Here is a 57,671-nt window from a genome sequence, read left to right as displayed (position 1 = left end):
TTGACCAGCTTCATTGTCGACTCAGCACGCGGCAATCTGCTCCCCGTCCAGAATCGCCAAACATCCCTTCTAAAAACGCAGAGACGCGGAGGATCGCAGAGAAGACCAAAAGCAGGGCGACTAGCGCGACGCCTCCTTAGCGCCACCATACCCGCGCCTATCAACATCAGCATAATCGATCCGGGCTCAGGCGTGGCCGTTACGCGCAGCGTCGCACTGCGAGTGAACAAGACGCTGCCGTCGAAGGCATCGCCGTTGCCAGCCAAGAAGCCATCGGTATTGGTATCAATATCTTGGAAACCAAGCTGTACAATTCCGGCACTCAGCGCCGTCAAACGTAGCGAGGCCAAGAGCATGCGATTGGGATCCGCGGGAGTGCCAAAGTTCATGCTTAAACTACTAAGATCGACGTTCACTCCACCGCTGACGAGCGTAACCTGGTTATCAAAATCAAAAGCACTATTGGCCCGGACATCAGTTGGTGCCAGCACCCGCGCCCGTGATTCCGCGCCCGCGTAGTCCAGGCGAAAAGCCGCCGAGAAAATACCCTCATCCGTTAGCAAAGTTGAGGGATCCTGCTGAAGCAGATAAACATACACATCCACCGTTTGCCCAACTTCAATCGTGGAGTATTCGGTCACTTCCATGCCAGAGACATTGGCAAACTGGAGTACGAAGTCGGCGGAGGCTGCTCCGCTGACCAGCCATACCCACGGCCCAACGATCGATGCCAACCAGCTCCCGATCCGATCCATTCCAGCCTCCAATCGACCAATTACTTTACATATAAACTATCTGCAACAACTTAAGGGTTCAGAATTTACAGTCGCACCGTGTACCGGTTGCGGCGCAGATTGAATTCATCTCGATCGGTACCATTGATGGCACCGTCTCCGTTGATATCGAAATACCACAAGTAGTTAGGCTGGCCGATCGTAGAACCAAATGAACGGCTGAGCATCAGGAAATCGCGATTGTCGGTATCGCGGTCACCGTCGTAGTCACCATAGAGCCGGTAGAAATAGTCGACCGACTGCGCACTGATCTGATCAACTCCGCGATACGCATAGTCGTCGCCAGCCACTCCGTCGGAGTCACCATCGAGCAGTTGGCCATTGAGTACATCGGTAACTTTGTTACTGAAGACTTTCAGTTTGTATTTGCCGTCCCCTAACGAATGGAGTGCATTGCCTTGAGCATCCGCGAAATGAATCACGACTACGGTGCGGCCGCCCACCACGCTGATGTCCAGTGTCCGCAGAGGAATAACGGTGTCGTATACAGCCGGCGTGCCCTGAGCGATGCTGACTCCTTCCACCAATCGCACCTCGATAGCCTCTGGCAGCAGTTCGACTTGCGAACTAAATGTCAGTTTCAAACTCTGCACGGCGGAACGTTGACGCTGGTCGGTACCATTGACTTCCGCCGACACGACTTTAGGGGCAGCGTTTGGGATCAGGGCCAGCGTAACTTGCGTGGATGTGGATGTCAGCTTCCAGAGCGTTCCGCTGGGGGCTGTCGGTAGCGTTACACTGGCAAAGGAACCCGAAATAGCCGCTGCGCTGAATAGCACAAACGTGTCGCCAGCTTTGGGCGTAAAGCCAAATCCCAAGTCGATCAATTGCACAACTAAATTACCGCCCAAGGTCAGATTACCGGTGACCACAACTTTGTCGTAGCTGGTACCGGCTGTCGTCCCACCAATTTCCACCGTGGCTGTATTGGTTGGTGCCAACACAGCATTGCCTGAAATATTGGTCAGCGTAGGGCTATTGCCAAAGCTGGTACCGCCTGAGAACGTAACGTTGCCCGCAAAACTACCGGCACCCGTTACCAGATCGGTAAAGGTCAGACCAGTTGAAGTGGCCTGGACAAAACCCTGATTTACAAAGCGATCACCTGGAGTCGAGATGGTACCGCGACCCGAGACGGTCTGGGTAGCGCCGACGAGAATTCCGTTGGAGGCCGTCAGACGACCACTGGCAACACTGGAACCAATCGTGGTTTGCGATCCCAGGATGGCTTGATGCGCGTCGTTGAGCGTGACGGTGAAGGCACCTGTGTTCAGCCGGCCACCTATCTCAATTCCATCCAGTGCCGTGGCATCTCCTAAGCTCAAGTCGCCAGTCGCCGTGATGGTCGAACCTCGCTCGGCAACCAGCGGAGCTTGAAGGATTCCGGCGGCCAAGATGGTTCGACCTGCCGAGAGGTACAATCCAGCTGGTGCTGTTACACTACCGCCGCGCACCGTCAGTGCAGTGCCCAGCGTCGTGAAGCCCGCCGACTCAATCGTCAAGGCATTGGCACCAACGTTTAGATTTCCGGTGATGTTGGCGTAGATGGCGCCCAGCAAGGATAGTGGTTCGATGCCCGTAAAGCTGATCAGATCGGACAGGCCTTCGTCTTGATATTGATCGATGACCGACACCTTGGCGTTACTCATCGTTCCGGCGGTGGAGAACAGGTCATAACTTGTCTGTCCCGTACCACGCACAATTAGCTCGTCGGTACCGGCCCGGCCGTTAAAGCGAATGCCGCCCGCAAATGCAAAGAAGCCGCCTGCCGCATAGTCGATGGTTAGACGATCACGGTTCGCAGCACCTTCAACGGTCACACTGTTGGTAAAGGCCATCGGCTGTTGCAGAAGGGTTGTTCCGGTCATTTGATCGATCAACTGCACGTCATCGCCATTTCTTCGCAGCGTTAGATCCGCGCCTCCGGGTGCTGCGGTATAGGTATAGTCAGGAATAGAGACCGGAACTTGGTAGTCTTCTACTTCACCGGCGCCAGCGCTATCGCCTGGCTGTGGATTTGTCACCGTTCCGTCATACACACGAAACCGAAAGTTTATTACGCCCGGTCGTGTAGGAGCAGGTAAGCTCAAGAGAACCGAATCCGAATAGGAATTTTGCGTGGGATCCGGGGGGCCAATGATAGTCAGCAATTCGAGTCGCTCGTCGTCCGACCATACGCCGTTCTGATCAAAGTCCATCCAAACGACAAGCCTGGCCACAACGAAATTGGTAATCGTGTACGAAATGCGAAACTGACCGGTCGTCAGGTCGATGGGATCGATTTGAACGCCATCTTCATCATCGATACCCGCCAGATCGTCACCGAGCGCATTACTAGAGATATGAGGTGCTGGTTCGCTATCGCGCAGGACTCCCAACATCGGCCCTCTGGGAATATGCGAGGCTACCTGGGTGTAATTGGCTGGTGCATCGCCAAAGTCCAATTCGTTGACGAAGGTGACTTGATAGTCCTCGACCTCACCGGCCGCACTGGCATCGTCGGGTTGAGCATCGGTCACCGGTCCGTCATAGACTCGAAACCGGAAGTACGTTGTTCCTGCCAGCGTAGAGGCCGGTAAATCCAGAAACTCCAATCTAGAGTAGGTATTGGCTGTTGGATCTGGCGAACCATTAACGGTGATTATGTTTATTCGCTCGTCCTCCGACCAGATACCGTTTTGATCGGCATCGATCCACGCCACCAACGTGGCCCGCACAAAGTTATTTATCGTATAGGAGACGGCGACTCTTTTGCCGGTAGCCAGATTAAAGGTCTCGATCGTGATCCCATCTTCATCATCGATTCCCTCCAGATCGTCACCGAGCGCATCGCTAGAGGTATGAGGCGCTGATTCGCTATCGCGTTGGACTCCCAACATCGGCCCTCTGGGAATATGCGAGGCTACCTGGGTGTAGCCGGCTGGTGCATCGCCGAAGTCCAATTCGTTAACGAAGGTGACTTGATAATCTTCGACTTCACCGGCCGAACTGGCATCGTCGGGTTGAGCGTTGGTCACAACTCCATCGTAGACACGAAATCGGAAGTACGTCGTTCCTGCCAGCGTAGAGGCCGGTAAGTCCAAAATCTCAAATCTAGTGTAGGTATTGGCTGTTGGATCTGGCGAACCATTGACGGTGATTATGTTTATTCGCTCGTCCTCCGACCAGATACCGTTCTGATCGGCATCGATCCACGCCACCAACGTGGCCCGCACAAAGTTGGTTATCGTATAGGTGATACCGACTCTTTTGCCCGTCGCCAGGTTAAATGTCTCAATCGCGATCCCATCTTCGTCATTGATACCCGCCAGATCATCACCGAGCGCATCGCTAGAGGTATGAGCCGCTAGTTCGCCATCTCGGCTGACACCCAACATCGGCCCCACCAGCGCGTGTGAGGCGACCTGCGTGTATTCAGCCGGGGCATCGCCAAAGTCTGAGAAATCGTCATTGAGTATGACAGCGGTTGCTTCACTATCGGTACCCACCACATACGGATCACGCTCAAACGCCTCGAGAGTGACGATGATGGTTTCATCTGGTTCTTGTACTTCGTCGGCGATCGGGCGAATCGAAACGGTCGTCGTCGCCTGACCGGGTTGGAAGTAAGCGAACCAGCTTGTTTCCATACTCGCACCATCGGACTGGCGATAGTCAGGCGTCGCTCCCACCGGAACGGCCGTACCGCTGAGGCGGAAACTTACGAACATGCCGTCGAAGGTCGAACCAGTTCGGCTGAACTGAAAAGTGAAGTCGGAGTTGCTGTCTTCGCTTAGTGAACTAGGCGCCTGCAACGTAACGCCGATCGATGGCTTAGGATCATCACTGACAATTGTCCCAGCCGCGTTGGGTGGATTTCCGAGTACATATCCTGTTGGATCTGTCAGATAGAAGAAGGCCGTTTCAATATCTTCGTAGATGGTATCGTTGATGGGCGTTACGATGACGTTGGCAAAAGCACTGCCTGCGGGAATGATGACCGTGTAGATATTTGTTTGAAAATCGTAGGATTCAACACCGGAGGCGGTGAAATCGAACTCATTATACGCTGACCCCGACATCGCAAAGCTGACCGTTAGTGGCTCAGCGACTCCGCCCGTGCGTTCAAAGTGGAAGGTCAGAGTATCGGTTCCGGTCTCAGCAATTTCGCTCGTGCCCACCAGGCTGAGTGTTACTTCTGCTGGCGCCAGCGTCTGACGATACCACTTGAGCTTGCCGGACTGGTAGGCGCCTGCCAGAACATCCAGGTCGCCATCACCATCAATATCGGCTGGAACTGAACTATGCGCTCCGTTGACGGCAAATGAATTCTCAATCAACGTGCGTCGGAAACTCTGCGCGCCGTTATTGGCATACCACACGAATGAGCTTTCGCCATATAGACTGGCCAGCACATCGAAATCTTGGTCACCATCCAGATCGGCCACTTCGATACTGCGAACGCCCGTGGCGGCCGTATCAATGTACGAAGCCTGGGCGAAGATTTCACTGCCCAGGTTTTCATACCAGGCAATTCGATTGTCATGGATCGAAGAGGCCACCAGGTCGGTGTCTCCGTCGCGGTCGAGATCAACGCCGACACTGCGGTGAACACCACTTTGCGTATGCACGAGATCATGCGTTTCAAACGAAGCGGCCGTCAACGTAGGACCGCCGAGATTCTCATACCAACTGATTTGGCTGTCGCCCAGCGAGACCGATAGAATGTCTAGTAAGCCATCCTTGTTGACATCGGCTGCAGACACATCGTAGGCCGAATTCAAATCGGAGCGAATGACAACTGTCGTGAATACTGGGTCAGTTGCCCCGTCGTTGATGTATAGCTTGATGACACCGACATTTGTTCCGTTACCGGCGGCGGACGACAAGACATCGATATCACCATCGGCATCGATGTCTGCTGCATATACTCGGGTCGCTAACTCCACGCCTGAGTCCAACAGACCACCGTCTTCGAAAACTCCCTGACCGTCGTTCTTGTACCATCGAACGGCATTTTCAAAGTAGATGGAAACCAATACGTCCAGATCACCATCCGCATCAACATCGGCAGTTACGGCACTTGAAGGACCAGCCACAGCCGCCACGGTCCCGGCGAGCGTGAAATTGCCTTGACCGTCATTGGCCTGCCAGGCTACCTGGTTGCCAGCGAAAGCAGTCGTCAGTGAATCAACATCTCCATCGCCATCAATGTCGGCCGCATACACGGTCGAAAGATACGGATAGATGCCGGGAAGATCAGTGCTAGCGGTAAAGGCACCGGTTCCCGTCGCGGAAGTGGCTGGCTGAAGTTGGACAGCATAGTCTTCAACTTCGCCATCACTGGCTGGACCACTGACACCCAATCCACCACTGCTGCTCAAGCGGAAGCGCGCAAAGCTGGTCCCAACTCTTGCATGGCCCGGTACGCTATACGATAACGAGTTGTTGCCACTAACAAGTGAAACAGAGTCGAAGATCTGTTCGCCCGGACCTCCCCAAGATCCATCGCCATCGAAGTCGATCCACGCGTCCAGCGTGCCACCACCGGTAGTGGCAATCTCGATTGACTGATTAAGGTTACCGACTTGCGCCACAATTGGGGCAAGGATCCCATCTTCGTCAGTGCCGTCGTCAGTCTGACCGCCTGACTCCGTATCTCGAGAGACTCCGAGAAGGGGACCAATCGCCAGGTGGCGAGGTCCGTTCTGAACCAGCGAAGTCGGATAGGGCGCCGGTGCATCGCCATAGTCAGCTTGATCGATGATCGTTACCTGGTAATCCTCGACTTCACCGTCAGGGGCTGCACTGTCCGGTAGTTGATGGTATCCGCTATAGCCAACGCGTATACGCGCAAATGTTGTCCCAAGGGTTGCGGTCGAAGGTATCGCGAAGGTCGATGTGTAGTCCCCGTCGCCGCTGGCGTACAACAAATTGACAATGCGTTCGGTGGCGTTGTCCCAGTTACCCGAACCATCGAAATCCATCCAGCCGTCCACATAAGCAGCCCTGAAAGTGCTCGCTGTATTGGATAACGTCAGCGTCAGCGTACCCACGCCCAGCGCGCGATTGATGACAAACGAACTGCCAATCATGACTCCATCTTCGTCATCCACACCCGCCACATCGTCACCCGACGCATCACTGGATGGTTGGGTCGCTGTCTCTATATCACGCAGTGCACCAAGCATTGGACCCACAGGCAGGTGGGACGCGATTTGAGTGTAAGTTTCTGGCGCATCGCCATAGTCAGCTTGATCTATGATCGTAACTTGATAATCCTCGACTTCGCCGTCAGGAGCAGCGCCTGCCGGGAGTTGATGGTTTCCACTATAGCCAACGCGGATGCGCGCAAAAGTTGTTCCAAGGGTTGCGGTCGGAGGTATCCAGAAGGTCGATGTGTAATCCCCATCGCCGCTGGCGTAGAGCACGTTGATAATACGCTCGGTGTCATCATCCCAATTGCCTGAGCCATCGAAATCGATCCAGCCGTCCACATAAGCAGCGCTGTTAGTACTCGCCGTATTGGAAAGCGTCAGCGTCATTGTGCCAACGCCCAGCGCGCGATTGATGACAAACGAACTGCCAATCGCGACACCATCTTCGTCATCTACACCCGCCACATCGTCACCCGATGCATCGTTGGATGGTTGGGTCGCTGTCTCTATATCACGCAGTGAACCAAGCATCGGACCCACAGCTAGATGCGACGCGACTTGAATGTAAGCTTCTGGCGCATCGCCATAGTCAGCTTGATCGACAATCGTTACCTGGTAATCCTCGACTTCGCCGTCAGGGGCAGCGCCTGCCGGGAGTTGGTGGTTTCCACTATAGCCCACGCGGATGCGCGCAAAGGTTGTCCCAAGGGTTGCGGTCGAAGGTATTGCAAAGGTCGATGTGTAGTCCCCGTCGCCGCTGGCATAGAGCACGTTGATAATACGCTCGGTGTCATTGTCCCAATCGCCTGAGCCATCGAAATCGATCCAGCCGTCCACATAAGCAGCTCTGAAAGTGCTCGCTGTATTGGATAACGTCAGCGTCATCGTTCCAACGCCCAACGCGCGATTGATCACAAACGAACTACCAATCATGACACCATCTTCGTCATCCACACCCGACACGTCGTCGCCCGATGCATCGTTGGATGGTTGGGTCGCTGTCTCTATATCACGCAGTGAACCAAGCATCGGACCCACAGCTAGATGCGACGCGACTTGAATGTAAGCTTCTGGCGCATCGCCATAATCAGCCTGGCCATCCATGCTGGCTTGAATCTCGGCTTGCGTCAGCGCGCTCTCATAGATCTTTACTTCATCCATCAAACCGTCAAAGGCGTATCGCGGAGAGCGATAGGCGCCCAAAATGACTGGTGTCGTGGGTTCTACAACGCGTTTACCACTGTGGAAACCTGCCACATCCATGGTTCCGTTGACGTAGATGGTCATCGTATCGTTTGCACCGTCTATGGCATCGTAAACCGCCGCTACGTGATACCACTGGTTGAGGGCCAGGCTAGTAGAGCCGACGACTTGTCCATCGAGATTTCCGCTGCCAGTAATCTGGTTGACGCGGAAGACCAATTGATTGGATACGCCAGACAGAAAGCCAAAACCATATTCACCCTGACTGCCTGCAAAATTGCCCTTGTAGACAAGACCGTTGTTAGTGTTGTCCGCCGATAGCTTCACCCAAGCTTCGATCGTCAAGTCACCAGCGATGTTCAGCGGGCTTGTAATGCCAGTTGCTACAGTCAGTTGATTATTGGCGCCGGGACCATTGAGGACGAACGCCTGGCCGAACTGACCGGTTTGAAGATCGGGGCTAGAAATCGCACTGGGAGTAGCATGAATGGTTCCAACGGAGTCGAGATAGTCGCCGTCGCCTTTCCACCAGGCCACAAGATCGCCCGCCAGCGGCAAGCGATTTTCGAGTGTTTCGATAGCCAGTAGCTTCCTGCGTCGCACTCTCGATGCGAGATTCTTGCCGAGCTTGAACATGCGTGCTCCCAAAACTAAACCGTAGGCGTTAGCCCCGGTCCCGTGGTAATCAACTTGCCAACGATACTCAGGCAAGTAATGCGTATTGGCTCTGGGAGTGAGCCACGTAAATCGAAAGATTCTGGAATATCGATAAATCTTGTGTGGGAACTCATCCCACTAACTCTCGCCATTGGGCGGAATGGAACTGGGTTGGAGTACCTGGAAATGAGGCGGCCGTTTTTTCGCCTCAATTTTGAACAAATTTTGGAAATATCCGTCACAGGGCCGGAGTTGCTGCAATTAGTTCATGAGCTGCACTATTTTCCAAAACCAGCGATCACCCTCATTTACGCTTTTTCGAGAGCCTCACTCTCTCAGCCGCATTTGCCCCTCAATAATGCTTGTCACGTCTACGCATCCCACCGATCAACAGTTAGCAGCATTCTTGCTCGGCAACCTGGCCGATGACTTGAGTGATGAGATCGAGCAGCATTTGGAGAACTGTGCGGAATGCACCCAAAAGGCGATTCGACTGGCTGCTCGGGATGACGTGACAGAGCTGATCAAGTCGGCGGCCTTGAGCCCGGCTATCATGCTCGAGCAATCCAATTCTGCCGCCATCGGGACTTCGAAGTGGCGTTTGGAATCGTTTAGTACGCTCGACTCGCTCAACCTGTCCGGCGTCGACCTGCAAAAGAGCTTTAACGAATTCCGCCAGCTAATGCCGCAGGCAATCGAGATGCCGGCCGGCCTGCTGAATCATCCGCGATACCGGATCGTCCGCTGCATCGGTCGAGGCGGCATGGGCGTGGTGTGGTTGGCCGAACATCAATTGATGCTCCGCCGAGTCGTGCTGAAATCGATTCGCACCGAACTATTGGCCAAGCCACAAGCCGTCGAGCGCTTTGCCAACGAAGTGCGAGCCGTAGGTCGCTTGAACCACCCCAATATCGTTTCCGCCTACGACGCGGAACAGATCGATGGTTCGCTGTACCTGGTCATCGAATACATCGAGGGAGAAACGCTGGGTGACATGCTCCGCCGCGGCCCGCTGAGCATCGAAGATGCCTGCCGATATATTGCCCACGCAGCTCGTGGGCTGGAGCATGCACACCAAGCCGGCATCGTGCATCGCGATGTGAAACCCAACAACATCATCCGTTCGCTGAATGGTCAAATCAAAGTCCTCGATTTCGGTTTGGCCGGCCTGGCAGAAATCGAAGAGGGACCAACGGCCACGAACCTGGTGATGGGAACTCCGGATTATATCTCGCCAGAGCAAGCGACTCATCCGACCGAAGTCGATGCCCGCGCGGACATCTATTCGCTGGGCTGCACTCTGTATCATCTGATCACGGGGAGTGCGCCATTTCCCGGTAGCTCGGTACTGGTCAAGATCGACTCACATCGCCACCAAGAGCTCGGGCGACCCGAAGCGATCCCCGAGTACCTCTGGAACGTCATCAGCTGCATGATGGCCAAGAAGCCAGAGGATCGCTACCAATCAGCCGGACTGGTCGCGGAACTCTTAGGTGACATGGAGCGCCTCAAACTCCCGCCACACAAACTGGGACGAAAGTCGCTGGCCATTTGGCAAAAGGTTTCGCTGTTGATGCTCTTCCTGGCCCTGGCGCTGCCTGGCTTGACCTTCCTGGCAATGAATGCCCGGCAAGCCAAGCCAACAGCTCAAGCCGCCGGGACCGTGCGCTCGGAAGATGTCATGGCTGACAGTTTCGAAGCTGCTTTGCTGCAAGCGGCTGAGGCCCATAGACTGCTCAGTGCACCCGTGCAGACGGACAACCAACTCTTGGCGCGACATGCTGCTCTGGTCGCAGAAGTTGCCTGGGGGCCAGACGGACGGCACGTTTATTCTGCCGGCTATGACGGCACAGTCCGTGAAACGCCCGTGGGCAGGCAGAGGCCGTCGCGCATTTTCGATTTGGGCAGCCACAATTTTATCATGAAATTTGCGGTCACTCCCAAGGGCGAACTGTGGATGTGCAGCTCCCAAGGAATCTCTAAGTGCTCGCTGAATACATTGAACCAACCTGTCCAGTTGCCACACACATCTGAAACCATCATTCGCCCGGTCGGCAGCGAGGACTACTTCATCAAGGGACCGGATTATAGCTCGTTCGCAATTTCAGCCGCGTCGGAGAAGATCGCTTGGGGAAGCAATCTGGGCATCCTAAGCATTTGGGATCTGGACAAGCAAACTACGATACAGCAACTGGACATGGGATCGACCATCTATGAGGTTCAGTGGTCGCCATCCGGAGAAGCAATTTTGGTCGCCGGCGATTTCGGAATCCGCCTCATTCGAGAGACCGATGGCGCAACGCTCTGGCACTTCGCGCGCCAGTCCAGCGGGACGATTGTGGCCAGATTCAACGACGATGGCTCGCAAGTAGTAGCCTCTCAGTGGGGCGGTAAGGTTGTGATTCTAGATGCGGCCAGTGGCGCACTCAGCCAGACCATTGAAAGCGATTCGGGTGATACATCCATCGGCACGAAACTCTGTTTGCTGGGAAGCAATCAGCTGGCCACCTCGTCGAGCAATTCTGAGATTCGCATTTGGGATGCTGAAACGGGGCGGTTAGCCAAACGTCTGCAGGGGCATTCGGGATACGCCTACGGATTGGCGACAAACGCCTTGGGACAGCTCGCCAGCGGCTACCAGGATGGCACCGTGCGGCTATGGAGTCTATCGGATGATCGACCACTACAGATCGAGCAAGCAGACACAGCCCCTGGTGACTCTGCACAAGTCTTTCTTGGCGGGAACGCGAAACAACTTCGACAGTGGCTCTTGAAGTTGCCGCCAGAGTCAAGCGTAGTTGAGCTGAGTCATATGGCTGGCAGTCAAGATTCTGGCAATCGAGACGATCTCTTCCAAGCCATTGCCTGGTCACAGCTTGCGAATTCCACCTACTGCATGAGCGTTGATTTAACACCCACTCAGACAAACAACTTGCGGAATGCGCAAGGGCCAATGAAGAATCTGAGCCAGTTTCCCACGGCTACTGCCGACCTGGCCAGCACGCTCAACACTCCCATTACATTTCTCGATCGATACGCGGCCCACTGCGAAATCGACGACACCCAAGTAAATTGCGAGACCATTGGAGAGAACATTCGAGCTTGGAAACTTGGTCGTGTGCGTCCAGTTTCATTGCTTCTGACATCGGCCGATTCATCACCGCTCGGTGCCAACCAGTCGTACCGCGTGAACCTGCAAGCTTGTTCGGATGTCGACTGGGATGTAGCGATCGAGTTAACGGCCGCTGAGCTCCGAGAGTACGTCGAATCGGCGCGGGCTCGCAACTATCGGCCGTCATTTGTTTATGGTTTCGGCGTCGGTCCCTGCAGGCGCTACGCAACGCTGATCGTTAAGAACCAGACCAAAGCCGATTGGCACTTGGATATCGACATCACCTCATCTCAATGGGACACGCAATACCCGCGTCGATTGGATCAAGGCATGCGTCCTAGATCGCTTACTTCTCAACAACTTGACGGAGAGCCCCTCATGACCGTTCTGTGGTTGGATAACACCGAAGCGGAGGTGCCCTAATGGAAACTTCGCTGACCTGGCTTGGCCGCATGGTCGATGAACCGACTAGCGACGACTGGCGTTATATGCTCGATATTTATTCGCCGCTGCTCTCACTATGGGCCAGCCGAGCCGGAGTGCCGGCGACCGATCAAGATGACCTGGTGCAAGAAGTCGTACTGGTCGTGTTGCGACGCATCGGTGAATTCAAACATCAACATCCCGGAGCCTTTCGCGGTTGGTTGCGAGTCATCTTGGCCAACCATCTGAAGCATTATTTCCGCAGTCGGAAGTTGCAAGCACATTTGCGTTTATCGCTAGACGACATGACCGATAACAGTACCCAACTGTCGCAGCTATTCGATTTTGAGCATGATCAGTTCATGGCCAACCTGGCGATGAAGCAGGCCGCCGGTGACTTTTCACCTTCGACCTGGGCCGCGTTCGAGTTGCAAGTGGTCCAGAATCTCTCAGCCGACGTCGTGGCTGATCGCATGGGATTGTCGATCAACGCCGTCCTCAAAGCCAAGAGCCGAGTGTTGAAACGCATCCGCCAAGAACTAGCTCGCCTGGCATATTAATCCACTAAACCACGGTTTTTGGAGTGCTGTGGCGTTAGCCACGGCTTTGACTTTCAGAGCGACTCAGGCTGCGGCTGGAGACTTGACTTACATCAAAGCGGTGCCAGATGGCACCGCACTCCAAAACCGAGGCTAACGCCTACGGTTTAGGTTAGAGAATGTTGGCGGCGGCCAGCGCTTGAATGCAGAAGTCGATATGTTCGTTGAGGTCGACACCAAGCTCTTCTGCGCCGCGGACAATGTCTTCACGCGATACGGCAGCCGCAAAGTTCTGGGCCTTCATCTTCTTGCGTACGCTCGAGGCCGTTAAGCCTTCAAACTTTTGCGGGCGCAGAATCGCGCAGGCCACTAAGAATCCTGACAGTTCGTCACACGCGTATAGCGTTTTATCCAGTGGCGACTGACGCGGATATTGGTCAGCCAGATAGTCGGCATGCGAGAGAATCGCGTAGATCACTTCTTCCGGATAGCCGCGCTCGCGCAAGATCCGACTGCCTTCCAGCGGATGAGCAGGCGCATCGGGAAAGCGTTCGTAGTCAAAGTCGTGTAGTAACCCCACGCGTCCCCACAACTCTTCATCCGCGCCAAACTTGCGCGCATAAGCGCGCACCGTCGCTTCCACAGCCAGCATATGCCGCTTGAGACTATCGTTCGTGACGAACTCGTCGATCAATGCCAAGTCGGTTTCGCGATCGGACATAATGTGACCTCGTTGGCTAATTGTGGCATAGGCTTCCAGCCTGTGTGGTATAGGCTTCCAGCCTGTGTGGTATAGGCTTCCAGCCTGTGTGTGGCATAGGCTTCCAGTCTGTGTGTGGCATGCTCTTGCCACCACCCAGCTTCTACCCTTGGCTAGTAATGGCATCAGGGTGGTTCTTATGCATCCACAATCCCAAACCTGGATCGGCGATGTAGTAGAACTCGTCCCCGCGCGCATCGCGATGCCAACCGTTTTGGCGACCAGCGGGCTGATACAGTTCGGTCATCTCGCGATGATCGGCATAGCTGTAGCTGACGCTCTCAATCTCTTCGCGCGAAAGTTTGCCCGGAGCGTAAACCACTTCAAAGCGTTTATCGGGCGTACCGTGAATCAAGTGGGCAGCCGCGGACAAGTTACTGCGCAGGTCATCGTTATTGGCCACTGCCTCCAGAACTTCTGGCGTAGTGATGTAACCGTACTTGCGAATCATGCGATCGATCTCGGGGTCTTCGCCGAAGCCATCGACGCCTGGGGCGATGATCACCAATTGACCGCCGTCACCGACCAACATCCGCGTGCGATACACAGCTTTGTTAGCCAGCCAGGTCTTCTTGTATTTGTGAGCGCTCATGGTGACCACAACCGTGCGAGGGGCGCGTTCGATGACAAAGCAGTTCACCTGTGCGGCCAAGTCGCCTGCGGCGAAGAACACGTCGTGAGAATTTCCGGCGAATACACCGCGGACTTTCTTCTCGCCCGTCGGCAACGACTCAACGACCGTCAGCACATACCAGATAGGCATGTTTTGGCAGTACAGATCTTGAGCTCGATTCAGGATACGGCGCAGCGGTGTGTCGCAGCGGCCCATGGTCTTTTCCATGCCGCACAGCGCGCTGAGGTAATGGCTTTCGTTGATGCCATCCTTGCCGCCGGTACCCACGAAGACGTTTTTGTTGTAGTTGGCCATGCCGATCACTTCGTGCGGCACGACCTGGCCCAGCGATAAAATCAAATCGTGGCCGCCTTCCAGCAGCAGTTTATTGACTTGCGCTTTCCAAGGCTGTCGGAATCGGCCACCGGTCGCGGCGCTGACAAACTCCGCATCGACTTCGCCTAGCGTGGTCACGTCGTCGCGCCAGCGATGCACGCGCACCAGTTCATGCGGGAGCCCTGGAAACATGTAATTAAGTTCTTCGGCAGTCATGGCCACGTGGGTACCGAGAGCCGGCATGACGTCGACCAGACGATCTCCCAACATTTCCCAAGCGAGCGTCGTTAGCTCGCCCGCACGGCTATCGCTGCGCGTGTGATCTGGTGGCAATGCCAAGACGCGCTCCGGCCCGCCCACACAATCGAAAATCGCTTGCAGAGCTTCACGAAATTCGGCTGGCCCCAAGTCACAATCGCGACCGCCATGCGCGTAGACAACCGTCATTATGGGTCTTTCTTGGCCGCCAGGCCACAGAAGGTCTGTTAGCGTTCGCGGAACACGATACGGCCTTTGGAGAGGTCGTACGGCGACAATTCGACCCGCACCTTATCTCCCGGTACAATACGAATAAAGTTCTTCCGCATGCGGCCTGCCACGTGGGCCAGCACTTCGGTTCCGGTGTCCAACTGGACTTTGAACCGCGTGTTGGCCAGCGCCTGAGTAACAGTACCTTCGACCTCGAAGGCTTCTTCTTTCTTTGACATACAGCTTCCTGAAGGGTGTGATGTGTGATTAGACTTTGTCATGTTATAAAGGATAGAGGTCCCTTCCGTCCAGGAAGGAGTGTCTGTTGGAGTTAATGTGGATCAATTTGTTTTTGTAGTTTGCCAGCAGGGCGCCGAAGTGCCGCTGAAGGCCCAGGCGTTGGCCACCGGAGTATGGCGGTTAGCCTTCTCGCGCCCAGGATTATTGACGCTCAAAGGCGCCCCGTCGCGGCATCCACGCGATGACGCTTGGCAGCGCAGCCCGCTGGTGCGGCTGATGGGCACCGGGCTCGGCTCAGCCAAAATCGAGCTCGCCCAAGCCGGATTTGAGAAAGTTTGGCAGCTGGCCAGCGAGAAATCTTCACAACCTTTTGATGCCATTCACATATTTCAACGCGATCGCGCGCTGCCAGGTGCGTACAGTTTCGAACCCGGCGTGAGCGAACTGGCCACCTCGATCGGCACTGAAATGTCAAGCTGGTTAGCCAGCCGCGACATCTCGCTGCCCATCAATCAAGCGGCCAAGCCTGGGCAAAGAGTGCTCGATATTATCGTCTCCGAACCCAATCAGTGGTTCATCGGTCAACATACTGTCCAGGCCACGCACGAACGTTGGCCTGGTGGAGTTGCACCTGTGGTCGCGCCTCCCGAAATGGTCAGCCGAGCCTATTTGAAAATCGCCGAAGCCCTAATGTGGGGGCAGTTGCCGATCGCTGCTGGCGACAAAATCGTCGAGATCGGCAGCGCACCGGGTGGAGCTTCGCAACGCTTACTCGACTTGGGTTATAACGTCACCGGGATCGATGCCGCTGAGATGGACGAGCGGGTGGCTGAACATCCGCGTTTTGAACATTGGCGGAGTAAAGCCGCTGCGGTCCGCCGCCGACTCTATCGCCAGTTCAAATGGCTGGTTTGCGACGCGAATGTGGCCCCGAACTACACGCTCGATATCGTCAATGACATTGTCAATTACGAAGGCACGCAAATTGAAGGCATGGTGCTGACGTTTAAACTGTCGAGTTGGGATCAACTGAAATTTTTAGATGAACAATTGAGCGCCATCAAACAACTGGGATTTGCCAAGGTCATGGCCAGGCAGTTGGCTCACAATCGCCGCGAGTTGTGCGTGGTCGCCAAAAGAACTTGAAATGGTTTGCCAGACGGTCGCTGCTCGCAAGAGGAGAGGAAAGTCCGGGCTTCATAGGGTAGAGCGGTCGGTAACGCCGACCAGCCGCAAGGCTAGGGATAGTGCCACAGAGACTTAACCGCCGAACGGTCGAGGCATTCGCAAGGGTGCATCGATGCGTGGTAAGGGTGCAAAGGTGAGGTAAGAGCTCACCAGCGATCGAGGTGACTCGGTCGGCTGGGTAAACCCCGCTCGAAGCAAGATCAAACAGAGAGCAAGCGAAGCCGAGGTTGCCGCAAGGTGACCAACGCATCGCGCGAGCTTATCCGGCTCGCTATCGACACTCGGGTAGATCGCTCGAGGCCGCGAGCAATTGCGGTCCTAGATAAATGACCGTCACCGGCGAAGGCTGCCAAGCGCAGCTGGTCGTCGACGACAGAACCCGGCTTACCGGCGAACCATTTCTTTTTTAATCTTTCAGACAGTGCATATTGGCCATCGATATGCCTGAGACGATTGATCCGATGATACCCACAAACCCTTGATCGGTTCCGCACAAAAATAAATTTGGCAAGTGTGTGGTACCGTCCAGGCGTTTCTCCGGTGCACCATACACCGCGCCATTATCATGCCACGTAAAGCGACGAATGGTCTTCGGGGTAAACACATCAGTATCAATGGTATGGCCACGGAAGTCGGGCACAAATCTCACGGCCGAGGCCACGCTGCGATCGTACCACCAACATTTCTGGCGCACGTAATCAGCCTCGCTCAGCGTAGCCCAACGATCGAAATTGGCGATCGTGGTCAATCGCATAATGCCATCGTTTAGATTGCCCAACTCTTCAGGGTACATATAGTTATTGGGGCTGCACACGACACCGGTGCGCAAGTCGCACATCTGGTCTTCAGGCTTGCGCCAATGAAATTTTTCGCTGTCGTTGTAGAAGACGATGGTGCTATCGAAACCCAATTGCTTTGGTTGACAATCCAAGACCGATATCGATTCAATAAACGAAAGTTGACCAGCTCGGTCGGGTACTTCGTCCGTAATGTCGTCGCACAAACGCATCGTCTCGACGATGCCGGCGCTAGACAGAATGCGTTTAGCTTGCAGTTCGGTACCGTCATCCAGTACAACTCCAACCGCTCGATTGTCATCGACTTGGATGCGGGCAACTCCGCTGCGCAGTTTGAGCTCGCCACCCAGCGATCGAAAACGTCTCACCAGCGCGCGCAGAATCAGTCGTACACCTTTGAAGGGTCGTGCGAATCCTTCCAGGAAGATGCTGCGGAACATGATGCAGAACTGGCCATAGTCCATATCATCTTCGCGGGCATTGCCGTACCACATCAGCGGACAAAGCAGCATCTCGACGAGCAGTGGTTCGGAAAAAATTCCGCTGAGAAACTCGCGGGCTGAGCCAGCGAAGTTGTCTTGATTGAGATCGTCGTAGTCGGCCAGTTGGCCCAGCATCCGCTCGAAGTTATCGCGCTCTGTCGGAAACTCGCGGGCAATTTCAGCTTTTAAGAATTCAATGTCATTGGTGAATCCCAATCGGATACCGGGAAAAGCGATCGCGCTGCCGATCTGCTCGGACAGCTCGAATTCGTCCCATTTGAAACGCAACTGGCGGAGCAGCCGCGCTAGCGGACCTTTCTTGGCCCCGGCGGGTGTGAAATTGGTAACCGCATGCAGGCCTACATCGTAATCGCGGCCATTCATGCGATAGAACGAGTTGAGACCGCCGATCGTAGTGTGCCGTTCGAGAATGCACACTTTTTGATCGTAATGAGCCAAGCGGATACCGGCCGCCAAGCCCGACATACCAGCCCCGATAATGATGGTGTCGTACACACTCGCTCGCTACAGATCGCGCATTTTGGGTTCCAGATACGTCACGGTGCTATCCATGCTAGCCAGTTGGCCGTAGTCTTCTTCCGGAATCTGTACGCGATGGCGCTTGCGAAGTTCCATGACGATGTCAAGGAAATCCATGCTATCGAGTTCAATTTGATCGCGGAATGATTTGCTGTCGTCCAGCCCGCTAAGATCCTCGTCAGGGGCGATATCTCCGAGGATGTCGATGATTTCTTCACGGATTTCGGCAGGGGTCATCCTGTCAAAACTCCTCCGGGCTGTGGCAAACTATGGGACTTAAGACCGACCTTGTGGGCGATTCCAATTAAGTGCTCAAGCTTACCGCCAACTTTCGTTTTCCGCCAGGGTCCCCGTCGTTGCCAGTGAGCCGATTTCCGAGTATCTTCGCGCAGTGGTTGTGGCATAGGCTTCCAGCCTGTGTGTGGCATAGGCTTCCAGCCTGTGTCTTGCAGCCTAAGCAGGCTGCAGCATCTCAGCCTGTGTGCAAAGAATTTGTAATTTGTAGGTTAGGTTCAGCGCAGAGCCTTTCACGAAAACGGACACAGGCTAGAAGCCTATGCCACAACAAGCGGCAAGCCTAAGCCACACAGGCTAGAAGCCTATGCCACAAACGAAATCAGCAAAACAGTCAATCCTGGGGAGTAACCGTTCACATGAGTGTTGCCACACCGACCATTGAGCAGCTGGCTATCAATACGATCCGCACTTTGAGCATGGACGCGGTGCAAGCTGCCAATAGCGGCCATCCAGGCACACCCATGGCTTTAGCACCGGTGGCCTTTCAAGTCTGGACGACTGCTCTGCGCTACGATCCGCATGCACCGCTGTGGGCTAATCGCGATCGATTTGTGCTCAGCGTCGGTCACGCATCCATGTTGCTCTACTCGATGATTCATTTGTCGGGAATCCGCGCGGTGGATCACGATGGCAAGGTGCTCTCTCGCGCTTCGATAACGCTGGACAACATCAAGAAATTCCGACAACTCGGTAGCCCTTGCGCTGGTCACCCCGAGTTCGGTGAAGCTGCAGGCATTGAAACGACCACCGGCCCTTTGGGTCAAGGTTGTGGAAATAGTGTTGGTATGGCGATCGCCTCCAAGTGGTTGGGCGGGACCTACAACCGACCAGGCTTCGATCTGTTCGACTACAACGTGTACACGCTGTGCGGCGACGGCGACTTGATGGAAGGCGTGTCCTACGAAGCCGCCTCGATCGCAGCCCATTTGAAACTTTCTAATTTGTGCTGGATGTATGACGACAACCACATCACCATCGAAGGCGAAACCGATTTGGCCTTCAGCGAAAACGTGGCCAAGCGTTTCGAGGGCGTGGGCTGGAACGTGGTCCGCGTGGCAGACGCCAACGACCTGGCAGCCATCGCGAAAGCTCTGGATGCGTTTCACGCCTGCCAAGACAAGCCCACGTTAATCATTATTCGCAGCGTGATCGGTTACGGTTCGCCCAACAAAGCCAACTCGCACGGTGCCCACGGCGCGCCGTTGGGTGACGAAGAAATCAAACTAACCAAAGCCTTCTACGGCTGGCCAGTCGACGAAAAGTTCTTGGTGCCCAGTGAAGTGCCCGAATACTTTGCCGAGAAAGTTGGGACGCGCGGCGCAGAGGCTCATAAGCAATGGCAAGCGTCTTTCGACAAGTATCGCACACAGTTCCCTCAAGAAGCGGCCGAGGTCGATGCCATCATCGCGCGCAAACTACCCGCTGGTTGGGATGCCGGACTAAAACCTTTCGAAGCCAACGAGAAAGGCCTGGCCACGCGTGTCAGCAGCGGCAAAGTGCTAAATATGTTGGCACCCAAGCTGCGCTGGTTGGTAGGCGGTTCTGCCGACTTGGCTCCCAGCACAATGACGCTGCTGGATAACGAAAAAGATTTTGAAAGCCACAACTATGCCGGCCGCAATTTTCACTTCGGCATTCGCGAGCACGGCATGGGTTCAGTCCTTAACGGCATGTCGCTGTGCGGCTTGCGATCGTATGGTGCAACCTTCTTCGTCTTTACCGACTACATGCGCCCCGCCATGCGCCTGAGCAGCATCATGCATCAACCGGTGATCTACGTGCTAACTCACGATTCGATTGGACTGGGCGAAGATGGCCCCACGCACCAACCGGTCGAGCACCTGGCCGCGTGCCGAGCGATTCCTGGTTTGTATGTTTATCGACCGGGCGATGCGAATGAAGTAATCGAATGTTATCGTTCGATTCTGTCGCAAGACCATCATCCAGCGGCGCTCGTACTCTCGCGCCAAAACTGCCCGACCTTGGATCGCACTCAAGTTGCCCCCGCCAGCGGCGTGGCCAAAGGTGGTTACATCCTCAAGGATTGCGAAGGCACACCTCAAGCGATCATCATGGGTACCGGCACCGAACTGGCGCTGTGTTTAACCGCTCAAAAAGAATTGGCGGCCGCTGGTTATCGCGTGCGCGTGGTCAGCATGCCATGTATGGAACTGTTCGGTGATCAATCGCCCGAGTATCGCGACAGCGTACTGCCACCCAAGGTATCAATTCGCATTGCATGTGAAGCGGGACTGCGACAAGGCTGGGATACATTCATTGGTCATGGCCCTTTTGTCGGCATGAGTAGCTTCGGCGGATCCGCCCCAGCCAACTTGCTGTACGAACATTTCAAGATTACCGCTTCGCAGATCGTCAGCCATGCTAAAATAGCCATCGACGGCGTCAAGGAGTAACAAAAAAGGGGTCAGGTCTCTTTTCTCATGGTGAAGAACTGGATCTGGCACACTGCAAGCAAGAAATAGACCTGACCCCTTTTTCTTAAGGATGAGCGCGGATGAGTGTGGCAGATTCGAATTCGAAAAAGCGTGATCGGGGCCGCAAGGATCGGGACGGCAAAGACCCACCGATGCGCGTCGATGAGATCCTCGATCGCTCACCGCCGTGCGATGTGTCGGCTGAAATGGGAGTCTTGGGCAGCATCTTGCTACTGCCCGATGTGGCCAATGATTTGACGCTCGTCTTACGGCCCGACGATTTCTACGACGATGCCAATCGCAAACTCTACACGCACATGATGGCCATGTTCGATGCCGGCGTGAAGATCGACGTCATGCTGCTGGTCAATCGACTCAAGCAAGCCAACGAATACGACCTGGTCGGTGGCAGCGCGTACTTGGCCAAGCTAGCCCACAGCGTGGCTAACGCCGCGCACGCGGTTTACTACGCGGAGATCGTGCGCAGCAAAGCCACGTTTCGGAAGTTGATCGAAGCCAGCACCAGTATTCTGCGCGACGCTTACGATGAATCCTTCGATTCCAAAGAACTGCTCTCGCAAGCCGAGCAACGCGTCTTTCGCATTCAAGACGAACGCAGCAGTCAAGCGGCTGAATCGATCAATGACCTGCTGACCAAAGCGCTCGACCGCATCGATGCTCGACTGCGCGGTGTGCATACCGAAGGTGGTGTCGATACTTACTTCACCGATTACGATGCGATGAGCGGCGGATTGCACAATGGCGAACTGATCATTCTGGCGGCGCGGCCTTCGATGGGTAAGACTGCCTTCGCCATGAACGTCGCCGAGAATGTGGCGCTGCGCGGCAATGTGCCCGTGCTGTTCGTGAGCTTGGAAATGTCCGGCATCGAACTGGCCGATCGTTTATTGTGTTCGGTCGCCCGCGTCAACGGTCACCGTCTGCGCAACGGCACGATCAGCCAAGACGACCGCAAGCGGTTAGTCGAAAAAGCGATGGAGATCAGCAACGCACCGCTGTACGTCGACGACGCCCCCAGTCGTACGGTCAGTGAAGTTGCCGCCGTGGCGCGACGTATTCGCCAACGCGAAAAGCGAATAGGCTTGATCGTCATCGACTACCTGCAGCTGATCGAACCGGATAACGCCAAAGATCCACGTCAGGAACAGGTCGCCAAAATCGCTCGGCGCCTGAAAGGGATGGCGCGTGAAATCCAAGTCCCCGTGTTGTGCCTGGCTCAGCTGAACCGGCAAGCCGAAGAAGGCAAAGACCACCGACCTCGTTTGAGTCACCTGCGCGAGTCGGGTGCGATCGAACAAGACGCCGACGTCGTCATGTTCGTTCACCGCGAAGAGTATTATCATCGCGGCGATGAAGCCACCCAATACGCCGGCCAGGCTGAAATCATTATCGCCAAGCAGCGTAACGGCCCCATCGGTGATGTCGAACTGATCTGGGAAAAAGAGTACACCCGCTTCAGCGACAAAGCTCCCGATCGCCACAGCGAATTCGACAGCTACTCCGATTTCAAAACACCTGGCGCGTTCTAACTAAACCGAGGGCGTTAGCCGGCTAACGCCCTCGGCTTAGGTGTATGTATAATCAATGCCTCGCCTGCAGCTACGGTTTCAACGAGGGCTTCTTCAACCATGCTCGCTTCGCGCCGTGAATTCTTGACGATGGCTGGAGGCGGTTGTGGCCAGTTGGCCTTGGCCGCGATGCTGGCGGCTGAAACGGGAGCGGCCACCGCTCCGCCAGTCAAACGAGTAATTTGGCTGTTCATGCATGGCGGGCCTAGCCATGTGGATCTTTTCGATCCCAAGCCCGAGTTAATCAAACTGGCCGGTCAACCCATTCCGGCCAGCTTCGGTGAAGTCATGACCCGTCGCAAAGTGGCGGCCAACCCGCTGCTGGCTCCGCTGAAACCCTATCGACCACGCGGACAATCAGGCATCGAGATCAGCGATTTTTTGCCCTGCGTGGCTGAGCACGCTGACCAGTTGTGCGTGATTCGCAGTTTGCATGGTGACAGTGTCAATCATCCGCAGTCGGTCTACCAGATGAATACCGGCAGCATTCTCATGGGTCATCCCAGCGTCGGTAGCTGGGTTACGTATGGACTAGGCAGTGAGAATGCGGACTTGCCAGGTTTTGTCGTATTACCGGATCCGGCGGGCGGATTAAAAGGGGGACCGCCAGCTTGGGGAAGCGGATACTTGCCGGCCTCCTATCAAGGGATACCGATGCGCAGCGGTGCCGATCCAATCTTGCACCTGCGGCCAGCCGCGAACTTCACCGACGTCCAACAGCGCAGCACGCTGGACATGTTACAGCAACTCAATCGACAACACCTCGAGCTGCGCGATCGCGACGATCAACTCGAAACTCGCATTAACGCCTACGAGTTGGCGTATCGCATGCAAGCTGCCGCGCCTGACCTGGTCGATTTGCGCGACGAGTCGCAGTCAACGCTCGATATGTATGGTCTCAATCGCCACGCGACGAGCGGTTTTGGCCAGCGCTGCTTGCTGGCCAGGCGGATGATCGAGCGGGGAGTGCGCTTCGTGCAAGTTTATTCGGGCGATACCAACGGATGGGATGCACATGATAATGTGCTGAAGAATCATTCCACCTTGTGCGCTGCCACCGATCAACCCATCGCAGCACTATTGACCGATTTAAAGCAACGTGGCTTGTGGGACGAAACGTTGGTCATCTGGGGCGGTGAGTTTGGTCGCATGCCGATGAGCGAATCAGGCACGGGTCGCGATCACAATCCATGGGGCTATAGCATGTGGCTGGCCGGCGGAGCAGTGAAGGGCGGCTATGTACATGGTGCCACTGACCCCATCGGTTTACGAGCAGTGGAAAAGCCGGTACACGTTCGCGACTTTCATGCCACCGTCTTGCACCTGCTGGGCCTGAACCCTTACCAGCTCTCCTACTATCACAATGGCTTGAACGAACGTTTAATCGGCCCCACTGATGAAGTCCACATCGTCCGTGAGGTGTTAGCTTGAACGTCCAGCGAAGTCTCACACAGTTTGTGGCCCTCGCTCTGCCTATGGTGGCCGGGGTGTTTGGGGGGCTATGCGCTTCAGTGGTTTCACTTGCAGGTGAACCACCGATAACTGCCAGCGATCGCGAGCACTGGTCATTTATGCCACTGGTCGAGCCCATGGTAACTGTCCCGAGCGCGAGCGACAACTTGCGTGGCCCCATCGATGCATTTGTCGCGCTGCAATTGGCCAAAGAGCAGCTTGACCTGGCACCTCCAGCCGAACCGCTGCATCTGCTGCGCAGAGTAACGTTCGACTTGACTGGCTTACCACCCACTCTGGAATCGATCGAGCGACTTCAAGCCAACGCTCTACTGCCAGATGCTTATGAGCGCGAAGTCGATCGACTGTTGGCTTCGCCTTCGCTGGGCGAACATCAAGCTCAACGTTGGCTCGATCTAGCACGTTATGCTGAGACCGATGGCTTTGAACACGATAAGGTCCGTCCCCAAGCGTGGCGCTATCGCGACTGGGTAATCGACGCCATCAATAGCGATATGCCTTATGACCAGTTTTTGCGGTTGCAATTAGCCGGCGATCTCCTCAGCTCCGATCCCGCCTCCAGTATCGCAACCATGTTTTGTTTGTCGGGACCCGATATGCCCGACCTAAATGATCAAACCGAACGCCGTCACAACCTGTTAAATGAAATGACCGGGACGGTTGGAGCAGTCGTGTTAGGAATGCAATTGGGCTGCGCGGCTTGTCACAATCACAAGACTGATCCCATCAGTCAAGCCGATTTCTATCGCTTGCGCGGCGTGCTGGCCAGCGGTGTTCCGCAGTTACAACGCGATAAACCTTGGGCGTCGATGATCGAGCAACCAACACTTGAGCCCGCGAGGTTCTATCATCGCGGCGACCATCGGCATGCCACCGAAACGCTGTCTCTGGGCCTGCCGCGGATTGCAACCGATGACCAGACCAACCAACTTGTTTCCACCTCCGTTCATCCCAGACTGGAATTAGCGGACTGGATATGCACTGCCACCAATCCATTGCCGTTGCGCGCAGAAGTCAATCGCTTGTGGCAAGATCACTTTGGCGCAGGCCTATCAACTACTCCGGGAGATTTAGGACTCATGGGCGACGAGCCCAGGTACACTGAACTGCTGGATTACCTGGCTGTCCATTTGCGCGAGCATGAGTGGAGTCGACAGTGGCTGCGTCGTCGCATTCTATTGTCCGCCACTTACCGCGCCGCATCGCATATGCCCTCCGAAAAGCAGGCGGCCGTGCAGTGGCACCAGCGACTGCAACGCGACCCAGACAATCGACTCTTCAGTCGCTACCCGCGCAGACGTTTAACGGGTGAAGTGTTGCGTGATTCCATGTTGCAGGTGGCTGGCACCATCGATCGCCAGCAGGGCGGACCCGGTGTCATGCCTGCGCTACCCGAAGAGCTTCGATCCGCGCTTCTACCCGGTCAGTGGAAGACCAGCGACGCGCCCGCTGATCATGCGAGGCGCAGTGTTTACATATTCGCCAGGCGCAATCTACGTTATCCAGTATTTGAAAGTTTCGATCGACCCGATGCCGGGGCCAGTTGCGCCCAGCGTGGCAGTTCGATCACTGCCACTCAATCCCTGCTGATGTTCAACAGCCAGTTCAGTTTGCATACCGCCGACACCTTGGCACGGGAGCTCCTAGCCAGCGATAACCAAGCTGCAGCTGATCTGCTGTGGCGCAAGACTTTGTCGCGAGCGCCCAATGCCGAGGAACGGCAGTTGCTTGAAGAGCTGCTGACTGGTTTCGACGATCGTCAATCGGGACTGACCGCCGCGGCTTTGGCTTTGTTGAATTCAAATGAATTCCTAACGCTTGACTGAAGTATTACAGCTATGGGTGAAGACATCGCTAAAGTCCGCTTCGACGCCCAGGACTTTACAGCCTTTGGCAAACGCATGGCGGTCGAACTGGAGCAACTGCGACGCTGGCAGCGTGAAGGCAAGTTTGCCACCGGGCCGATGACGACCGGTTTGGAACTGGAGGCCTGGCTGATCGAAAGCGATGGAACGCCTTCGCCGGATAACGGTCAATTCCTGGAGTCACTCGCCAACGAGTTTGTGGTACCAGAGCTAGCCAAGTTTAACTTTGAACTGAACGTCCAGCCGCAACCGATCGCCGGTCTGGGACTAGAGCGCATGCAGAGCGAATTACTGCAAACCTGGCAACTGTGTGGCGAGCGAGCATCGCAGCTGAACAGACGCATCACTTGTATTGGTATCCTGCCGACCGTCTCTCAAGACATGTTATGCATCAAGAACATGACGCCGCGCTCGCGGTTCGCAGCGCTCAATCAACAGGTCGTGCGCATGCGGCATGGAGCGCCTCTGAGTTTGCAAGTCGATGGTATCGATCGGTTGGAACTGGTGCATCAAGACGTGATGCTCGAATCGGCAGCCACTTCGTTGCAGGTTCATTTGAAGGTAGCCCTAGAAGATGCGTCGCGTTATCTAAATGCGTTTATCATCGCCTCGGCAGCCACTGTGGCGCTGGCCGCCAACGCACCCTTGGTTTTCGGTCGGCGGCTCTGGCACGATACGCGGATTCCGATTTTTGAACAAGCTGTCGATACCGGTGGCGGACCACCCCGCGTGACCTTTGGAAAATCATATGCCCCTAGCGACTTTCTGTCGCTCTTTGAAGAAAAAGTCGCCGACTATCCGGCCATCTTGCCAGTAGAGTTGGAGGAGTTTCCCGAGCGTGTACCTCATGTTCGGCTCCACAATGGCACGTTGTGGTTCTGGAATCGACCCTTGATTGGATTCGAAACCGACGGCACGCCGCACGTCCGTATCGAACATCGCGTCATGTCTGCTGGGCCCACCGCCGTCGATATGTTTGCCAATGTAGCCCTTTCGCTCGGACTGGCGTATGCTGTGGCCAACTACACGCAGGGTTCCGAAACGCAGACACCTGAGATGCAGTGTGAGTTCTCAACGGCGCGGACTAACTTTTATGAGGCAGCGCGGCACGGACTGGCTGCCCAAGTGAGTTGGCTGGGAAAGTCGAGCAGTCTGCAAGACTTGCTGCTGGAACGTTGGTTACCAATGACCCGCGAGGGTTTGAACAAGCTAGAGGTTGATGACAAGCTGATCGAGAGCACACTGGAGGTCTTGTACGCGCGCACCCGCACCGCCCGCACGGCTTCCCAGTGGCAATTGAACGCTTATGACAAGCACGCCGGTGATATGGCGGCTGTGTTGCAGAATTATTTGACTAACCAAGCCACGCGAAAACCCGTGCACGAATGGGAAGTGTGAATATACTTTATGCGTCAAGTAAATGCGGGGATGGTTGCTCGTAATCGATAGCTGTGCTAACAGACCGATTCGAACCGATTCGAACCGATTCGAGTAGGAGTAGGAGTAGGAGTAGGAGTTGGAATGACAAGCATCCTGGTGGCATGGCGGCTGTGTTGCAGAACTATTTGACTAACCACGCCACGCTAAAACCGGTGCATAAATGGGAAGCATGAAGATACTTTGCGCGTCAAGAAAACACGTGCATGGTTCGTACTCCTACTCCTACTCCTACTCCTACTCCTACTCCTACTCCTACTCCTACTCCTACTCCTACTCCTACTCCTACTCGAGCAGAAGAACGAGGAGGAATAAGATTGATAGGATGCAAGGGCGCATAAATTGGCTGGCGGCGGTGTATGACTGACGAATTGCAACTGGATATACTTGAGGGCTGGCCTGGCGAATTAAACGATGTGCCGGCGGTCCTGATCAGGCAAGTGCTACCCAATCCCACGCTGATTCATTTGCCAGGTCGCGAGCCTCGCCCGTTGTTTGTATCGATCCTCTTGCATGGCGACGAAGATGTTGGACTAAAGGCTATCCAACAAGTGATGGCTACTTACGTTCACACGCGTCTGCCTCGAGCGTTATCGATCTTTGTGGGTAATGTATTTGCGGCCAGTGAAACGAAACGCACATTGCCTCATCAGCTCGATTTCAATCGCGTCTGGTTTGGATCGGAACTGGCGCGTGGCCCCGAACATAGCCTGATGGAACGCGTAGTGACCGAGATGGCTCAGCAACGCGTGGCGGCGAGCATCGATATCCACAATAACTCGGGACGCAATCCCTACTACGCTTGTATCTGTTCGCTGCAAACTGCGCATTTGCAGTTGGCTGGGATGTTCAGCGATCGCGCTCTCTACTTCCAGCGTCCCACGGGTGTACAGACACAAGCCTTCATGCCTCTGTGCCCGTCGATCACTTGCGAGTGTGGTCCCATCGGTGACCTCGGTGGCGTACATGCGGCTGCCGACCTGATTCAGCGCGTTATCAACTTGGGTGAAGGCGATCTGAGCGCGCTGCTGCCACCTGTGGCAGAGCAAGTGGAGCTGTATCACACGGTCGCTACTTGGCGAGTGCGACCAGAAGCCACGCTCAGCTTTGCCAGTCGCAGCGACACCGATATCTTTTTGCGACCCGACTTGGATCGCATGAACTTTACGCGGCTAACCAAAGGCACCGAACTTGGGCAGTTGTTGCGGCCGTTGACGGAGTGTTTGTCAGTAACGGATCAAGCGGCGCTGGATGTCACCGATGCTTACTTTGAACTAGATCACGATGGCACCCTGCGCTTGAGACGCGATGCCTTGCCATCGATGTTGACCACCAGCTTGGATGCCATCCGCCTGGATTGCGTTGGCTACCTGATGGAGCAGCTGAAGATCTCTAACTTGAAGCTTGAAATCTAAATGTGTGAGAGGCTACTTCAGAATCTGGCGATTTCAGGTAGCGACCGCGTTCAAGCGGTGGATTACGTAGCCCGCCGAGTCCACCGTCTGGCGACGGTGGCTACCGAGAGTGGAAAGTGGCACTGTCCAATTAAGTGCCAAAACGTTTGGGCAGCGAGACGGCGTACAGCAGCACGACTGCTCCGCAAGCCAGCAAGCTCCAGGCAATCCATTCGGGCGGATGAATGATGCGGCTGGGGTCAAACATGGGTTCGGGATTGAACCAGGCGGGTGCTTGCACCGCGGGCATGGGACGCTCGGCGGCCAAGGTGGCACTATCGATCAGCAAGCACTCGACGCCCAGAATGCAGAGCATTGTGCCTATCGCCATGAAGAATGCACGCCACACGTTTGCCCAAGCCTCTCATATCGGTCTAAGAAACACCGCTCCATTGTTTGTCGGCCCAGCACCAGCCCAATCCTGACAGGGTCCAGCAAAATACCGTCTGTAGGGGTCAGCGTGGCATAGGCTTCCAGCCTGTGTGTGGCATAGGCTTCTAGCCTGTGTGTGGTTAATTTCTAGAAACAGTAATCAATCTGCCTAGCCACAGGCTGGAAGCCTATGCCACCCACAGGCTGGAAGCCTATGCCACATACTCTGCCGCACTCCAGCTACCAGGGTAAGAATTGGGTGACTATACTTGAGGGTCCCGCCAGTCGGATGTTCCCTTGTCACAGCTCGCCGTTTACATTGGACGAAAGTCTGGGCAACTTTTGTTGGTTTCGAGCCGTAGTAACTTGAGCGCCCACCCACCAATCCTTTGAAGGAAATTTCTATGACGACCAAGCCTTCGCGTCGTGCGTTCGTTAAGACTTCGGCTGCTATCGGCGCCGGTTATTGGGCACTGGGTGGAGTATCTCCACGCGAGAGCCATAGCGCGATCGAGCGTGTTCAATTCGCCTGTATCGGTATCGGTGGCAAAGGTGCCAGCGATTCAGAAGATGCCAATCGCGCAGGTGACGTGGTAGCTGTAACGGATATCGATGACTCCACGATCGAGAAGGAAATCAAGCGTTTCAAGACCAACCCGACCGTGTTTCATGACTTCCGTGAAATGCTCGAGAAGATGGGTGACAAGGTCGATGCCGTCACCGTCAGCACGCCCGATCACTCGCACGCTGTGGCCGCTGGCACCGCGATGAAGATGGGCAAAGCTGTCTTCTGTCAAAAGCCACTGACGCGCACCATTTGGGAAGCTCGTCGCCTGGCGGATCTGGCCAAAGAAAAGAACGTGGCCACACAAATGGGCAACCAAGGTTCCGAGAAGTCGGGCTTGCGTGAAGCGGCCGCGCGCATCAAGGGTGGTTTCATCGGCAAAATTCAAGAAGTGCACGTGTGGACCAACCGTCCGGTGTGGCCGCAAGGCCTGCCGCGTCCAGCCGCTGAAGAAGTGCCCAAGGGTATTCATTGGGAACATTTCATCGGCTGTGCTCAGATGCGTCCTTACAACGCCGCTTACCATCCATTCAAGTGGCGCGGTTTCTGGGACTTCGGCACCGGCGCTCTGGGTGATATGGCTTGCCATACCATGAACATGCCCTTCGCTGGTTGCGAACTGGTCAACCCAATTGCGGTCAAAGCGACGACCTCAGGTCACAACAAGGAGACGTTCCCAGGTTGGTCGATCATCGAGTTCGATTTCGGCGCTACTGCCAATCGCCCTGCCTGCAAAGTCTTCTGGTACGACGGCGGCAAAAAAGCCGATGCCAAGTTGTTGGCAGGTAAGTGGAAGAGCGGTTCTGGCGATCAAGAATTCACCGAAATCAAGAACTCCGGTTCGCTGATCGTAGGTGACAAGGGCAAGATCTTCTCGCCTGACGATTACGGCGCTGAATATTATTGGCAAACGGATTCAGAACCGATGGAAGTCGAATTCGAACGTTCGCCTGGTCACTTCAAGGAATGGGTCAACGCGATCAAGGGTGGCAAGCCAGCCTGGTCGAACTTCCAAGAGTATGCGGGCAAGTTGACCGAAGTGATTCTGCTGGGCAACCTGGCCGTATGGGCCGCCGGCGAAAGCAAAGAAGACGGCTCGCCAGTAGAAAGTCCTAAACTGGAATGGGACCAAGCCAACCTGGCAGTCAAAGGCACCAACGCTTACGACGCTTTGATCAAGCCTGCCTATCGCGAAGGCTACACGCTGTAGGAAATCTGTGCGCAGTGGCGCACCATGAGCTTCACGGAATTCTGGATGGCACTGGCAATCAATGGCCAGTGCCATCTTCGTTAACCTAACAACAGTTCTTCGTAGCCGATCTCGCCAGAGATTGGAAATCGATTGGTGACGCTTCCAAAGTCTGGCGACTTCGGCTACGGTGCAATTTAACCGAACAGGCTGGGTAGAGACTCGGTCCAAGTAGTCATGGCGGCCGTGTGAGCCAGGACTTCGCTACGGGCACTGCGGATCGAGCGAATATGCTTTTGACTGGCTTCGACGCGTTCAGCTAGCTGATCACATTCATTACGAGTCTTATCGATCTGCAGCTTGGCTTCTTCGAACACCACTGCAAAGGCATCGGCCCCATTCAGTGACACCGATTCTTTCAGACCAGCGAACTGCACAAAGCGTAACGTTTGAACGTTGCGTAACAATTGTTCGACACGTTTGCGGAGGACGGAAAACGCCATTTCGCTACTGCTGAGCTGTTCGTAAACGAGCGACGTACGTTTGCTGACTTCGCACACCAGGGTACACAGGCTTGCGGTGACATCGCCACTGCGGTCTTCGGAATCTTGCATCTCTTGCAAGAAGTGATTGCTGACTTCACTCTGCAGTTTGATGGCCGCGACTTCAAAAATTAATGACGACAGAGAATCGACCAGCGCGTTCATGTCGCGCGACATTTCGACGATGACCTGTTCGCTATTGACGCTGGCTTCGCCTAGTGATTCTGCGACGACACCCAATGTGTTGGCGCGGGCCCCCAGTTGATTGGCGGCGACGGTTGCGTTCAGAGATAGCAGGCGAATGGTAGCTGCGTTCTCGAGCATTGACTGCGACTTGTCCAGCAGCATGACGTTCATCGATCGAAATTCGTCCAAGTACTTGAACAAGTTCTGTAAATTGTTGTCCAACTCTGCAAAGTGATGAACGATCACTCGCATACGTTCGGCTTCCGCGTAATCGCTGGATGCAAAGCGAGTTGTCAATCTCGCTTGATACCAATCCGACGAAATCAGTTGGTGGCGTGCGCTCATCTCGGTGGACAAAGCCGTCTGCATGAATGACTTGTAGTCGCGAAAGCCATGTGAGGCGAGCAGGTTATTTAGCCGCTCGGCCGACGCTACCATCGCTTCGGCGCGGCGTTTGGGCTCAGTCTCAATCAAGCGTTCGGTTGTCAGTAATTCGGCGTAGATGTTGCGTACGATTGGAAACAGCGGACTACTCGGCTTGAGGCGAATCGATAGGTAACCGCGATCAGTGGGCATAACAATGGCCAATACCCAATAGAACCGGCCATCTTTGGCCAGGTTCTTTACATACGCGGCAATCGTTTCGCCGGCCTCAATCGTATCCCATAACAATTTGAACACGACGCGCGGCATATCGGGATGTCGCAGGATACTATGCGGCGCACCGATTATCTCCTCGACGCTGTAACCTGAGATGCGAGTGAAGACATTATTGCCTTGTTCGATGATCCCTTTCTTGTCCGTTATCGAAAAGAAAAGCTCGTCGATATTAAATACTCGCTCTTGATCGAGAATCTCGATCGAACTGCGTTTTGCCAAAGTAGTACCCCTCAATACGCAAAGTTAAATAGCAGGTTCCGCCGGCTGACCTAAGTGCAGGAGTCGGCAACACGGCAGCTGAAAGCGATCAATCAAGAGAGGGGCCAGATTGAAATCATCTTGAATGCATGCCGCCTAAACATGCATTGGACTCCTGCAAAAGTAGCTCATCGACTAGTTGCGCTTCGCGACTTAGCTGAAATCGGCGAGTTCATGCCACACTCCACCTATTGGCCCCAGTGTGGCATAGGCTTCCAGCCTAATGTGGCATAGGCTTCCAGCCTGTGTCCTTCCATTAAAAGTGTGGCCGCGTACAGGCTGGAAGCCTATGCCACACTAGGGCAGGTGGTACAACCTGCCCAGGCTGAACAGTCGGCATAAAAGGTTATCATTCGCGAGCCATAGTCGTTTGACACCCACTCTGGTCGACTTAGGTTTGCTTGATCCCTTGCTAAAACTCAAGGCAATGTACACAGAAATCGAGCGACCTGATGTCGACTTCGCGCACTAGTTGGAAACAAGATTCGGCTCCTGTTGAGCTGTCGCTGCCCATTGAAGGTCGCGACCCGGTGGTTGATCGCTTGGAAAAGCAATTCGACCAACTGCTCGACTTGTTAGCTTCTGATCAAATGCTGGACGGACTGGATGTTCCGCGCAAGCCATGCACACTGGTGGCTGAACGTGCGGAAGTGGAAGGTACTGCCAACGACCTGACGGCTGCGACTACCGATGAGTTGGAATTGAGTATTGTCATGCCGTGCCTGGACGAGGCAGAAACGGTTGGCAATTGCGTACTCAAAGCTCACTACGCACTGGAGAAACTGGGGATCGCTGGCGAAGTTATCGTGGCCGATAACGGCAGTCGCGATGAATCGGTCGAGATCGCCGAATCACTCGGGGCGCGCGTCGTGCATGTTACCCAGCGCGGCTATGGGGCTGCCCTAATGGCCGGCATCGAGTCGGCGCGGGGCAAGTTCATTGTCATGGGTGATGCCGACGATAGCTATGATTTCACGGTCGTCCCCAAGTTCTACGAGCGATTGTGCGAAGGCGCAGACCTGGTGCAAGGCTGTCGTTTGCCCCAAGGTGGCGGACGCATTATGCCAGGTGCTATGCCCAAGTTGCATCAATGGGGCAACCCTTGGTTGACCTGGATGGTTCAGAAAATGTTCCGTGCACCGGTGAACGATGTTTACTGTGGCATGCGCGCGTTTCGTAAAGATTTTTATAAGCGATTGGACCAGCGCTGTACGGGCATGGAATTCGCCACCGAAATGATCATCAAGAGCACCCTCTTTGGTGCCCGCATTTCGGAACTACCGATCACTCTTTATCAAGACGGTCGTACGCTGCATCGTCCCCATCTGCGAACATTCCGCGACGGATGGCGCACCGTACGGTTTTACTTGCTGCAGAGTCCGCGCTGGACGTTTGCGGTACCAGGTGCCATCCTGGGTGGCCTGGGTGCCGTGGCTGCGACCCTGGCGCTGATGAATGTCAACTTGGCTGGTATCGTATTCGATGCCCACACGTTGCTCGTGGCGACCTTGGCCTTGCTGGTAGCTGCTCAACTGATTTCCTGTGCAGTGTTAGCCAAGACCTTTGCCAGTGGCGAAGGTTTGCTGCCTCGCGACAATCGACTCGAAAAACTCTCACACGTCTTTACGCTGGAACGCTGTTTGAGCGCGGCTGGACTGCTAGTGCTCGGTGGCCTGGGCGTCGTAAGTTGGACAGCGTTTGGTTGGGCCAGTGCAGGCTTTGGCCCACTGGATTATTCGGCGACGATGAAATGCATGATTCCGGCCATCGGTGCCATTGCGCTGGGTGTCCAGATGGCAGCCAGTAGCTTTCTGCTGAGCGTGCTCCGCATGGCGCGGCGCTAAGGCCCTCGTGATCGAGTGTATTGATGAATTGCCCGCAACCAACACTACCGCCAGAGACTGAGCAAGGTGTTTCGTTGCCTGGGCGCCAATGGCCATATCGCTGGCCATTATCGGTATTGGCAGTTGGCCTACTGTGTGGCTTGATCTCATACAGTTTTAGCTGGCGTCATGTGCCGGCTCCTTCGCTGCACGATGAATTCTCCAACATTCTGCTGGCCGATACTCTATTGCATGGACGACTGGCCAATCCAGCACCTGCGATCTGGCAACCGTTTCAGTCCTTTCACGTATTGGTTAATCCCAGCTACGCTTCGAAGTATCCGCTTGGTCCTGGAGCGCTGCTGGCCTTTGGCTGGTTGGTCTTTGGAACGCCAGCAGCTGGTATTTGGTTAGGCGCGGCGTTGTGCGCCACCTGTATCACCTGGGCGGCAGCGGGTTGTTTGCCGCGGCGTTGGGCCTTGATGGCCGGACTACTGCTGGCGATCAGTCCCAGTGTGCATCATCAATGGTCGCTCGGTTATATGAACGGTTGGCTGACAGCCGCGTGTGGTGCGTTGTTAGCTGGTGGCATCTTGCGGTTGCGCAGACGGGCAGCGGTGGCTCAGTCCAACTGTACCCAAGCCTATCGACGAACCTATTTGGCCCTGGGGCTAGGCATCGCCGGTCTGGCGCTGACACGTCCATTCGAAGGACTGCTGTTCACGATTTGCTGTGCAAGTTTGTTGCTGTTCTGGTGGCGCAAAGGGCTGCTCAGCCAACTGCGCTTCCATGTGCCACGTTTGATAATGTGGTCGACCGCGCCAATCGTGGCAGCGCTGGTACTCATGGCCGCACATAACGTAGCGACTACGGGGCGCATGACTTGCTTGCCCTATCAGCTTCATGAAATTCAGTATGGCGTGGCTCCGCTGAATATTTTCCAGCCACCCAAGCAGCCGCAAATGACCGAGTGGTCAGCCGACGTTCCGCCCACCGTGCTGGCCTTTCACTACGGTTGGTCGCTGGAGAGTTATCGGAAGCGCAATCACCTGTTTGGATGGTGCGGAGCGATCGCCGAAAGGTTGCATGTCGTATCCAGTTTGTGGGGCATGCTGTTGTGCTTGCCCATAGCGCTCATGTCCGTGGTCAGTCGCGGCCCTCACCGCCAGTTAGCGTTGGTGATAGGACTGGCGTTGCTGGTTGGGAGCTTTGTACCCTGGTACTACTCGCACTACTTTGCGCCCTCACTGGTGTGGCTGGTTATTCTTTCGATGCTCAGCTTTGTTTGGCTCATCAAACGCGTATTGACTGATCGCCACGGCGTACGCCTGGCCGTGGGCTGCTTGATCGTTGTCCAATCAACTTTCTTGTTGGGCGAAGTGCTTAGTGCCAATCGTCGCCAGCTGACTTGGGCCGACGATCGCCAGCAACTGGTTGAACGTCTGATGGCAGAAGGCGATCAGCACTTGATCTTGGTGCGGTACCATCCCGATCACAACGTGCATGACGAATGGGTCTACAACGGAGCTGATCTGGAACTGGCTCCGGTTGTCTGGGCACGCTCATGGCGGCCTGATCTCGATCAGCAGCTCATTAGCCATTACGCTGGTCGTCAAGTCTGGATCCTGCAGTTGGACGAGTTCGACCATCCCCATCTGGCTCCACTCCTCGCTCTCGAGAGCCATTAGGATTAAACTGCCAGTAGAACGATTTCTGCGAAATCGGTACCTACGGCGGTTAACGGGGAACTTGCAGTGATATCACGTCAACAGAAGGCGCTCTTGGATCAAGTCGGCGGAGTGCCCAGTCTCATTGGCGCGAGCATCTTAGGTAGTATCGCCGCGGCCACGGTGCCGGTGGTGTTTGTATTGTGTGGTGTGGTTGTCGATATTTTAGGCAACGCAGAGGCCACCAAGCCCTTTGGTCAATTCCTGCCGAACTTGCGACTATGGTTGCCCACGGATCTGAGCCGCTTGGGGCAAGTCGGGCTGACGTTGCTGATTGCGCTCGGTATCGTGTTGGTTCAAGTGATTTGCTTGTTCATGTTCTATCGTCGCATTCAAGTAGTCGCAGTGGGCCTGGAGGCCGCCGTGATGGAGCGTCTGTGGAATCACTCGCGCAAGCTCGCAGTTGTGCGCACGCTCTCGGGCCAACAAACGGCACTGGTGGATGGATTGGAATATCATCTACCGCGCGTGCGCGCCAGCCTGAGCCGTTGGTGGCGGGCCGCTCCGAGGCACTTCGTGCAGTTGATCACTTGCTTGATCCTGGCATTCTTAATTACGCCGTTGCTGACCGCGCTGACGATCGTAGCCGCCGCTATTGTCATCTTGGTGTATCGTACCCTGGATCGTTATCGACGCACGCGTTTGCCAGTTGTTCGCGAACGAGCCACCCAGCGCCGCACGCAGGTGATGGCGTTGTCGCTGCAAGGGCCACTCTTGGAATCGGTGCAGAGCGAGCAAGAGATTCAAAATAATTTCCACGAAGAATTGCAAGCTTATCGCAAAGAAGCCGTGCGTAGCCTGGCTAGTAGCGCTTGGAAGACACCGCTGGTGGTGGCCTTGGGTGGCGCGCTGGGATGCTTATTTGTGTTCTTGGTTTCGATCCAGATCTTGCGGGCCGAAAACAATTTAACGCTGGCAGGTTGTTTGACCTTTGTGTTTGCCTGCGGCGGTGTGGCACTGAGCGCCACGCGTTTGCAGCGCAGCGCTCGCGAACTGCGCGGAGTGCAAACGGCGACCGAGGACCTGGTGCGATTTCTGTCGCTGCCAGCCGATGGCTTGCCTGTGCTGGAAGCCCGCAAACTCAAGCGAGTCTCGCGTGAGATCGCTTTGGAACATGTCACCGTTCAAGATAGTAGCGGCCGCAAACTGCTCGAGAACATCTCAGCCAAATTCGTGCCTGGCCAGCTCTTCGGTATCGTGGCGACTCAGCGCTTGCAGGCCTCGGCCCTGATGGAACTGCTGCTAGGCATCGGTCGACCCGTCAGTGGTCGCATGCTCCTGGACGATATCTCAGTCTCGGATATCGAACCCCTGGCATTCAAGCAACTGGGCGTGTGGGTATCCGAGAATGGTCCACTAGTGACGGCTTCGTTGGAAAAGAATGTGATGAACGATGGCCAGCCCTCGCAGGCTGTCGGATTGATGGATGCGCTGCGGGCCGCCAAAGTGGTCGAAGCTGTCCAACGATTGCCCGATGCAGCCGCGACGTTGATTACCCCAGGCGATGATCGATTCTTGCCTGATACACCGTTTCGACTGGGAATCGCGCGGGCCATTTTACGCGACGTTTCTATCGTAGTGATGGAAGAGCCAGCGGCCCGCGTCGATGCCAAAGTCGAACAAGAGACGATCGAGGCCATTCGCGCGCTAGTGAACCATCGCGTGATCACGCTGCTGTTACCTCAACGACTAACCACGCTGCGTCAATGCGATCAAATCATTCTGCTGCACGAACATCAAATCGCCGATGTGGGCTCGCACAGTGAACTGCTGCAGCGATCAGATCTCTATCGGCACTTAACCTATGTTCGATACAGCCCGCTGCGACATGTGGCGGTATAAGCACGTGGACACATCCAATTCGGGATTAGGGTGTTAGAGTTGAAGCGTGGCCAAAGCGGTTTTCAATTCTGGCGCATTGAATTCAAAACCTTCGCTGATCAATCTGGCCGGGACCGCACGGCAACTACACAGTAGAGCTGCATCGGCCATTTCTCCTAACCCTAATCTCAAGGCGAATGCAGGCACTGGCAAGAAGCGATAGCGTCCAAGACGTTGGGCCAACAGTTGCGTAAATTGCGCATTGGTGACTGGATTGGGCGCGGTCAAGTTATAGGCCGTCGAGCCTTGATAGTGCGATCGCCGCTGGATGATCCAATCGATGGCTCGCACTACATCTTCCAAGACAATCCAGCTCCAGTACTGTCGACCACTACTTAGATTGCTACCCAATCCCCAACGAAACAGCGGCAACATTTTGGCCAGTGCTCCGCCCTCAGGTGACAGCACGACACCGAATCGCGTTAACACGACCGGCGTCCCGTTAGCCATGACCTTTTCCGCCGCCGCCTCCCATCGCTTGCCAACCTCCACCAAGAACTCCACCCCCATCAATGTGGCATAGGCTTCCAGCCTGTGTTCCCCTGTGGCATAGGCTTCCAGCCTGTCTGTGGCATAGGCTTCCAGCCTGTCTGTGGCATAGGCTTCCAGCCTGTGTGCCTCTTTATGTCCCCCTAAACTACCACCAACTAGCTTAGATGAATCTTGATCTGCCTCCTGCACCACTTCATCCCCGCGATCCCCATAGATGCCAATTGCCGAGGCGCAGACCATCAATTCCAGCGGTTGGGCCAACTGACTGACACTAGCGCACAGTAACTCAGTGGCTGCGACGCGTGATTGATAGATCAGTTGTTTCTCGCGGCGGGTCCAGCGGCGGTCGGCGATGCTGCGGCCGGCCAAGTGTATTAACACGGGGACACCGGCCAGCTTGTCGAGTTGCATTACTCCACGCTCAGGATCCCACCAGCAGTGCAGGGGATCGGTAGCTTGGCGCTCGTGCCGCACCAAATGCACGACTTCATGACCGGTGCGGGTCAAGTGCCTGGCCAAGGCCTGGCCGATCAGACCACTTGAACCCGTGATAGCGATTTTCATGAAGTCTTTACGGTTACTTACGTATTGATTTGATATTCGGTCTTGTCAAAGAAATCGCTGCGCTCCGGCAGATGGGCGAAGCGATGATTTGCAGGCAAGAACGTGTCGAGGCCTTCGAAGATGCGCTGCCAACTCCACAGTTCGGGACCGGCGCCTAACTGCTGGCGTACCTTTTCTGTACCGGTGGGAGCGACTGGATGTAACAGCGTAATGGCTACGCGCACCATGTGAAACGCATCGACTAATGCTTGCTGGCGTTTCTCGCTTGGACAATCGTCAGCATACGGTTTCTGTTCGGTCCAGAGTTTATTGATATCGCGTATATACGCGCCCACTTCTTCGATGGCGGTATGGAACTCTTGGTTGGCAAACAAGCGTTCGAAAGACAGGATCAGCTTCTCTGAATTCTCGATGATGTCTTCGCTAACTTTACCGACGGGGAACTGCGAATCACAGAATTTCTGGACTGTGTAGAAGCATGACCGAACTGCTTTGTTTAGCGAGTTGCTAAGAATGTTACCGTCTTTGAGAACGGGATCGGCACTGGAGGGTGTAGCTTTCGGATCGAGCGGTTTTGGTCGGAAGCTAACTGGTTTGAGCCCCAGGCCGAGGCTCAGGAAGTGCATGCGCAGTTGATCCGACGTATACCACTGCAGTAGTTCGCGGGCGGTAGGCGGCTTGACCTGGCCACTGCTACTAGCCTTCTTATCCAGGAACAGCAAGTGGTGATTGGCGATGATCTTGGGCAGTTGCAGCTGGCCTTCTGGTGGATCGGAGGCGACCTGGCGACCTTGCATACCTAAGAACATGGCCATTTCCGCCAGCCCATAGAACAGCAAATTATCTTCACCGATGAACTGATTAACTTGTGCGTCTTTGGAGCACCACCACAGTTTCCAGTCGCTCGTGGGCTGACCGCGGCTTTGCAGTACCGCCGCCGTGAATGATATGGGAGCCCACAACGATTCGGGCCAAACCCAAAACGTGAGTCCTTGCAGGCCATCGATCTCAGGCGCAGCCAAACCCCAATCGAGGTTACCGGTCAAGCGAAATGGCACCAGCGTACGGCCCGCTCGATAACGCACATTGTGTTTACCCAGAACCTCGCGAGCCTTATCGCGCTCGGCCAAGGATTTGAAGACGAACTTGTCCGACTTGCTCTTGCTGGCTTCGCGCTCAAAGGGCGGCAGTTGTCTCAGCAGAGCTTCTTCGTCTACTTTTTCAAGTTCATCGCGCTTGATGAAGATCGCTGGCAAGCCGAAGTATTCGAGCACTTCGCGAATCGCAAACTCGCGCCAGGCTTGCGAGGCATTCAAACGCCCGAGCCACTCTTGCAGCGGTTGGCGAAATGATTCAACCGACAGATACCAATTGGTCACATCGCGCATCTCGGGCTTGTCACCAGTTAGTACGCTGATGGGATTGATCAGTTCGCTGGGTTCGTATTGATGCCCCAGAGAACATTCATCGGCGTAGCCTTTGTCGCTCTGACAGCCTTCGATTGGACAGCGTCCTTGAACCTGGCGGCCGTTTAAGAACGTTTCTCTTTTCGCATCGTAGAACTGCGATGTGGTCAGCTTTTCCAGCCAGCCGTTGGCATGCAATGTTTCGAGGATCTCGGCACCCAACTCGCGATGGATGGCATGATAGGGCTCAAGGGCCGAAGCCGCGAACGTGGTCAGACCGATATCGTACGCACCCAGTGTCTCTTTCTGTCGCTGATGATTCGACTCGACAAACTCGATCAACGTGCCGGAGACCTCGCCCTTGGCGAGCTTGTTAGCAAAGTCGGCCACGATGGGTGAACCAAAGCAGTCGGTACCCGAGACGAAAATGACATTCTCCGGTCCGATACGATCGCTCAGAAAGCGCGCATAGGCATCGGCGTGAATGAAGACTCCGCCCACATGCCCAAAGTGCAAATCCTTGTTGCCGTAGGGCATTCCCCCGGTCACGACCGCTCGCTTAGGAAACTGGGGTCGATTAGTGTTCGTAACGATGCGAGGTCCTGAAACGTGCGACATACCGCTCCTTTAGTCCAAGTGTCTGCACAGATTGCTAGCGGCGTAATTGTAACGAATCATAGCCCAAGCGGCACGGGTGCTCGCGGAGCAACTCGTTTAACCCGTAGCCGCCAGGCGAGGCGATCGAAGGAGCGCATACGCAGTGCGAAGTCTCTGGAATAAGCACACAAATGCTCAGGTAAACGCAGACTTCGGTTAGAGGGTGCACCTCGCCGTGATCGTTTAACCCGTAGCCGCCAGGCGAGGCAATCGAAGGAGTTGATTTCCGCGTGAAAGTCTCTGCATTAAGCACGCAAATGCTCAGGTAAACGCAGACTTCGGTTAGAGGGTGCGTCTCGCCGTGATCGTTTAACCCGTAGCCGCCAGGCGAGGCGATCGACGGACTTGATTTCCACGTGAAAGTCTCTGCATTAAGCACGCAAATGCTCAGGTGAACGCAGGCTTGGGTTAGAGGGTGCACCTCGCCGTGATCGTTTAACCCGTAGCCGCCAGGCGAGGCAATCGAAGGAGTTGATTTCCACGTGAAAGTCTCTGCATTAAGCACGCAAATGCTCAGGTGAACGCAGGCTTGGGTTAGAGGGTGCACCTCGCCGTGATCGTTTAACCCGTAGCCGCCAGGCGAGGCAATCGAAGGAGTTGATTTCCACGTGAAAGTCTCTGCATTAAGCACGCAAATGCTCAGGTGAACGCAGGCTTGGGTTAGAGGGTGCACCTCGCCTGGCGGCTACGGGTTAAACGACGGAGGAGGAACACTGGCGGGTCCGACTACGGGACGATACGATTAAACGCCTGACGATTTACCATTTTGAGCACTAAACGCCCCATTTCCCGGTGGCTGAGGAAACGGTTTCATGTTCGAGCGAGTTGGCGATTCCGCTTTTGTCCAAGGCGAACACACGGTTCTGCAATTCTGGAATCAAAACCGCATTTTCGACCAGCTGCGTCAGAAGAACCGTGGCAAAACCAAGTGGAGCTTTATGGATGGCCCGATCACGGCCAACAATCCCATGGGCGTCCATCATGCTTGGGGACGCACTTACAAAGACTTATTTCAACGCTTTAGGGCCATGACGGGCCATGATCTGCGCTATCAGAACGGTTTCGATTGCCAAGGTCTATGGGTCGAAGTCGAAGTCGAAAAGCAGCTGGGCCTGGGCGAAAAGAGTCGTATCGAAGCGTTCGGCATCGACCACTTCTCCAACGAATGCAAGAAACGCGTGCTGAAATATGCCGCTCGCCAGACCGAACAATCCATTCGGCTGGGGTACTGGATGGACTGGGATCATCCCGATGGGCTCCGCGGCCTAGCTGAAAAACTCGGGACGCAAGAAACCGCAACCTTGAAAACTCCCGCCGGCGAGACCGTCAGCGGTAAAGCTCACGAATTGGTCGCGCGACTAGGTAACGCCGAGTGGGGCGGCAGCTACTTTACATTCTCGACCCAGAACAACGAAACCATCTGGAGCTTTCTCAAGAAGTGCCACCAGCGCGGCAAGATCTATCGCGGCTTCGATGTCATGCCTTGGTCGGGCCGAGCCGGTTCGGCCTACAGTCAGATGGAAGTGGCCGATGGTCGACGCCTGACCGTTCATAAATCGGTCTTCGTGCGATTTCCACTCAAAGGCCGCGACAAAGAGTATTTGTTGGTCTGGACCACAACGCCTTGGACGCTAACCAGCAACGTGGCTGCAGCGGTCAATCCAGATCTGAAGTATGTACGCCTGCGCAGCAAACGCGACGGAGCCCTCTACTACTTCGCCGAGGAAAACCTCGAGTATCAACGGTTGGCTACTGAATTCAAACAAGGCTTCGGACGGCCTGAATGGGAATGGCCCAAGGGGATCGGCAAACTGAAAAACATTGCGCAGCTGTTCAAAGAGCAGGGCGGCTACGAACTGGAAGGCTCCGTGCTGGGCAAAGAACTTGTCGGTCTCGAGTACATCGGGCCATTCGATCATCTGCCTGCGCAACAGTTAGCGGGTGGTTACCCTAGCGGCATCATTCGCGGTTCAGCGGCCACCAAGTCGGCTGTCGAGTGCCACCGAGTTATCGACGGAGGTCGCGACTCCAAAGGCAATCCCAACGTGGTGGCCGGCGAAGGTACAGGCATCGTACACATCGCGCCCGGTTGCGGCGACATCGACTATCATCTCGGCCAGGCTCAAGGCATCGTACCGATCGCGCCGCTGGGTCCCGATGGTCGCTTCTTGCCAGGCTTTGATGATTTCACTGGTCTGCGGGCCACCGACAAGACGACGGTCGACAAAGTCTTTGAACACTTGAAAACCAATGGCTTTTTAGTAGCCGTCGAAGATTACCCGCACATCTATCCGCACTGTTGGCGCACAGGTGACGAACTAGTCTTTCGACTGGTCGATGAATGGTTCATCGATATGGACTGGCGCGACGAGATCAAAGAAGTTGTGCGGCAGATTCGTTGGCTGCCTGCCAACATGGATGGCCAGCAGCGCGAGCTCGACTGGCTGAGCAACATGAGCGATTGGATGATCTCCAAGAAACGCTTCTGGGGACTGGCTCTGCCAATCTGGTTTGAAGAGTACGAAGAAAACGGTAAGCCGCAGTATGATTTCGAAGTAATCGGTTCGCTGGCCGAGCTGAAAGAGCGGGCGGTCGAAGGCTGGCAAGAGTTTGGTGATAACTCTCCGCACCGACCTTGGATCGACCAGGTAAAGATCCGCAATCCCAAGACCGGACGCTTGATGCAGCGCGTGCCCGACGTAGGTAACCCGTGGTTGGATGCGGGCATTGTGCCCTTTTCGACGCTGCAGTATTTAACCATTCGCGATGCCTGGCAAGAGTGGTATCCGGCCGAGTTCGTTACCGAGTGTTTTCCCGGTCAGTTCCGCAACTGGTTCTATGCCTTGTTGGCAATGGCCACCATGATGGATAACTCGCCACCGTTTAAGACACTGCTAGGCCACCGCCTGGTGATGGATGAAAGCGGCCAAGCCATGCACAAATCCGATGGCACTGCCATCTGGTTCGAAGAAGCCGCCGAACAGTTGGGCGTCGATACGATGCGCTGGATGTTCCTGGCTCAATCGCCCGGCAGTGACTTGCGCTTTGGCATGCGCGACAAAACCAAACCCGTGACGGTCCAAACCGTCGATGGTCCCATGGAGAAGACACAAGAAGGCGAAGCGATCTGCCTGGTGACCAGCCAACCTGCCGATGACATTCGTCGCCAGATCCTGATTCCACTGTGGAATTCGTATGCGTTCTTCGTCAATTATGCAGTAGCCGATGGCTTTGACCCTACTACGGACCAGGTACCGGTGGCGGATCGACCGGAGATCGATCGTTGGATGCTGTCGCGCTTGCAAGAGCTTGTACAAACCTCTCGCGATCGATTGAACGATTTCCATGCCGCCGAAATGTGCACGGCCTGCGCCGAGTTTATCGACGATCTATCGAACTGGTACATTCGCCGCAATCGCCGCCGCTTCTGGCGCTCGCGCGATGCCAGCGACACTGACAAGTTGGCCGCGTATCAAACGCTGTATACCACGCTGCTGACCTTGACCAAAGTTATGGCGCCGTGCATTCCGTTTTTGACCGAACGCATGTATCAGAATTTGGCTCGCAGTTTTCCAGCCGTGCGGGCGGGCCTGCCGGAAAGCGTGCATCTGTGCGACTATCCCGAAGTTGACACAGCGCTGCTCGATCCACAACTGAACCAGCGTATGCTGGCTGCGCAGCATGTCGTGCGGCTCGGTCACAAACTGCGCGTCGACAACAGTCTGCGCGTGCGTCAACCGTTGGCCGAAATTCGTTTTGCCGTCAGCGGTCAAGGCGCCAGCGCCGGAGCCATCGAAAGCCTGCGCGATGTGATCTTGGACGAGCTGAACGTGAAGACGCTGTCCAGCGCAGCGACGCTCAGCGACCTGGTGACCTATAACTACAAACCGAACATCAAGTCGCTCGGTCAGAAGTATGGCAAGCTGTCCGGGCCTATCCGCGAATTTATTCAGAAGGCCACTTCGCATCAAATGGCACCGCTCCGCAGCGGCGGCAGCGTGATCATCGAACTCGATGGGCAAACGATTCTATTGGGTTTAGACGATGTGCTGGTCGATGCCGTCAATTCGCCTGGCTGGGTCTACGGCGAGAACGCCGGCATTCAAGTTGCGCTGTCGACTGAGCTAACACCGGAACTGGTGCGCGAAGGCATGTCCCGCGACTTCGTGCGTCACGTGCAACAGCAACGCAAAGATGCCGACTTGCAAATCGAAGATCGGATCATCGTCTACGTAGCCAATGCCGAAGCCGAGGTGACCAAGAGCATCGAGCAGTGGCGCGAATACATCGTCACTGAAACACTGGCCAACGACATCGTCGTCACCACACCCACCAGCGAACAAGCCAAACGCGTGCTCGTCGGTGAGAGCCATCTAGACGTCTGGATCGCGAAAGCCTAATCGTCTCCTTTCGCTCCGCGAAAGGCACAGCCAACACCGCCGCCCGCAAAAACTCCTACTCTCGCAAGGAGTAGGAGTAGGAGTAGGAGTAGGAGTAGGAGTAGAGCGATAGGAATACGAGCCGCATAAACTCACGCCACAATAATCAACACCGCCCCAGCGACCATGACGATCGACGCGATCAATCGTCGCACCAGGTGAGCTTCGCCGAGTAGTCGATGGCCGACGAAGACACTGACCACCGAGCCGATCTGGAATAATGCCAGCGCGTAGCCCACAGGCATTAGGTCGAACAAGGCGATCGTACAACCTTGCATGACTAGCATGGCTACTGCCACCATGAAGACAGCCACATGCGTCCGCTGCTCGGAAGTGAATCTCGCGCGCAACCTGGTAGGCTGAGCCTCGGCAGCCGGAGTTGAACTCGAGCGCCGAAAAAGCCAAAAATGCTCGGTAAATGACCACAAAGCCGCCAAGAGCCAACTGAGCATGCACCAACTGGCCAGTACTTCCCACTGAGTTCCCACGACCAGGGCTTGCTTGAGAAACACGGAAGCCGCTGCCGTGAGAACTACGGCCAGAAGTCGATCGCGAATCCCCGCGCGTCGAACTTGTTGTTGCATCGCTTGCGCAGCGGAATCTGATTCGCGCGGCTCGGTGGTCAAGATCAAGGAACCGATTAAGACTACGACGACACCTACTAAACCTAAGAGAGATGGTAGCTCGGCAAACATCAAGAAAGCTAACAGTAAACTGATCGCCGGTTTGGAACTACTCAAAGGTCCAAAGATGGATAACTCGGTACTGCGCAGCGACCTGAGCAGCAAGACGTTACCGGGAACTTCTAGTGCGCAAGTTAACAACATCCAGAACCAGAACTCGCTGCCTTTGGTGAGAGTTGGCAACCACCAAGGAATCGTCAGCAGAGTCATCCATCCCCACACGACCGTAAAGAGTTGCAGCGGTTGATGGCTGCTCGGATCCAGCAGCCGCTTCTGAACGACATTAGCCCAAGTTGTCGCCGCGATGCGACAAGCAACCAAAAGTGCAATGATCAAACCACTAATGCTCCTTTGGAGTGCGGAGGCGCAGCCTCCGCTTTGATGTAATAACCAATCGTCACCGCAGCCTGAACGAACCACTAGTCGTTAACTAACCATTAGTCCGTACAGGCTGCGGTACAGTCAACGCGTACCTTGGAGTGCGGAGGCACAGCCTCCGCTTTGAAGTAATAACCAATCGTCACCGCAGCCTGAACGAACCACTGGTCGCTCACTAACCACTTGTCCGTGCAGGCTGCGGTACCGTCAACGCTTACATCAAAGCGGTGCCTCGGGCACCGCACTCCAAGAAGCTAATTCAGCTGCCCGTGTTGAAAATGCGATCGCCGGCATCACCCAAACCGGGCACGATGAAGTTGCGATCGTTTAGTTCGGGGTCGACGGCACACACAAAGACTTTGACGTCTGGATGTGCGCGCGACAAGCGTTCCAGTCCAGGCCGCGACGCGATAACGCTGAGCACGCGAATATCGGGACAGCCCCAACGTTTGAGCGCTTCGATGGCCGACAGCACGCTGCCGCCGGTGGCCAGCATCGGATCGAGCACCATGCCTACGTCGGTAGGCTGACCAAGATTCAGCTTGCTGTAGTATTCGACCGGCTGAGCCGTTTGCTCGTCGCGATACATGCCCAAATGCCACACTTCCGCTTCGGGTAAAAGATCTTGCAAGGGTTCGACCAGCCCCAGCCCGGCTCGCAGGATCGGCACCAGCGCGATGCGCACCGCCAGTTGACGCCCCTCGTAATCGCAGATCGGCGTGCCCACGGTTAGCGGTTCGAGCGGCAAATCAGCGGTGGCTGCCGCAGCCAACAACATGGCCAGTCGCCGCGTTTGAGCTCGAAACAGGGGCGGCGGCGTGCGGGCGTCGCGCAGAATCGTTAGATGATGTTGCACCAACGGATGACTCAGCTCGACCGCAGTTGTCACATTCGACTCCAGAATCTTAAACCCCCGCCCAAACCATCGGATACAAGGTTCAATATCAACCGTGCGTATTACTTCCAGCGCGACTTGCCTGTGCCGCGCTCAACACGGCCGATTTCCCACGAGCTCAATTTTAACTTGGCCGCTATCTCGTGGACCGTGTTGGCGTAATAGGGATTAACGATAAAGACCAGGCCGACACCCATATTGAAAACATGAAACATTTCGTCTTCGGGCACATCGCCAAGCTGCTGTAGCCATTGAAACAAAGCCGGTATCTGCCAGGATTGTTTGTCGAAGACCAAGTCGACGCTCTTGGGCAAGATCCGTTCGGTGTTCTCCAGCAGACCACCGCCGGTAATGTGCGCAATGCCATGCACGACGTTCTTGACCTTGTAGTGCCCCAAAACTGCGCGGACCACGCTGGTGTAGATCGTGGTCGGCTCCATCAATGCCTGGCCCACACTTTTGCCCAGTTCATCTACAACTTGCTCGACCGCCAAACCGGCTTTATCAAAGACGATCTTGCGCACCAGGCTGAAACCGTTGGAATGAAAGCCTGAGGAACCAATGGCAATGGCCACATCGCCATCGGTGATTTGTTGACCGTTGATGAGATGTTTCTTCTCGACCACGCCGACGCAAAAGCCGGCCAGGTCGTAATCGTCACCTTCGTACAAATCGGGCATGATGGCAGTCTCGCCACCTAGCAGGGCGCAGTCGGCCAGCACACAACCGCGACTGATCCCGTCGACGATCTGTTCCAACAGCGGCGGATTATCGCGGCTCATAGCTACGTAATCTAGGAAAAATAGAGGTTCTGCGCCGCAGCAGAGCACATCATTGACGCACATGGCGACCAGGTCGATACCCACGGTATCGTGGCGACTGAGGCGCTGAGCGACTTTCAACTTGGTGCCCACGCCGTCGGTGCCGGAGACCAGAATCGGCTCTTCGTACTTGCGTTGGAACAGTGGGCATTTGAAATCGAGCGCAAACAGGCCTGCAAAGCCCCCGTCGTTAGGCACGACGCGGGGGCTGAACGTCCGGTGCATCAGCCGCGGCAAACGCTGCATGGCCTGTTCATAGAGCTCTAGATCGACGCCGCTATCTTTGTAGGTGGTTGGGCTCATCGCCGGTGGTTGGCCTTGCAGGAAACGCATCCAGATGTGTTTGAGCCCCAATTATGCCGAGTTCAGGCGGCATTGCTAGTGATAGTCCCACTAAGCCGAGGGCGTTAGCCCCGGGTTCCTAACCACCTTGAGGCACCTGAAAAAAATTCTTCTGTCGTCGGAAGTGGCTACACAGACGCCACCTACGTTCGCTACTGGCAGGGGCAACGCAAATTCTGGGGGTGAAAAAGGTTGACTACGCCCAATTGTTGGATATCTTTGGGGCTCTGTGGGGCCAAGTGGTAGCCAGTGGGGAAGCGATGACTTGATCTATGTTGTTAACGGGTAGTTACCGCCGAACTTTGGACGACAAGCTACGGTTGGCTATCCCCAAACAACTGCGAGATGCATTGAATTTCACTGAGCAAACAGTGCTTTTCCTGGCTCCCGGGACCGATGGTTCGTTAGCGATTTACACGCAAGAAGTTTTTGATTCCTTAGGCCAACGCATGGCCTCGTGCAGTCCAGCCGCGCAGGACCTGCGATCCTTCAGTCGCTTGTTCTACGCCCAAGCTCAGATGGCCGAGGTCGACAAGCAAGGCAGGTTGCGAATTCCACCGGAACTCGCCGCCTTAGGCAAGCTGACCAGCGAAGTTGTGCTGCTCGGCGTGCGAGATCATATGGAACTGTGGGACGCAGAAACTTGGACTGCTTACCTCAACGACAACCAACCCAAGTACGACAAACTTGCCGAGTCCGCTTTAGGTCAGCCACCGGCTCAAACCTAAGCACACCGGTGCCGCATCCAACGAGGAGAGCGAAGCAATAGAAGAGTGATGACAGCACAAACGGGTGAGTTCCATATTCAGCCTACGGCCACGGGCTGATGAGCCACAAACGTGCACGTTTCAGAATATGGCGTGTGCGTGGAATTCACCCACCTGGTCCGCATGGATGGCGGGTTGGGAGTCCACTAGCCGACTATCTTAACCTTTGGTCGGCCAGAGGCCTGCTGAGACCAATCCAAGGCACACGGACGTGCCTTGGTCTTAGCGGATTTGAGTTTCAAAGTCTCAAGTCTCAATTAAGTTTCGATCGTATCGCCTTTGACGCGCTGCTTCTTGTTCTCCTCAGTCTTCTGCTCTTCGCGCCAAGGTTTGTCTTGCTTGTAGGTCTCGAGCTCTTGCTTGAGCTGTTCGAGCTGTTCGTTTTCTTCAGCCGACCCAACCTCTACAGCCTTGCCCGCATACTCGCGAGCCTTTTCAAAGTTACCGGATTCCGCATAAGCAGCCGCCAAGGTACTGAGAATGTGTGCCGCTTTGAATTCCGTCAGTTCGCAACTTTTAGTGGCCAACTCAATGGCTTTCTTGCCGTCGCGAATGTCATCTTTGGGAGATGTCGCCAAGACCCAGGCCAAGTTGTTTAGCAAACCGGCATGCTCTTCGGTCGACACATTGAACTCAGTCTCTGCTTCGGCTTCATCTTCCGCCGCATCGGCCAAGTCAGCGGGCTGGTCGCCTTCGGTGGCTTCCTTAGCAGGCTTGGCCTCTTTCTTGGCCTTGTCGATTATCTCGAGGGCCTGTTCATAGTCGCGAATAGCTTCGCTATGTTCACCGACGCTCAATCGCGCGTCACCGCGCATCCGCAAATTGCGCCAGCTATCCTTGTTGCGTTTGAGCAGTTCATCCATCAAACGAATGGCCAGCCGCGGACGACCATCTTGTTGGTAGTAGTTGGCCAATTGACGCACGTAACTTTCACGGGTCGGAAACGCTCTGACCAGCATTTCCATATCACTAATGGCATCGGAGAAGCGATCTTCGCGAGCGGCAATCGCAGCCCGCATAAAGATGCCATCGACCGCGTTGGGGTCGATCAGGAGGGCATCGCCAATATCGCGACGGGCTTGATCCAGTTCGCCCAAGTCGAACAAGACTTGCGATCGCAACACCAAGGCCTGCGAATCGCGACTATTCAGTTCAATCGCCTTGTCGAGATCAGGCCGCGCTTGTTTGAGCAGTTCTTTATCGCCTTTCTCAGCCGACTGTACGATGCGCGCGGTAGCTCGCAAACGATAATACCGACCTTCTTTGGGCAAGCTTTCGATCTGTTTATCGATCAGGGCAATCAGTTCGTCATACTTCTTCAACTTCAGCAGTGTTTCGAATGCCGCCTGCACACCGAACTCGTTATCACTATCGTTGGAGAGCAGTTTTTGAATATCCGCGTAGGCTTCATCTAGTTTGCCTAGCCCCAACTGCATAGTGATGCGCAGTTGCCAGGCAGACATGTTGGTTGGATCGGCGTCTGTGGCCAGACGCAGATCTTCCAGCTGTGCGTCGGTGTCATCCTTCTGCAAACGTGCCCGCAGCATGTAAGCGGCCGATTGATCGACGGGACTGTCCCTCAACAATTCAATCGCTCTATTGACGTGCCCCATCGCGGCGATCGGATCTTCTTGCGGCAGCATCGAGATCTGGGCGGCCAACACTTCCGCTTCGGCTAACAGCGGATCGTTTTCGATAGCCTTCTTGATATCGGACAACAAATCGCTCTTGAGTCGTCGCAGTTGAGCTGGATTGCGGGCGGCTTTGGGTAGCTGCTGCACTTGCAGTTTCGCGCGCTGCAGTGCGGAGGCGGCCAGAAACTGTTTGGCCAGTTGCAGATTTTCTTCGTCCAGGCCTTCGCTGATCGCCTGCTCGCACAGTTCGATCACTTTGCCCAGTTTGGCCGGAGTGTCAGCCTCCAATTTGAGCGTCGTAGCCTCATCCAGCTTGGCTTGCCCTTTATCATCGGCCCAGGCCGCCAGCGGCGAACTGGCCAACATCAAGGCCAGGCTGAAAGTGCTGATCCACTTGAATTTCAACATCTTTATCTACTCCCTCAGGTCGACAATTTTTATGCGCGTGCAACTGGTAATACTAGCCGATCAGCCAACATGAGACAAAGTCGATCCAGCGTAATCCAAGCGATAGCAGTCGATTTTGCCACAAAAGGGCAAAAGGCAGGCCAACGATTGATCAAGTTTTACTGGGCTATCCGCAGGCGGCTGGACTTGGTTAACGATCAGTGCCAGAGCTGCCAAATTCCTGTGCCTCACCGCCTCAAGCGTCAACAAAACGTGGTTCATCATGCCTAACCGATGAGCGGCCACCAACACCACTGGAAAACCCAAATCGCTCGCCAAGTCGAGCACCGTGGAACGATCGCTGAGCGGCGACATGGCTCCGCCTGCTCCTTCTACGATCAATACTTCACATTGGTTCTGCCACCACTGGACACCCGTGCGCAGCAGCCGATCATCGACAACCTCACCTTGGCCAGCCGCAGCAATCGGTGGGGCTAGCGGCGTAGCGTACGATTGTGGGCACACACGTTCGATCGGCCACCCGTGGCCCGTGGCCACTCGCAAACGCTCGGCATCACTCAAGTTGCGCTCGTCGACGCCACTGGCCACCGGCTTGTAAGCTCCCACCAGCCGGCCACGTGCAACCAAATGTCGAATCATCAATTCCGCTACATAGCTTTTGCCAACATCGGTATCCGTACCCAAGACGGTTATTCCTCGTAAACTACCAATGAGTGCCGTCTTGTCCGAAACCGCGCACTTGTTAGCATGACCATCAGTTTCCGCCAACCATTCATCGAGAAATCTCATGGCTCAATCTCACTCTCAATCTCGGACCGTGCAGTTGGCATTGGTCCAGATGAGCTGCACCGGTGACAAGCATACGAACATCGAAAAAGCTCTCGACGGAATCGCCAAAGCTGCCGAGCGTGGAGGGCAAATCGTTTGTCTGCAGGAAGTCTTCAATACTCACTATCCATGCCAAAGCGAAGATTATGCACGCTTTGATTGGGCTGAGGAGATCCCCGGTCCGACCAGCGAGCTACTTTCGCAAGCCGCCGCTCGCCACAAAGTGGTCGTCACCTGCTCGATCTTCGAACGCCGCACGCAGGGTCTGTATCACAACACGGCCGTCACCTACGACGTCGACGGTAGCCTGGCAGGTCGCTATCGCAAGATGCACATACCCGATGACCCACTGTATTACGAAAAGTTCTACTTTACGCCTGGCGACTTGGGATTCACGATTGCCAAGACACGTTTCGGCAAGTTAGGAGTAGGCGTCTGCTGGGATCAGTGGTATCCCGAAGCAGCTCGACTGTTTAGCTTACGTGGCGCAGAGATCTTGCTGTATCCCACCGCCATCGGTTGGCACCCGGCGGAAAAAGAGGAACTGGGTGCCGCTCAGCATGCTGCGTGGGAAACTGCTATGCGCGCCCACGCCATCGCCAATGGTGTGTTTGTGGGCGCAGCCAATCGCGTCGGACTGGAAGGCAACTTGCAGTTCTGGGGCGCGTCGTTTGTCGCTGATCCCGGCGGAAATATCCTGCACCGCGCCAGCCACGAAAACGAAGAACTCGTCATCGTACCCTGCGATCTTTCGCTCATCGATTCCGTGCGCACCCATTGGCCCTTCCTGCGCGACCGCCGCATCGATGCCTACAGCGAAATCACCCAACGATATATCGATGTCCCGTAGCCCCGTAGCCGATCTCGCCAGAGATTGGAGGAATCAAACTTAACGCATCCAAAGTCTGGCGACTTCGGCTACATTGCCAGAGATTGGATGAATCGAACGTGACGCATCCAAAGTCTGGCGACTTCGGCTACGAAATAGAAGAAAAGCACTATATGCCCGAATCAAACACATCAGATCCCCAAACGCTGTCCGAGCCTCCGTCAGTATCGGCAGGTGGCGCATCAGACGTGCGGTGGCCGGCGGAGTGGGAACCGCAAGCCGCCACTTGGATTGCATGGCCACACAATCAAGCGACCTGGCCCGGTTACTTTGAACCGGTACCAAAGGTCTTCGTCGAGTTCATTCGCACCCTCAGCCAGGTCCAACGCGTCGATGTCTTGGCTGGTCCGGAAGGCATTATGCCCTCTGCCCTTGAGTTGCTGAGCGATCTTACGAATGTGACCATTCATCCTGTGGCCACCAACGATATCTGGATTCGCGACTATGGGCCGACCTTTGTGCGACGTGTGAGCGATGGCGGACTGGTCGGAGTCGATTGGCACTTCAACGCCTGGGGTGGCAAGTACCCACCGTTTGATCGCGACGCCGCCGCCGCAGAATCAATCTGCGAACTTGCCGGTTGCCCGCGACGCCCGTCATGGTTGTTCTGCGAAGGTGGTGGCCTGGAGACCAATGGCCAAGGCACTCTGATGACAACCAGCAGCGTGCTCTTAAGCCACACTCGTAATCCCAATCGGACTCGGGGCGAAATCGAAAGTGAGTTGCGTCATCAACTGGGCGTTGAACAAATCATCTGGGTCGATGGAGGTGGTATCGAAGGCGATGATACCGACGGCCACATCGATCAGTTGGCGCGCTTCGTCAATGCAGAGACCGTGGTGGTCGCCGTCAGCAGTACCACCGCAGACAGCAATCATGACGGACTGGTCGAGAACCATCGCTTGCTCACTCAAGCCACCACTGCATCGGGGCAGAACTTGACCGTTGTACCACTGCCGACGCCCCGGCCTCGCTCGGTGGATACCCGTCGCGTGCCCGAAAGTTACTGCAACTTTTTGATCGCCAATGGCATTGTGATCGTACCCACCTTTCGCAGCCAAGAGACCGACGACTTAGCCTTGCGTCTCTTTGAGCAATTGATGCCCAACCACCGCATCATCCCGCTCGACGCTTACGATCTCATTTGGGGCTTAGGCGCGTTTCACTGCGCTTCGCAGCAACAGCCTCTGGCTTAGTTCTCCACCGAGCTCATCTCGGTGGAAACGCGACTTCCTCAGCTAGCCAAACATTCAAAGCCTCCACTGACCTTGCGTCAGTGGAAGCTCGACTTCTTCAGTTAGCCCACCAATCGAGGCCTCCACTGACCTTGTGTCAGTGGTGCAGCGACTTCCTCAGCTAGCCCATCAATCGAGGCCTCCACTGACCTTGCGTCAGTGGTGCAGCGACTTCTTCAGCTAGCCCATCAATCGAGGCCTCCACTGACCTTGCGTCAGTGGTGCAGCGACTTCCCCAGCTAGCCCATCAGTCGGGCTTCGACCGAGGCAAGCTCGGTGGAGAGTCACTGCCGAGCCGATCTCTCTACTTGCCAGTAATCTCTAAATGCAGCTCGCTCACTCAAGCTATCGGCATTCAACTTCCACACGGCGTCGATCTCTGCTTGCTGTTCAAAGGTAGGTGGATAGGCGTGCATGCCTGCAAATGGGAGCGGCAACGAACTTTGTCCTTCGAGGGTATTCAAGTCCGCGTCTTTATCCCAGCCGACGCTATGCAGCACATAATCGCGAGTCCAACCTGCTGACAATTCCACGGTTGGCAGCGCGAAACGCAACACGATTTCATCGCCAGCGGCCATCACCACCATGTGATCGTCGTTGTCTGACATCTGCTTCAGCACATCGCCGTAACGCGTAAAGGGTCCTTCGATCGGTGGCCACTTGGAAGTCAGACTAACATCGTTGTAGTCGTACCAGTGTGGTTGGTCGCTCGCCCGCGGTAGCAACTTGCCATAGCCGTGATAACGCAGCTCCGCGGAACCGAGTGCTAACGTTTCCGAACGCATGGGCACGGGCGGTTCGTTGGCAACGATGTAGGCTTGATCCCAATAGATGCGTTGGCTCGAGTCAATGCGCAAGCGCGTATCATCGCCCGTGAATACATCTTGTAGATCGATAACAATCGTTTTAGGTTTGCCACCGGGGAATCCCATAAAGGGTTGCTTACAAACAAACTGACCGCTGGCATCCGGAGCCCACAGCGAAGGCGCTGCCGGTGGGGAGCGTTCCGGATTCTGCTCAATGCCAATATTCAGCGAGGTGTCGGTCGGATGCATCCAGCCGGTTAAAACCAAGCGCAAATCGTTGCGAATCTTCAACTGCTCTGGATCGAAGCTCAGCTCCAACGAATGCGGCTCGCACAAGCCTTGACAATACTGCGTTTGGAAAGCTTGAACAAATTGTCGATCGCGCTTGGCCAGCAGTTGCAAACAATCTCGACCATAACCATCGCGAGCGGCCATGGGCCATATAGGTCGCGAAGCCGTAAACAGGCGAGGCTCGGCCAGCTGTGGTGGACCAACTTTTTCATTTGTCCACACGTCAACATCGCTGGGATGATCAACTGCCGTTAGCGTCATGTGATCAAAGTAGGCGACTTCCCAAAGCTCCTCGGTGACGCGAAGTTCAATCGCGCCGTCACGCGGCTGAATCAGGTGACCGGGTAGCATCAGATACTCCCAGCGTCGATCCGGTATCGGCTGGCCTCGACCAACCTGCAATCCTAGTGGCGCATTCCAGAGCAAATCGGTGATCATCTGAAAACGCTGGCCCTCCCAACCATAGACGAACGGGCACGAGCTCTTCAGCTCTTGAATCTCTTCGATGGTCGTATCCGATTTGGGATTCACCACGTTCTGCGTGAGGCCATTATTAAAGATGACGCGTACGTCGGTGGCCTGATCTACAGGTAATCCGAAATGGGCCTGTGGTGCATCGACCACGCGGGCTTGATACTTACCGCCGGCCCATACTTCCAATGTCGATCCAATACCATAGTGATTGATCCTGCGTGTGTCGGCGACGCCGCGTATGCGGACATTCAAATACTTGTGATCGCTTTTGGGGACGACCTGCAACTTTGTCGGTATGCCTGACAAACAAGTCAGTACTTCCAAGTTACCCTTGCCATCGGCGTCGATGATGTCCAGACCAACTGCCGGTTCCGTCGTTAAAGTCTGAGTCTGAGCGCCGCTCTGAGTGCCATCGCTGTAATAGGCCACCATGCCACCAGGGCCAGCCAACAACAGATCGACGTAACCATCGCTGTTCAGATCGGCTGCCTTCACGGACTGGAATTGGCCCTCACCGCTCAAGGGTCGCACCAACTGGCTGCTGACACTGACCTGGCCAGCTTCCAGCGTTTGAGTCAACACCGTAGCCAGCGACTTTTGTCCCAGCCAACACCAGTCCCAAGACGCATTGCCATCGATTTCCATGACATCGCCGCTGAGCAGTGGTTGATCGGCTTGCCACTGGGCCGCGTCAAGTGGCAGAAAACGCAGCTGGCTATGCAAGATGTTGTCCATCACCGCGACATAGGGCGCTACATCCGAAGTACAGACTACATCCAAGTCGAGATCGCGATCGTAATCGACGACACGCAGGCTGGTGGGCAGCCAATTGGCCGGTGGCAATTGCGAATATTCACTGATGTCTGCAAAGGTACGATTGCCATTATTTTGTAGCAGCTTCAATCCATGGCCGGTGGAAACGACGAGATCCAAATCGCCATCGCTATCGAGATCGGAAACTGCCAGGTGCCTTACATCTTTCAATGTAGTCAGACCGGGCACATCATCTACCTGGCTGAGTGCTCCGCTGGTCGGATCGGACGTGACCACGCATACTTGTTCCCTGTTCCACAGAATCAACTCTTGAACCGTATCATGACTATTGGCCGAAACGCGTGAGTCCGAAGCAGGCAATTCCGGCGGCGGAGTACGTGAGATAATGCGCGGTCGCTGGGGACTATCGACCATCCACAAGTCCGCGATGATCAGGCCCGATGGTTGAAAGGGCAGTTTCAGAGACTGCTGGACTTTACCTCCGTCTACCAGGAAGAGTGTATCACCGCCAACATAGACTACTTCGTACAACTGGTCCACATTGGGGTCGTACCATGCGGCAATGGAACATTTAGCAGATACCTCACCAGCTCCAACGACAACTTGGTTGATCTGGATATCACATCCCTGCAGGGCAGGGGTGGACAGGCTGTTCTCTTCTGCGAGCGTTTCGCGCCAGCGATTCAAAAACGAGGTATTCAGCAGAGCCATAACGTCTGGCGTCAAGCGTTTATTGTCAGCAGGATAAGCGGTACTGCCGCGCAGCATGTTAAACCATGGGCGTACGCGAGGTGGTTTACTCCAATCACCACTGGTCACTGCTTCACGCACGGCGATCACCAGCTG

Annotated in this window: 34 protein-coding genes and 1 other RNA gene (2 of these 35 running past the window's edge); 18 read left to right on the top strand and 17 right to left on the bottom strand. The window is 55.3% G+C overall.

The genetic code is table 11. From position 1 onward, the window contains the following. Together SH573x_RS07980 and SH573x_RS07975 are read right to left on the bottom strand one after the other, a co-directional pair. On the bottom strand, positions 1–755 hold the 5' portion of the coding sequence (locus SH573x_RS07980) for a PEP-CTERM sorting domain-containing protein (RefSeq protein WP_479353985.1). Its footprint begins 4 nt before the window's first position; the window shows 755 of its 759 coding nt (coding positions 1–755); it begins with the start codon at positions 753–755; its stop codon lies off the left edge, out of view. Positions 756–820: 65 nt separating this feature from the next. After that, the gene (locus tag SH573x_RS07975) at positions 821–8,845 is read right to left on the bottom strand and encodes a GEVED domain-containing protein (protein WP_479353984.1); all 8,025 of its coding nucleotides are present in this window, start codon (positions 8,843–8,845) and stop codon (positions 821–823) included. Between the two features lie 304 nt (positions 8,846–9,149). Here SH573x_RS07975 and SH573x_RS07970 point away from each other — a divergent pair, with 304 nt between their 5' ends. Continuing rightward, on the top strand, positions 9,150–12,326 hold the full coding sequence (locus SH573x_RS07970) for a WD40 repeat domain-containing serine/threonine protein kinase (protein ID WP_479353982.1): 3,177 nt from the start codon (positions 9,150–9,152) through the stop codon (positions 12,324–12,326). Then, positions 12,326–12,886, top strand: coding sequence for a sigma-70 family RNA polymerase sigma factor (locus SH573x_RS07965; protein WP_479353980.1), 561 nt, complete (start codon positions 12,326–12,328; stop codon positions 12,884–12,886). Before SH573x_RS07970 ends, SH573x_RS07965 begins: the two co-directional genes overlap by 1 nt. A 151-nt stretch (positions 12,887–13,037) precedes the next feature. Here SH573x_RS07965 and SH573x_RS07960 read toward each other — a convergent pair whose 3' ends face one another. The 3 genes from SH573x_RS07960 to infA form a co-directional block, all read right to left on the bottom strand. Beyond that, positions 13,038–13,586, bottom strand: coding sequence for an HD domain-containing protein (locus SH573x_RS07960; protein WP_479353978.1), 549 nt, complete (start codon positions 13,584–13,586; stop codon positions 13,038–13,040). Positions 13,587–13,728: 142 nt separating this feature from the next. Next, positions 13,729–15,021 (bottom strand): nickel-dependent putative hexonate epimerase, encoded by a 1,293-nt coding sequence (locus tag SH573x_RS07955; protein WP_479353976.1) that lies wholly within the window; start codon positions 15,019–15,021, stop codon positions 13,729–13,731. Positions 15,022–15,059: 38 nt separating this feature from the next. Further along, positions 15,060–15,281, bottom strand: coding sequence for a translation initiation factor IF-1 (infA, locus tag SH573x_RS07950; RefSeq protein WP_479353974.1), 222 nt, complete (start codon positions 15,279–15,281; stop codon positions 15,060–15,062). 97 nt (positions 15,282–15,378) lie between these two features. Between infA and SH573x_RS07945 the strand changes: the two genes are divergently transcribed. Continuing rightward, complete coding sequence (locus SH573x_RS07945) at positions 15,379–16,428, top strand: SAM-dependent methyltransferase (RefSeq protein ID WP_479353972.1); 1,050 nt, start codon at positions 15,379–15,381, stop codon at positions 16,426–16,428. 1 nt (position 16,429) lies between these two features. Then, an RNA gene (rnpB, locus tag SH573x_RS07940) (RNase P RNA component class A) lies at positions 16,430–16,873 on the top strand. 3 nt (positions 16,874–16,876) lie between these two features. On the opposite strand, the gene SH573x_RS07935 is transcribed toward rnpB, so the two are convergent. Then, the gene (locus SH573x_RS07935) at positions 16,877–18,265 is read right to left on the bottom strand and encodes a phytoene desaturase family protein (RefSeq protein WP_479353970.1); all 1,389 of its coding nucleotides are present in this window, start codon (positions 18,263–18,265) and stop codon (positions 16,877–16,879) included. A gap of 9 nt (positions 18,266–18,274) precedes the next feature. Further along, positions 18,275–18,526, bottom strand: coding sequence for an acyl carrier protein (locus SH573x_RS07930; protein WP_479353968.1), 252 nt, complete (start codon positions 18,524–18,526; stop codon positions 18,275–18,277). 416 nt (positions 18,527–18,942) lie between these two features. On the opposite strand from SH573x_RS07930, the gene tkt reads away from it, so the two are divergent. From tkt to SH573x_RS07900, 6 genes are all read left to right on the top strand, one after another. Next, complete coding sequence (tkt, locus tag SH573x_RS07925; RefSeq protein WP_479353967.1) at positions 18,943–21,000, top strand: transketolase; 2,058 nt, start codon at positions 18,943–18,945, stop codon at positions 20,998–21,000. Positions 21,001–21,101: 101 nt separating this feature from the next. After that, complete coding sequence (gene dnaB, locus SH573x_RS07920; RefSeq protein ID WP_479353965.1) at positions 21,102–22,571, top strand: replicative DNA helicase; 1,470 nt, start codon at positions 21,102–21,104, stop codon at positions 22,569–22,571. A gap of 99 nt (positions 22,572–22,670) precedes the next feature. After that, a complete protein-coding gene (locus SH573x_RS07915) occupies positions 22,671–24,041 on the top strand; it encodes a DUF1501 domain-containing protein (protein WP_479353964.1) in 1,371 nt (456 codons plus the stop codon). Between the two features lie 80 nt (positions 24,042–24,121). Continuing rightward, complete coding sequence (locus tag SH573x_RS07910; RefSeq protein WP_479353962.1) at positions 24,122–25,909, top strand: DUF1549 and DUF1553 domain-containing protein; 1,788 nt, start codon at positions 24,122–24,124, stop codon at positions 25,907–25,909. 12 nt (positions 25,910–25,921) lie between these two features. Next, on the top strand, positions 25,922–27,346 hold the full coding sequence (locus SH573x_RS07905) for a hypothetical protein (protein WP_479353960.1): 1,425 nt from the start codon (positions 25,922–25,924) through the stop codon (positions 27,344–27,346). A 398-nt stretch (positions 27,347–27,744) separates the two neighbouring features. Then, positions 27,745–28,800 carry a M14 family metallopeptidase gene (locus SH573x_RS07900; RefSeq protein ID WP_479353959.1) on the top strand — a complete coding sequence of 352 codons (1,056 nt, stop codon included), beginning with the start codon at positions 27,745–27,747 and terminating at the stop codon, positions 28,798–28,800. 130 nt (positions 28,801–28,930) lie between these two features. Here SH573x_RS07900 and SH573x_RS07895 read toward each other — a convergent pair whose 3' ends face one another. Then, positions 28,931–29,155, bottom strand: coding sequence for a hypothetical protein (locus SH573x_RS07895; RefSeq protein ID WP_479353957.1), 225 nt, complete (start codon positions 29,153–29,155; stop codon positions 28,931–28,933). A gap of 460 nt (positions 29,156–29,615) precedes the next feature. Here SH573x_RS07895 and SH573x_RS07890 point away from each other — a divergent pair, with 460 nt between their 5' ends. Continuing rightward, positions 29,616–30,986, top strand: a complete 1,371-nt coding sequence (locus tag SH573x_RS07890; protein ID WP_479353955.1) for a Gfo/Idh/MocA family protein — start codon at positions 29,616–29,618, stop codon at positions 30,984–30,986. A 176-nt stretch (positions 30,987–31,162) separates the two neighbouring features. Here SH573x_RS07890 and SH573x_RS07885 read toward each other — a convergent pair whose 3' ends face one another. Beyond that, on the bottom strand, positions 31,163–32,572 hold the full coding sequence (locus SH573x_RS07885) for a PAS domain-containing protein (protein WP_479353954.1): 1,410 nt from the start codon (positions 32,570–32,572) through the stop codon (positions 31,163–31,165). Between the two features lie 491 nt (positions 32,573–33,063). Here SH573x_RS07885 and SH573x_RS07880 point away from each other — a divergent pair, with 491 nt between their 5' ends. From SH573x_RS07880 to SH573x_RS07870, 3 genes are all read left to right on the top strand, one after another. Then, positions 33,064–34,455, top strand: a complete 1,392-nt coding sequence (locus SH573x_RS07880) for a glycosyltransferase family 2 protein (protein ID WP_479353952.1) — start codon at positions 33,064–33,066, stop codon at positions 34,453–34,455. Between the two features lie 23 nt (positions 34,456–34,478). Further along, entirely contained in the window at positions 34,479–36,122 is a 1,644-nt protein-coding gene (locus SH573x_RS07875; protein WP_479353950.1) for a glycosyltransferase family protein, read from the top strand. Positions 36,123–36,188: 66 nt separating this feature from the next. Then, positions 36,189–38,003 carry an ABC transporter ATP-binding protein gene (locus tag SH573x_RS07870; protein ID WP_479353948.1) on the top strand — a complete coding sequence of 605 codons (1,815 nt, stop codon included), beginning with the start codon at positions 36,189–36,191 and terminating at the stop codon, positions 38,001–38,003. A 33-nt stretch (positions 38,004–38,036) separates the two neighbouring features. Here SH573x_RS07870 and SH573x_RS07865 read toward each other — a convergent pair whose 3' ends face one another. Beyond that, the gene (locus SH573x_RS07865; protein WP_479353947.1) at positions 38,037–39,098 is read right to left on the bottom strand and encodes an epimerase; all 1,062 of its coding nucleotides are present in this window, start codon (positions 39,096–39,098) and stop codon (positions 38,037–38,039) included. A gap of 17 nt (positions 39,099–39,115) precedes the next feature. Further along, on the bottom strand, positions 39,116–41,122 hold the full coding sequence (locus tag SH573x_RS07860; protein WP_479353945.1) for a class I tRNA ligase family protein: 2,007 nt from the start codon (positions 41,120–41,122) through the stop codon (positions 39,116–39,118). An 851-nt stretch (positions 41,123–41,973) separates the two neighbouring features. Here SH573x_RS07860 and SH573x_RS07855 point away from each other — a divergent pair. Then, on the top strand, positions 41,974–45,561 hold the full coding sequence (locus SH573x_RS07855; RefSeq protein ID WP_479353943.1) for an isoleucine--tRNA ligase: 3,588 nt from the start codon (positions 41,974–41,976) through the stop codon (positions 45,559–45,561). Between the two features lie 131 nt (positions 45,562–45,692). On the opposite strand, the gene SH573x_RS07850 is transcribed toward SH573x_RS07855, so the two are convergent. The 3 genes from SH573x_RS07850 to purM all read right to left on the bottom strand — a co-directional run bounded on the left by SH573x_RS07850 (position 45,693) and on the right by purM (position 48,710). Next, positions 45,693–46,619 carry an EamA family transporter gene (locus tag SH573x_RS07850; RefSeq protein WP_479353942.1) on the bottom strand — a complete coding sequence of 309 codons (927 nt, stop codon included), beginning with the start codon at positions 46,617–46,619 and terminating at the stop codon, positions 45,693–45,695. A 301-nt stretch (positions 46,620–46,920) separates the two neighbouring features. Continuing rightward, positions 46,921–47,550, bottom strand: coding sequence for a uracil phosphoribosyltransferase (gene upp / locus SH573x_RS07845; protein WP_479353940.1), 630 nt, complete (start codon positions 47,548–47,550; stop codon positions 46,921–46,923). A 68-nt stretch (positions 47,551–47,618) separates the two neighbouring features. Continuing rightward, positions 47,619–48,710 carry a phosphoribosylformylglycinamidine cyclo-ligase gene (purM, locus tag SH573x_RS07840; RefSeq protein ID WP_479353938.1) on the bottom strand — a complete coding sequence of 364 codons (1,092 nt, stop codon included), beginning with the start codon at positions 48,708–48,710 and terminating at the stop codon, positions 47,619–47,621. Positions 48,711–48,991: 281 nt separating this feature from the next. Between purM and mraZ the strand changes: the two genes are divergently transcribed. Next, complete coding sequence (mraZ, locus tag SH573x_RS07835; RefSeq protein ID WP_479353936.1) at positions 48,992–49,447, top strand: division/cell wall cluster transcriptional repressor MraZ; 456 nt, start codon at positions 48,992–48,994, stop codon at positions 49,445–49,447. 296 nt (positions 49,448–49,743) lie between these two features. Here the strand turns inward: mraZ and SH573x_RS07830 are convergent, their stop codons facing one another. After that, entirely contained in the window at positions 49,744–51,528 is a 1,785-nt protein-coding gene (locus tag SH573x_RS07830) for a tetratricopeptide repeat protein (protein WP_479353934.1), read from the bottom strand. Positions 51,529–51,588: 60 nt separating this feature from the next. Continuing rightward, positions 51,589–52,317, bottom strand: a complete 729-nt coding sequence (bioD, locus tag SH573x_RS07825; protein WP_479353932.1) for a dethiobiotin synthase — start codon at positions 52,315–52,317, stop codon at positions 51,589–51,591. Between bioD and SH573x_RS07820 the strand changes: the two genes are divergently transcribed. Next, on the top strand, positions 52,316–53,206 hold the full coding sequence (locus SH573x_RS07820; protein WP_479353931.1) for a carbon-nitrogen hydrolase: 891 nt from the start codon (positions 52,316–52,318) through the stop codon (positions 53,204–53,206). The genes bioD and SH573x_RS07820 overlap by 2 nt on opposite strands. 98 nt (positions 53,207–53,304) lie before the next feature. Continuing rightward, positions 53,305–54,441, top strand: coding sequence for an agmatine deiminase family protein (locus SH573x_RS07815; protein ID WP_479353929.1), 1,137 nt, complete (start codon positions 53,305–53,307; stop codon positions 54,439–54,441). A 323-nt stretch (positions 54,442–54,764) separates the two neighbouring features. Here SH573x_RS07815 and SH573x_RS07810 read toward each other — a convergent pair whose 3' ends face one another. Next, positions 54,765–57,671: the 3' portion of an FG-GAP repeat domain-containing protein gene (locus SH573x_RS07810; protein ID WP_479353927.1), read on the bottom strand. Its footprint extends 801 nt past the window's final position; only the last 2,907 of its 3,708 coding nucleotides appear in the window; its start codon lies beyond the right edge, outside the window; the stop codon is at positions 54,765–54,767.

This window comes from Rania fehmarnensis (assembly GCF_056494185.1).
The sequence above is the reverse complement of the archived record's forward strand: the minus strand, read 5'-3'. Positions and strand labels throughout refer to the sequence as shown.

Excerpts from the sequence above, each read along its gene's own strand:
- SH573x_RS07970 (WP_479353982.1), top strand. The coding sequence starts at position 9,150 with ATGCTTGTCACGTCTACGCATCCCACCGATCAACAGTTAGCAGCATTC.
- SH573x_RS07965 (WP_479353980.1), top strand. The coding sequence starts at position 12,326 with ATGGAAACTTCGCTGACCTGGCTTGGCCGCATGGTCGATGAACCGACT.
- SH573x_RS07960 (WP_479353978.1), bottom strand. The coding sequence starts at position 13,586 with ATGTCCGATCGCGAAACCGACTTGGCATTGATCGACGAGTTCGTCACG.
- SH573x_RS07955 (WP_479353976.1), bottom strand. The coding sequence starts at position 15,021 with ATGACGGTTGTCTACGCGCATGGCGGTCGCGATTGTGACTTGGGGCCA.
- infA (WP_479353974.1), bottom strand. The coding sequence starts at position 15,281 with ATGTCAAAGAAAGAAGAAGCCTTCGAGGTCGAAGGTACTGTTACTCAG.
- SH573x_RS07930 (WP_479353968.1), bottom strand. The coding sequence starts at position 18,526 with ATGACCCCTGCCGAAATCCGTGAAGAAATCATCGACATCCTCGGAGAT.
- tkt (WP_479353967.1), top strand. The coding sequence starts at position 18,943 with ATGAGTGTTGCCACACCGACCATTGAGCAGCTGGCTATCAATACGATC.
- dnaB (WP_479353965.1), top strand. The coding sequence starts at position 21,102 with ATGAGTGTGGCAGATTCGAATTCGAAAAAGCGTGATCGGGGCCGCAAG.
- SH573x_RS07915 (WP_479353964.1), top strand. The coding sequence starts at position 22,671 with ATGCTCGCTTCGCGCCGTGAATTCTTGACGATGGCTGGAGGCGGTTGT.
- SH573x_RS07905 (WP_479353960.1), top strand. The coding sequence starts at position 25,922 with ATGGGTGAAGACATCGCTAAAGTCCGCTTCGACGCCCAGGACTTTACA.
- SH573x_RS07900 (WP_479353959.1), top strand. The coding sequence starts at position 27,745 with ATGACTGACGAATTGCAACTGGATATACTTGAGGGCTGGCCTGGCGAA.
- SH573x_RS07895 (WP_479353957.1), bottom strand. The coding sequence starts at position 29,155 with ATGCTCTGCATTCTGGGCGTCGAGTGCTTGCTGATCGATAGTGCCACC.
- SH573x_RS07890 (WP_479353955.1), top strand. The coding sequence starts at position 29,616 with ATGACGACCAAGCCTTCGCGTCGTGCGTTCGTTAAGACTTCGGCTGCT.
- SH573x_RS07880 (WP_479353952.1), top strand. The coding sequence starts at position 33,064 with ATGTCGACTTCGCGCACTAGTTGGAAACAAGATTCGGCTCCTGTTGAG.
- SH573x_RS07875 (WP_479353950.1), top strand. The coding sequence starts at position 34,479 with ATGAATTGCCCGCAACCAACACTACCGCCAGAGACTGAGCAAGGTGTT.
- SH573x_RS07865 (WP_479353947.1), bottom strand. The coding sequence starts at position 39,098 with ATGAAAATCGCTATCACGGGTTCAAGTGGTCTGATCGGCCAGGCCTTG.
- SH573x_RS07860 (WP_479353945.1), bottom strand. The coding sequence starts at position 41,122 with ATGTCGCACGTTTCAGGACCTCGCATCGTTACGAACACTAATCGACCC.
- SH573x_RS07855 (WP_479353943.1), top strand. The coding sequence starts at position 41,974 with ATGTTCGAGCGAGTTGGCGATTCCGCTTTTGTCCAAGGCGAACACACG.
- purM (WP_479353938.1), bottom strand. The coding sequence starts at position 48,710 with ATGCGTTTCCTGCAAGGCCAACCACCGGCGATGAGCCCAACCACCTAC.
- mraZ (WP_479353936.1), top strand. The coding sequence starts at position 48,992 with ATGTTGTTAACGGGTAGTTACCGCCGAACTTTGGACGACAAGCTACGG.
- SH573x_RS07830 (WP_479353934.1), bottom strand. The coding sequence starts at position 51,528 with ATGTTGAAATTCAAGTGGATCAGCACTTTCAGCCTGGCCTTGATGTTG.
- SH573x_RS07820 (WP_479353931.1), top strand. The coding sequence starts at position 52,316 with ATGGCTCAATCTCACTCTCAATCTCGGACCGTGCAGTTGGCATTGGTC.
- bioD (WP_479353932.1), bottom strand. The coding sequence starts at position 52,317 with ATGAGATTTCTCGATGAATGGTTGGCGGAAACTGATGGTCATGCTAAC.